This is a genomic window from Arthrobacter sp. NPDC056493 (assembly GCF_042795115.1).
Lineage (GTDB): Bacteria > Actinomycetota > Actinomycetes > Actinomycetales > Micrococcaceae > Arthrobacter.
Map to the genome: position 1 here is coordinate 1 of NZ_JBHTSL010000041.1, position 47,730 is coordinate 47,730.

Here is a 47,730-nt window from a genome sequence, read left to right on the forward strand (position 1 = left end):
TCCACGTCAAAAACGGCATCCCCTGGTTCATCCCACCGCCCCACATCGACCCCCGCCAACAACCCCGACAAAACCACCACCACAAAACATGAACCGCCGCCCAGCCCGGGCCGATGAGGAGAGCCGCGCCCGTGTCCAGGCATGCGGGATCCACCGGTACTGGGTGGGTCACTAATTCCGCAACCCAAAACAGAAACGCCCAGCCCCTCAAATCGGGACCAGGCGTTCCGGTGAAACGAAACCGGCGGCTGCTATGCGTCCTGCCAGCCACGGCCTTCCGTGAACGTGGCAACGAGAGTGCCCACGCCGGCCTGCATCGAGTTCGAGGGGTCTTCGTACAGGAACCCTTCCGTCGCCCGGCTATGGGTAATGAGCTGCTCGGCTTCGAGCTTCGCTTCGGGCACGGCGGCACCGATGATTCCGGTGCGCGCGGGAAGTTCGGGAGTGTGCACTACGTCGGCGTTGGTCTCCGAGAGCGGAATAGTGGTCCCGGAGCGAATCTCGTCGTGCGGAAACTCGAATTCGGCATCGTCGGGGGCAGCAGGAATCGTGTACTCCAGAAAGTAGTTCATGTCCCCAGCCTTGCAGATAACCGCCACACCAGAAAACCCCGTCCCTGTGCCCGCGGGCATGAATATCCTCGTGCCCTCTGAACGGAAACGCAAGCAAAAGGACGCTTCGCTCCTACCGTCCCGCCGCGTATCCCTGCGCACCCCGAGGGTTCGCGGCAGCCTGTAGCACGCCCGTCCGGGGATCGCGCACGACGGCGGACAACCGTCCCAGTGTCCAGCCGCCAGCCCTGGTGATCCGGTGTCCGCGACGTTCGAGTCCGGAAATAACGTCGTCACCCAACCGATCCTCGATCACGGCGCCGCCGGGTTCCCATGTGCGGGGCCAGAAGGACCCGGGCATCGACGTCGTGTGGAACGCCGGCGCGTCGATGGCCTGCTGTGGCGAGTACCCGCCGACGATAGTCCGCAGCAGGTACAGCAGCTGCCACTGGTCCTGCTGGTCTCCCCCGGGCGAGCCGAGCGCGGAAACAGCAACGCCATCGCGCAGCACAAGCGTTGGCGTCAGTGTGGTCCGCGGCCGCTTGCCCGGCGCCAGCGTGGACGGCGTTCCGGGATCCAGCCACGTCATCTGCAGTCGCGTGCCCAAGCAAAACCCGAGCTCGGGGATCGCCGGCGACGACTGGAGCCAGCCGCCGGACGGCGTGGCCGAAACCATGTTGCCCCAGCGGTCCACAACGTCGATGTGGCAGGTGTCGCCGCGGGTTTCCCCGTTGGACGCCACGCTGGGTTCGCCGATGGTCGGTTCGCCAACACCGGCGGCAGCGGCCGCGGAACCTGTTCGGCCAGGAGCGGCTGCAGCTCCGAAAGCCGGCGGCCTGCCGGCGTCATTCGACCCCGAGGGCGGAAAATACTCGGTCCGCAGGGCAGGCACGTACGGCTCGCGTCCAAAAACAGATCCCGGGCGGAACTCCAGCGACGCACTCTCCGCAATAAGTTCCCGGCGCGACGCCGCGTACTCTTCCGACAGGAGGTAATCGAGAGGGACGTCCGCGTCGCCGTAGTACGCCTCGCGGTCCGCCAGTGCGAGCTTCTGGGCCTCCAGAATGGTGTGCGCCCCGAGCTCAGTGGACGGGTCGAGGTGGTCGTCATCAAAGCCGGCCAGGATCGCAAGCGTCTGCAGCAGGGCCGGCCCCTGCCCCCACGGGCCGGTCTTGGCGATGGTGTGCCCGCGGAACTCGAACGTGGCCGCTTCCTCATACGATGCGCGGAACCCGGCCATGTCGGCCATCGTCATGACGCCGCGGTGGTCGGTCCCTGCCGAGTGCCGGTGCGGTGTCCGGACACTTTCGGCCACCGAACGGGCCACGAAACCCTCACCCCACTCCCTGCGGGCGGCGTCGATACGCTCCTCGCGGGTGTGCGCCGGCTCCGCGGCGAATGCCTCGCCGAGGCCGGCACCTGCCTGAACCAGTTTCTGGAGGGTGCGGGCAAGCGCCGGATTCCGGACCAACTCGCCCTCCACCGGGATGCGTTCCTCCGGCATCCACAATTCGGCAGATGTGGGCCAGTGCTCGCGGAATAGGCCCGCCACGGCCGAGATCGTCCTGCAGACGCGTGCCAGCACCGGGTGGCCGTCGCGCGCGTACCGGATGGCGAAGTCCAGGACTTCCGCCAGCTCCCATGTGCCGTGGTCCCGCAGCAGCAACAGCCAGGCGTCGACGGCGCCGGGAACCGCCGCGGCGAGGGCGCCCGATCCTGGCACCAGTTCCAAGCCCTCGGCGCGGAAGTGCTGGACGGAAGCGCCCACCGGCGCCGGGCCCTGGCCCATCAGGACCACGGGCTTCCCAGGCTCCTCGGCCGTGCTGAAGACGCCTGTCATGTCGCCGCCGGGCCCGTTGAGGTGCGGTTCCACCACGTGCAGCACGAACGCGGCGGCCGTGGCCGCGTCGAATGCGTTGCCGCCCCGCTCGAGCACAGCCTGCGCGGTGCCAGTGGCGAGCCAATGGGTCGTAGCAGACATGCCGAACGTGCCCTGCAGCGTAGGACGGGTGGTGAATGTCTCCGGCCTCGTAAAACTCATAGGGGCTACTGTAGTCACCGGCTTCCGGACGGTCCGGAATACGGCGCCCGCGACACGCTCCGGCGGCGCCGGGGCCTACTTGCCCAGGCCAGCCCGCCTTAGTGCTTCGGCCATGGCCGTATCCGCTGGAGCTGGCCGCTGGCCGGACTGCTTCGGCTGTCGCCTGGCGCTGTCGTCTGCCGCAGGCCGGCCCGAACCGCCGCCCTGCCGCGTCCCGGGCTTTCCACCAGATTGACCTGAAGCACCCGTCTGGTTGCGGCCACCTTCCCGGCCAGCGGACTCGCGGCCGCCTTCCGGGTTGCCTCCTGCCGGGCGGCCGACGGCGCGGCCGCCTTCCCGGTCCCGGTCGCCGCCGCGTCCCCCAGGCGAGCGTCCCCCAGCCGAGCGTCCCCCGGCGGACCGATCGCCGGACCGGTCGCCGGAAGCCGCCGGTTCGTCGTCGAGCCTCAGCGTGAGCGAGATCCGCTTCCTTTCCGGGTCGGCCTCAAGCACCTTCACCCGGACCACCTGTCCGGACTTGACCACCTCGCGGGGATCGGCGACGAACCGGTTCGCGAGCGCAGACACGTGGACCAGCCCATCCTGGTGAACCCCGACATCCACGAACGCGCCGAAGGCGGCCACGTTGGTGACGGTTCCTTCCAGGACCATGCCGGGCCTGAGGTCGGAGATCTTCTCGATGCCCTCGGAGAACGCTGCCGCCTTGAACGCCGGACGCGGGTCACGTCCCGGCTTTTCGAGCTCGGCGATGATGTCGCGGACCGTGGGAAGCCCGAAGGTGCCGTCCACAAATTCAGCAGGGTTCAGCCGCCCGGCATCTGCCAGCGGCGCAAGACCGCTTCCGGGGGCACCGGACCCGCGAGAGGCGCCGGCCGCCGTCAGGATCTTCCGGGCCACCGAGTACGCTTCGGGGTGCACGCTCGACGCATCCAGCGGTTCCGCTCCCCCGGTGATCCGCAGGAACCCGGCACACTGTTCGAACGCCTTGGCACCCAGCCTCGGCACCTTCTTCAGCTCGCTGCGCTTGGCGAACGGCCCGTGCTCGTTGCGGTACGCCACGATGTTCTCGCTCAGCAGCGGCCCGACGCCGGCCACCCGGCTCAGCAGCGCCGGCGACGCCGTGTTTACATCCACACCCACGGCGTTCACGCAGTCCTCCACCACGGCATCCAGGCTGCGGTCCAGTTTCGCGGCCGTGACATCGTGCTGGTACTGCCCCACGCCGATCGATTTCGGATCGATCTTCACCAGCTCGGCCAGCGGGTCCTGCAACCGGCGGGCGATGGACACCGCACCGCGCAGGGATACGTCCATGCCCGGGAGTTCGGCGGCGGCAAGGGCGGACGCCGAATATACCGACGCGCCGGCCTCGGACACCACCAGCTTCTGCGGCGCCGCACCAGAGGCCGCACCAGCCCCGGAGCCGGCAGCTGCGGAGAGCTGCTTGATCAGTTCAGCCGCGAGCTTGTCCGTCTCGCGCGACGCCGTTCCGTTGCCGATGGCCACGAGCTCGACGGCGTGCTGCCGCGCCAGCCGGGTCAGCGTCGTCAGGGCTTCGTCCCACTTGCGGGCCGGCGCGTGCGGGTAGACGGTGTCCGTGGCCACCACCTTGCCGGTTTTGTCGACCACCGCCACCTTCACGCCGGTCCGCAGGCCGGGGTCGAGGCCCAGAGTGGAGCGGTTTCCGGCGGGCGCCGCCAGCAGCACGTCGCGGAGGTTGGCGGCGAAAACGCGCACGGCCTCGTCCTCCGCGGTGGCGAACATCCGTCCCCGCAGGTCGGCCGTCAGCCGCGCCAGCACCCGGGAGCGCCAGGCCACCTGCGCGGTCTGCAGCAGCCACGGGTCGGCGGGCCGGCCGCGGTCGGCAACCCCGAGGAACCGGGCCACGGCGGATTCGTAACGGGTGCGCGCGGCGGCCAGGGCGTCGTCGTCGGCCGGGTCCGCCTCGGCGAGGTCCAGCTCGAGCACGCCGTCCTTCTCACCGCGCAGGAGCGCCAGCACGCGGTGCGACGGCATTCCCGACGGCGCCTGGGAAAAATCGAAGTAATCCGCGAACTTCTGCCCCTCGGATTCCTTGCCCTTCTTCACCCGGGACACCATCCGGCCCTGTGTCCACAGCCGCTCGCGCAGGTTCTCGGCAAGGTCCGGATCCTGGGCCACACGCTCCACGATGATGGCCCGGGCGCCGGCGAGCGCCGCAGCCGCGTCGTCGACGGCGTGCTCCGCGTTCAGGTACTTGGCGGCCTCGCGCTCGGGATCGAGGTCGGGACGCTTGAGCAGCACGTCGGCGAGCGGTTCCAGCCCGGCCTCGCGTGCGATCTGCGCCTTGGTGCGCCGCTTGGATTTGAAGGGCAGGTAGATGTCCTCGAGCCGGGACTTCGTATCGGCAGCCACGACGGCGGCCTGCAGTTCCGGGGTCAGCTTCCCCTGCGCGGCAATCGCCTCCAGGACAGTACGACGGCGGTCCTCCAATTCCCTGAGGTAGCGCAGGCGCTCGTCGAGCTCGCGGAGCTGGCCGTCGTCGAGCGTCCCGGTGGCTTCCTTGCGGTAGCGGGCGATAAAGGGAACCGTTGACCCGCCGTCGAGCAGTTCCACGGCCGCCTTGACCTGCCATGCCTTCACGCCGAGTTCAGCGGCGATCTGTTCCGCAATGTGGGCGGCAACGTCGTCCGTGCCGTGGCCGCGGGCCGGCCCGGATGCGGCGGTGTCCTTCGGCCTTGTCCCGGCGGCGGAGGCGGGGCTGGGCGTGGGCGTGGCGGGGTGCTGCGGCTGTTGGGTCACCAGAACATTTTGCCCTACGCGCGCGGATCCGCGGCGTTCAAGTGCTTGAGGGGCAACCAAACCGCACTACCCACAACCGCCCTTAAGTGGTGTAGTGACTTTATGCAGCGGGGGTCTTCGACTTAGGCGGCGCATCATGCAGGAATTGCTCATCATTCTCCAGGACGGCTTCAACGACGATGAGGTCGCAATCACGGTCAACGGCAAGGAGGCCCGGTACGACCGCGATGTCACTACCCGGGCGCTGTTGGGCATGGCCGAGGAAGTCTCCGTTGAACTGCCCGCAAAAGGCGCAACGGTGGGGGTTGAAGTCACCAGCCGCAATCTCAGTGCAGAAATGAAGCTCCACGGCAGGCCGCGGAGCCTCCTTGTGTCCATTGAGGACGGCGAGCTGGTGCTCAGCGAGGGGACCGGCCGCGAGGCGTTCCTCTAGTGCAGGCTTAGTGCCGCCGCCTAGCTTCGGGCCGCGCCCGGCAGTGACAGTGCCTCGTCCAGTACTTTTCCGAAGTTGGCGGCGTCGTGTGCAAACCGTCCGAGGAACAGACCCGACACACCGTTCAATGTGGGCAGCAGGCCGGGTTTCGCGGAGCCGCCGTAGATGACGGGCAGGTCCTGCAGCGCCTGGGCACCGAGCAATTCCCGCAAAGTGCGTACGACGGCGGACACGTACTTAGCGCTGGCAGGCTCGGTTGCGCCGATGGCCCAGACGGGTTCATAGGCGATGGCCAGCCGGGCGGCCAGGTTCCAGTCGCCGCCGACCGCGGCCTCGATCTGTCCGTAGACGAAGCGGGCGGCGCCTTCCGCGCCCGAGGTACTGTCGGCGCCGGCTGCTCCGTCACGTGACGTGGTCTCGGCGCCGCGCGACTCCTCCCCCACGCACAGCAGCGGGGTGACGCCGGCGCCGTCGGCCGCCTTGACCTTGAGCGCGATCATGGCGTCGTCCTCGCCGAAGTGCCGCCGCCGTTCGGCGTGCCCGATTTCCACCAGTCCGACACCCAGTTCGGCAAGCAGCGACGGCGACAGCTCGCCGGTCCACGGGCCGTCGGCCCAGCCGCAGTTCTGGGCGCCCAGGACCAATGGCGATCCGGCAACGATCTCCCCCGCTGCGGGAAGCATCGGGAAGGAGGGAATCACGAACGGGACCACCCGCCCGGCCGCGAGGGCCGGGCGGGCGTCCACCTGTTGGCGCAGTTCGTCCAGCCAGCGCAGGCTGTCCCGGTAGCCCAGGTACATCTTGGTGCTGACGCCGACAAGAATCGTTCCGGGGTCTTTGATGGCCTGGCTGAGCTGGGTCACGGGGTTCCTGCCTTTGCTGGGTTACTGCGGTGGTGTTGCTGCTGACTACTTTTCCAGCAGTGCCTGATCCTGGGCAGTGCCTGCCTTACCTGTGGCGCTGGTTTCGAGCAGGTCGTCGGCCTGGTTCTTGAACTTCCGCGTGCCGATCATCATGACCGCGGCGAGGAACGGCAGCACACCGAGCGCGTAGACGCCCATGGTTCCGGTGTCCGAGGCGGTGACCTGGTTGACGGTGGTGCGCAGGATCGGGGCCACGAAGCCGCCCAGGTTGCCCAGCGAGTTGATGAGCCCGATGCCGGCCGCGGCGGCAGTTCCGGTGAGGAACGCCGTCGGATACGACCAGGCGATGGGGCCGATGGAGAGGAAGCTGCACACCGCCAGGGTGATGAACACGATGCCCAGCGCCGGGAGGTGGTTGGCGCCGGCCCAGGCGGAGCCGAAGATGCACAGGCCGGTGGAGATGAACAGCCCCGTGCCCCAGACGCGGCGGCGGATCACGGTGTTGGCAGCCTTGCCGATGAAGTAGCAGGCGAAGATGCCGAAGAACCACGGAATGGCGGCCATAAGTCCGACGGCGAGGCCAACCTTCTGGCCGGTCAGCTGGGCCACCTGCTGGGGCAGGTAGAAGGTCACGCCGTACACGGCGATCTGGAGGCAGAAGTAGATGATGGTGAAGTACCAGACGCGGCCGTTCTTCATCGCTGCCAGGACGCCTCGCGGGCCGGATTCTTCCTTGACCGTGTCCTCGAGGGCCATGACGTCCTGCAGGGCCTTCTTCTCATCCTTGTTGAGGAACTTGGCGTCCTGGGGGCTGTTGATCAGGAAGAAGAAGGCGGCGATGCCGGCGAGGACGGCGAGCATGCCCTCGACGAAGAACATGACCTGCCAGCCCTGGACACCGGGAACCTGGTCGCCGATGTTGATCAGCCAGCCGGACAGCGGGGCGCCCATCATCTGGGAGAACGGCTGGGCCAGGTAGAAGATGGCGAACATCTTGACGCGGACCTTGTTCGGGAACCACGCGGCAAGGAACATGATGACGCCGGGGAAGAGCCCTGCCTCGGTAACGCCCAGCAGGAAGCGCAGGATCACGAAGGAGGTCTCGTCCTGCACGAAGGCGAAGCAGGCGGAGACGATGCCCCAGGTGACGGCGATGCGTGCCAGCCACACCTTGGCGCCGAACCTGGTCAGGAGCAGGTTGCTGGGGATTTCGAACAGGGCGTAGCCGATGAAGAAGATCCCGGCGCCAAGCGCATAGGCGCCCGCGCTGATGCCCTTGTCCGCTTCGAGTGCGGCCTCGGCGAAGCCCACGTTGGTGCGGTCCAGGAAGGCCACCACGTACAGGATGACGAGCATCGGCATGAGCCGGAAGGATGCCTTGGAGATGGCCGATTTGAGGACCGGCGAGTCCAGCAGCTCCTTCGTGGTGGATGGTTTGGTGACAGTCATTCAAACTCCTCTTTGAGTAAAAGTGAGCAAATCAGGTGTTTAGAGCGAAAAGGCGATGAGCAGCACGCCCGCCAGGCTGGCGAGGATGCCGATGGCCAGGTAGATCTTGCGTTCCCTGGTCCACGGTCCCTGGGCCTGAACCTGGGCGGCTTGGGCGTGGGCGGTTAGGGTGCGCCGGGCGGCGTGGGTGCGCTGGGGCATGATCGGTCCTTCCTAGTGCATATAGAGGCCGCCATCCACATTCAGCGTCTGGCCGGAGATGTAACCGGCGTCCTCGCTGATGAGGAAGGCGATGGCTGCCGCGATGTCGCGGGTGGAACCAACCCGGTTGACCACCAGGTCCCGGACCAGTTCGTCCTTGCGTTCCTGGCTGAGGGTGCCGCCCATGATGTCGGTGTCGATAGGGCCGGGAGAGATGGCGTTGACAGTGATGTCGTGCTCCCCCAGTTCGCGGGCGGTGGCGCGGGTCAGGCCGATCACGCCGGCCTTCGCCACGGAGTACGGGGTCTTGGAGAACGTCCCGCCGCCGCGCTGGGCGGAGACGGAGGAGATGTTCACGATGCGGCCAATCCGGTTCTTCGCCATGGATTCGGCGACGCGGCGGGTGGCGTAGTGGACGCCGTTGAGGTTGATGTTGAGCACCCGGTCCCATTCCGCGGCGTCGAGTTCCAGGTACGGGACCGGTGAGCTGACGCCGGCTACGTTGGCGAGGGCCACGATCTGGGGCAACTCCGCCTCGATGGAATCAATCGCGGCGCGGACCGATGCCTCGTCGGCGACGTTCGCCCCCACACCGTGGGCCTTCACGCCGTACTGGCTGGCGATCTCCTTGGCTGTGGCCTGGCAGAGGGCGTCATCCAGGTCGATGATGCCGATGTTCCAGCCCTGCTCTGCCAGGTAGTTGGCGGTGGACCGGCCGATGCCGCGCTCCGAGACGGCTCCGGTGACGATGGCCGTGCGCTCGGACGGAAATGTGCTCATGGACGTGCTCCTAAGTCGTTTGCTGGACCGGATTCTGCACGGCGGCAGCCCGCCCCAGCGCGGGTGAAATGGGCAGCACAACAGGAGGGCAGCTGCCCGGAGGCAGCGCCCAACTGGTGTGGTGCCTGGTGAATGACGCCGTGGTTCAGCGGCGCCCTGAGTTGGTCGCGGCTTCGCCGGATGGCGCCTAGTTGATCGGGGCCGGGCCGAGTTCCTCGATGAGCTTCTGCATGGCGACGTAGGCCTTGTTGCGGTAGGCGATCAGCTCGGGCGTCCGTTCGGCCGGCACATTCAGGAAACCTGCGCCGGTCTTCGTGCCGAGCTTGCCTGCCTCCACGAGGTCCGTGAGGATCTTCGGTGTGGCGAAGCGCTCCGGGAAATCGGTCTGCAGCGACTTGTAGCAGAAGTTGTAGACGTCCAGGCCGGCCATGTCGGCGATGGCGAAGGGGCCGAAGAACGGCAGCCGGAAGCCGAAGGTGGTTCGGACCAGCGTGTCCACGTCCTCCGCCGTCGCGATGCCCTGCTCCACCAACTGCGCGGCCTCATGGAACAGGGCGTACTGCAGGCGGTTCAGCACGAACCCGGTGACGTCCTTGACCACGGCCGTCTCCTTGTTGGCGGAGTGGACCAGGTCGCGTACAGCGGCAACCGTCTCGGTGGAGGTGCCCTCGTGCGGAATGATTTCCACGCCGGGGATGAACGGCGACGGGTTGGAGAAGTGCACGCCCAGGAAGCGTTCCGGGTTGGCGACAGGCTGGGAGAGCTCGGCGATGGAGATCGTAGAGGTGTTGGAGCCGATGATGGCGTCCGAGCGGGCGGCCGCGCTGATGCGGGCCAGGGTCTGGTGCTTGATGGCGATGATCTCGGGCACGGCTTCCTCGATGAAGTCGGCGTCGGCCACGGCTTCCTCGATGTCCTTCGCGGCCCAGAGGTTCTGCTTCAGGATCGCGGTGGAGCCTTCCGGAAAGAGCCCGTCGGCAACGAACTGGTCGGACTCGGTGAGCAGGCGTTCGTAGTTCTTCTGCGCCACCTCGGCGGACACGTCAGCGAGGGCAACCCGCGCCCCGCCGAGGGCGAGGACCTGGGCGATGCCGCCGCCCATGTAGCCGGATCCGACGACGGCGAACTTGCGTGAGCTGTTGGGTGTTTCGGTCATGGTCAGTCGGCCTTCGTGTAGTCGGGTTCGTACGAGCAGATGGCGTCCACCTTGGCGGCGGAGGAGGAGTTTTCATCGAAGCGGTGTTCCAGCCATTCGCCCACGAGCTTCTTGGCGAGTTCCAGCCCGATGACGCGCTGGCCCATGGTGAGGACCTGGGCGTTGTTGCTCAGGACGGAGCGTTCCACGGAGTAGCTGTCGTGCGCGGTGACGGCCCGGATGCCGGGAACCTTGTTGGCGGCGATGGCCACGCCGAGGCCGGTGCCGCAGATCAGGAGTGCCCGGTCTGCTTCGCCTTCGGCCACCTTGCGGGCAGCGGCCACGGCCAGGTGCGGGTAGGCGGTGGAGTCGTTGGCCGCGACGCCGATGTCCACGACGGAGGCGACGCGCGGATCCGCCTCCAGCAGGGCCTTCAGTGCTTCCTTGTATTCGACGCCGGCCTCGTCGTTGCCGATGACAATGCGCCAGCCTTCTGTGTTGCTCATTCCGTTTCTCCGTTTCCGGCCGTCGAGGCCATGTGGGACGCGGCCGGTGTGGAATCGGCCGGTTCAGATGCGAGGTAGGCGGCCACGCGCTCGGCAATCAGCCCGAACGAGACTGCGCCGGGGTCCGGGTGGCCGAGGCTCTTTTCAGCCAGCGGGCGGGCGCGGCCCTTGAGGGGACGCAGGTCCGCTGTCTGCCGCGCCGCTTCGGTGGCCGCGGCGGCAGCGGCGGTGAGGGCACCGCCGAGGGAGGTCCCGCCGTCGTACGCTTCCTTGAACGCGTCCCGGAAGGGCAGGAGGGCGTCCACCATGGTCTTGTCCCCCGGCTCTGCCTTGCCGAGGTCGGTGATGGCGCTGCTGAAGGCGGTCACGGCAGCCGTTGCGTCAGCGGCTGCGTACGAATCGCGGTTGCCCAGCGCGAGGCCGGCGGCCATCACGGCCGTCCCCCATAGCGCACCGGAGGTTCCGCCGGCGCGTTCGCTCCAGGCCTCGCCTGCGGCGGTGAGCACGCGTTCCACCGAGGCTCCGGCCGCAGCGTTCTGCTCGCCGGCCGCAGCGGCCGCATCTACGCCGCGGCGCATGCCGATGCCGTGGTCGCCGTCGCCGGCAATTGCGTCCAGGTCGCCAAGTTCCGCTTCATGTTCGACGACGACGGCCTGCACCTGGGCGAGGACGGCAGCTGCCAGCCGGCCCAGGTTTGCGGACGCCGCGGTTGCCTGTTCAGTGTCCGCTTCCGCTGCTTCATCGGTGGCGGTGAGTTCACGGCGGGTGCGGGGTGCGGTGTTGCCCTTGCGGTACGCAGGGGTGTCGGCCGGCGCGGCCCAGAACTGCTCGAGTTCGTCGTCGAGCCACAGCAGGGTGAGGGAGAGCCCGGACATGTCCAGGCTGGTGACGAGTTCGCCGCATTCCGGCTCAACAACGGTCAGGTCGGCGGCGTTGAGGAGCTTTTCGACCTTGCCGAAGAGGAGGAAGAGCTCGTCGTACTTGACGGTGCCCAGGCCGTTGACAATGGCAACGACCCGGTCGCCGGCGTCGTCCGGCTTGTCCTCGAGAAGCCGGGAGACCAGGAGCTCGGCAAGTTCGGAGGCGGTGGGCATGGGGTGTTCGGAGATACCCGGTTCGCCGTGGATGCCCAGGCCCAGCGACATCTGCCCGGCCGGGACGTGGAACAGCGGCTCCGATGCGCCGGGAAGGGTGCAGCCGTCGAAGGCGACGCCCAGCGACCGCGTGCGGTGGTTCGTCTTGATGGCGAGGCGCTCCACCTCGTCCAGGCTCAGGCCCGCCTCGGCCGCGGCGCCAGCGATCTTGAAGACCGTCAGGTCGCCGGCGATGCCGCGGCGCTTCTCGGTCTGGTCCAGCGGGGCGCTGGCGATGTCGTCCGTCACCAGCACGGTGCGCGTGTCGATGCCCTCGGCGTTGAGACGGAGCTGCGCCTGGCCGAAGTGCAGTACGTCACCGGCGTAGTTGCCATAGCTCAGCAGCACCCCGCCACCGGCATTGGCTGCCTTGGCCACGCGGTAGACCTGACCGGCCGCTGGCGAGGCGAACATGTTGCCGCACGCAGAGCCGGCGGCCAGGCCCGGTCCCACCAGGCCGGCGAAGGCCGGGTAGTGTCCGGAGCCGCCGCCCACCACGAGGGCCACCTGGCCGGCGGGGATCTCGGTGGAACGGACAACGCCGCCGTCAACACGGGCAACGTACCCGCGGTTGGCGGCCACGAAGCCGTCCAGTGCCTCGTCTGCGAAATCAGCGGGATTGTCGAAGATCTGGGTCATGGTTCCTCATTGAATCCGGGTTGTTTGATCAGTTGTGGTGGGTTTCCTGCGCCGCAGCGTCTCTAGCGGGCGACGGCGGCCGGCTGCTGCCGCCCCTGTGCCACCTGGCTCTGGCCGAGGGCATAGCCGTCCTTCTTGGGCAGCACGTGGCGGCGCAGGTAGTCCTGGTTGGTGGCCGTCACGGAGAGGCCGTCGCCGCCGTAGTGCTCGGTGCACAGAATGCCCTGGAAGCCAACGGAGAGCGCCACTTTGAAGGCCTCGCGGTAGTTGATGAGGCCGCTTTCCATGGGAGCGGGCATGGCAACGTACATGTCGCGGGCCACGTCCTCGTCACGGATGTAGTTCTTCATGTGCCAGTAGTTGGAGTACGGCAGGGTTTTGGCAACCATTTCCCGCCAGTCCTCGATGGGCCGGTGCAGACGGATCAGGTTGCCCAGGTCCGGGTTGAGGCCGACGTTGGACAGGCCGATGTCCTGGACGAACTGCACGGAGGAGTCCGCGGTGCCGATGTAAGTGTCCTCGTACATCTCAAGCGAGAGCAGGACGCCCACTTCTGCCGCGTGCCGGCCAAGTTCCTGGAACCGCGTGACGGCGTTGTTCCAGGCTTCCTTGTCGCCCACCTGGTCCTTGTGACCTTCGACGGTCCAGAACCAGAGCTGCTTCTGCTGTTCCGGGGTGATGGCCTGGTGCAGGCCGAAGGAGACAACTTCGCAGCCGAGTTCCGCGGCGGCGTCGATCGTGCGGTGGCTGTAGGCCAGGTTGTCCTCCCACTTGCCCTCCTCGATCACGCTCTGGCGGATGGCGGAGATGACCGGGATACCGATGCCGACGCTGTCGGCCGTCTGCTTGAACTCGGCGAGGCGCTCCTTGCTGAGGTCGCCGGGACGGACCCAGCTGTCCGTGAGGTCGGCGTTGGCGAAGCCGGCTTCCTTGACCTCGGTGAAGACGTCCGCCCAGGCGGAGGCGTCAGCGTCGTTGATGTGGGTTCCCTGGGCGTCGACGCCCGGGAACTGCAGCAGTGCCGCGGTGATAGGCCAGTTGTCGGCGGTGTAAGCCATGGTGTTCACTCCCTCGTGGAATCCTGTTTCCTATAGGATTTACTATCTAGTAAGAGTTGTCAAGGTCACATCTCCCCGGCCGGCTCACCGCGATTGCCGACCATCGAAGATCCTATAGGGATGACGTCCGCATGTGAAGTGCCTCACCCCCGAGGCGCCACGCCTGAGATAACGAGTCGTTGCACCCTCCACGCTACGCCTCCCCCAACTGGGTAGCACCACAGGGCGTTCCCAGCGCTGGGAACGCCCTGTAGTGCTACTTACTTCGGGATTTACGGGCGCTACCCGAGGAGGTTACTCCCCCGGGGCGTCCGCCATGGCGCGTTCGCGGACCTTCTGGATGTGGGCCGCCATGGCTGCCCCAGCCTTCTCCGGGTCACCGCTGGACAGCGCATCCAGGACGGCCTGGTGCTCGGCGATGGCATTCTCGGCGTCAGTGATTCCCACTCCCCCGAAAAGCCGGAACCGCTGGACCTGTCCGCCAAGTGCGGCGTAGGCGCCAACCAGGAACTGGTTGTCCGTCTGCTGGGCAATCAACTGGTGGAAGCGCTCGTCGGCCTCGAGGTAGTCCTTGTACTCGGCAAAGGACGGGCCGCGCGGCGCGGATTTCAGGTCCTGGACTGTCTGCTCAAGCTCGGCGAGGCGGTGCGGGTTCAGGCGCGAGCATGCAAGGCGGGCGTTGACGGGCTCGATCGCGAGGCGGGCCTCCATGAGATCCGCAAAGTCCTCCCGCGTGAATACCGGGGCAACACGGTAGCCCTTGAGCGCCACCCTGCGGACCATGCCGGTGTGCTCCAGGCGTGCCAGTGCCTCGCGGACGGGCGTCGGGGATACGTCCAGCTCGCGGGCAGTTCCGTCAATGCTGACGGCGGCCCCGGGCTCCAGCCTGCCGTCCATGAGCGAGGCCAGCAGCTCCTCGTAGACGTGGTCGGCCAGGACTTGGCGGCTGACAGTCCGGCCTCCCTTGCGCCCGGTCGGATCCTCGGGCCGGCTGCCGGAGCGGGTGCCGTTGGACGCTTTTTGCATGTTCAGATCCTATAGGGACGCCTCAGGGAAGGCCTGCACGTTCAGGCTGTCGTTACGGCGCGCACTTGACCTTGCCGCCGTTTGCGATACCCAGGGTCCATTCTGCGGTCGCCTTCTGACCGTCCGAGAATGTAGCGGTCACGCGGACTGTCATGGGGTTGGCACCGGCGTTGGCAACGACGATGGGCGAGTTCTCGGTCAGCGTGAACGTCTGCGCGTTGGGGTCGGCGGGATACTCAATGGCGGGAGGGCCGTAGGTGCCGTTGACCTGGCGGGCAAGCGTGAGGAGGGTGGGCGTCTGAGCGGACGTTGCGGTCAGAGTCGCCGTCTTTTCGTTGGCGCTGGGGGTGCAGGCCAAGGTTATTGTCGGCGGGCCCCAGTTCGCAGCAGCCGTAACCGACATGGTCGCCGTCGCCGACTGTTGCCAAAGCGCGACGGCGGCCGTGCCGCCGATGCCCAGCAGCACCGTCAGCACAAGGGCGAAGAGTGCCAACATGGCGCCGGGGACCCTGGCCCGGACGACGTCGGGGGTATTCATGCCGCCGCTCCTGCTTCCCGGCGCCGGCTGCGGAAGTTCCGGATGATGAGCACGGCACCGTACGCGATGAGGCATGCAGCGCCGACCGTCACCCAGAGGCCACGGTCGGAGTTCCCGAGTGCGTTGGCGACGTAGCCGACATACGGGACAGCGTAGAAGAGCTTGCCCTTCACCTGCAGCTCGCGGACGGGATTGGGGTCGTTGATGTCGTTGTTGTCGCCCTTGGTGATGAGGGTTTTCTCCCCCGTTTGCGTGGTTCCAAAGCCAATGATGCGGTGAGACTCCACCGCGGGCTTGCCTGACTCCAACTGGAAGGTGATGACATCTCCGGCCTTCAGTTCGCTGAAAGCAGTGGGCTTGACCACCAGGTAGGTGCCCGGCGAGTACTTCGGTGCCATCGAGTTCGTCAGCACCGCGTAGGTCTGGGAGCCCGTGACCTTCGGGAAGATGATGAGTACGAGGGCCGCGAACACCGCGGCCATCAGCAGCACGAAACTTACCGTTCTGCCCGTCGCCGCGAGCCACCGGAGAGGCCGGCGGACCGCACCGCCAGCCGGACGGACAGCAGCCGCGTCCGCCGTCGGAAGAATACTAGGCGCAGCCACTGGGCACCCCGCAGAGCTGCGTCGCAGTGAGGGGAATCGTGACGGTCACGGATTGTCCTTTCACGGTGGCCGGAGCGTTGGAGGCGAGCCTGACCTCAAAACAGAGTGTTGCGCTGGTTCCCTTTGGGACCGCGACGGATGTCAGGCCCCCGGCGGGGATAGCGAGGTAGTTTGTGGTGCCGCAAGTGCCGGCGGTAGCCGCGGTCCTGGCGGCGACGGTGACGTAAGTCGCCAAAGCGCCACCCGCCACGTTGCTGACTACCGGTGCGCCCGCGGTGACGCTGATGTTGAACTGGCCGCCGGCGTCGGAATTATTGATGGCAGAAACGCTGGAGTAGACGGCGTTTCCCGGCGTCAGCGCCGTGGATGGATTGAGCGAAATGATTGCCGCTTGCCCCCCGGGCAATGTCATGTTGGTGACCTGGCCCGTAGGCGTTCCGGTGAGACTGACGTCGAAGGATGCAGCGGTTGCTGTTCCAGGTGTCGCGGAGGCTGCAACTGCCCATAGTGCATAACTCCCTTGGACGGTCAGGAGGCCCATGAGCGTTGCCGCGGCGACCAGTGCCGCGGCCCGCAGGTGGCGCGGGATGCCCATGGCTCCTCCTGACCCTCATTCGATTGCTGAAGTGAACTTCCGGCCGCCCTGAGCGGCGGCCGGAAGCGGCCTATGACAGGCCGGGCTGGGTGATCTGCTGCAGGGTGAAGGCGACGTTGCCGAAGTTGTAGTTCGCGCCGACGTCCGTGCGGCCGGTGGTGGTAGCGGACTTGAATGCGAAGGTGATGGTCGCGGTGACCGTCTTCGACGTTGTCAGCGGATTGGTTACAACCGCGCTGGGGGTGCCGGCAGTCAGTACGGGCGCACTGACGGTCACGTTCGCGGGGGTGAACCCGTTGTTTGCGCCTGTGCCGGTGGCCGTGATGTTTGCGGCCATTTTGTCGCCCGACAGGGTCACGGTGAGGACCTGGGTGTAAGTAAGCGTGTCGCCCGGCACAACCCTGTAGGAGGAGATGTCCACGGCGTTGCCGGAGCCGTCCTTCCACACGCCGGTGGCGGCGCTGACGTTCAGGTCACCGGCGATGATGGTGCCGGGGGTGGCGGAATCTGAGGCGTTCCAGGAGGCCAGCGTTCCGCCGCCGCCCAGCAGCAGTGCGGCGCCAACGGCAATGGCAGCGGTTCCCTTGATCAGTGCGCTGTTCTTCATGGTGAGACCCCTCGGGTTCTTTGTGATGAATATGTTTCCCCTGCACAGAACAATGCAGGGGCCCGCTCAGTTATCCATGCCGCAAAAGGTCAAGATTCACTCAAGAAAGTTGCCGCTTAAACCAATGAAACCGCCCCGAAAGGGACGGTTCCGTTGGTCTTATACGGCTGCTAGGAGCCGCAGGAGTGCTAGGCCGGCTGGTACACCGGGTAGTCGGTGTAGCCCTTCGCGCCCTCGCCGTAGAACGTGGACTGGTCCGGTTCGTTCAGCGGCAGTCCCTCACGCCAGCGGCGGGCGAGGTCCGGGTTGGCGATGGCCGGCCGGCCCACCACGACGGCGTCAGCATGCCCGTCAGCAACGAGCGCCAGAGCCTCCTCGCGGGTGGTGATGACGCCGAAACCGGTGTTGACCAGGAACGTGCCATTGAAACGTGACCGCAGGTCCTGGACCAGGTCGCCGGTCGGGTCGGCGTGCAGGATGCTCAGGTAGGCCAGGTCCAGCGGGGCGATGGAGTTGACCAGCACCTCGTAGGTTGCCCGGACATCGGCGGCATCGGTCTCGTCGATGCCCTGAACGTTGTGCTCGGGCGAGATCCGAATGCCGACACGGCTGGCACCCACGGCCTCCACGACGGCGTTCACCGTCTCAATGACAAAGCGGGCGCGGTTTTCGGGCGAACCGCCATAGCTGTCGGCGCGGACGTTCGTGTTCGGCGCCAGGAACTCGTGGAGAAGGTAACCGTTGGCGGAGTGCAGCTCAACGCCGTCGAACCCTGCCTCAATGGCGTTGCGTGACGCCGTGACGATTTCCTCGCGGACGATGGGCAGCTCGTCGATGGAAAGCTCGTGCGGGACGGGGTGCGGCTGCTTGCCGTTGTACGTTCGCGTTTCACCTTCGACGGCGACCGCGCTGGGCGCGACGACGCGGTGACCGCCGTTGATGTCCTCGTGCGAGACGCGTCCGCCGTGCATGATCTGGGCGAAGATACGGCCGCCCTCGGCGTGGACAGCGTCGGTGACCTTCTTCCAGCCGGCAATCTGCTCGGGTGTCACCAGCCCGGGCTGTCCGGGGTAGGAGCGGCCGGCCGGGGCGGGATAGGTTCCCTCGCTGACGATCAGGCCGAGCGACGCGCGCTGGCGGTAGTGCTCCACCACGAGCGGGCCGGGTACGCCCTCCCTGCCATTGCGAAGCCGGGTCAGGGGTGCCATGACGAGCCGGTTGGAAAGTTCGTGCTCGCCGAGTGTCAGCGGGGAAAACAGCATGCGGAGTTCCTTTCAGAATGCATCAGGTTCACCAGCTGTAACTGAAGCGCGCGTGCAACTATTCCGGGTGTGGCGCAGTTCACTTCCCCAGCCCCCACACAAAGTCCGACGGCGGCACCCGGGTTGGGTGCCGGCGTCGGACTTTCCGTTGTCTCTGGCCCACCCCCTAAGGGTGAACGATGATCTTGACGGCGGTGTCGTTGTGGTTGATCAGGGTGTCGAACCCCTTGTCGATGAGGTCCTCCAGGGCGTGGAACCGTGCAGCTTTCATGTGCGTGCCCCTTTCAGCGGATGTGGTGGGAGGGCTGCAGTTCGTACACCGGAGTGGGAAGGCCTTCCATCCTGGCCTTGAGCTGCAGCGCCAGGTACGTGGAGTAGTGCCTGCTCTGGTGGAGGTTTCCGCCGTGAATCCAGAGGTTCTCCACATTCGTGGGCTTCCACATGTTGCGCAGTTCCCCTTCCCACGGGCCAGGATCCTTGGGCGTGTCCGAGCCGAATCCCCAGCACTTCCCGACCGCGTCCGCCACCTCGGGTGAGACCAGATCGGCGAGCCAGCCATTCATCGAGCCGTAGCCGGTGGCGTAGATGATGACGTCGGCTTCGAGCTCGGCGCCGTTAGCCAGGACGACGGCGTTGCCCGTGATTTTGCCGACCTCGCCGTTGGCAAGTTTTACCCTGCCGTCGATGATCAGCTGCGAGGCGCCTACGTCGATGTAGTAGCCGGAACCGCGCCGCAGGTACTTCAGGAAGAGCCCTGAACCGTCCACGCCGAAGTCCAGGTCGAACCCCGCAGCCTCGAGCCGGGAGTAGAAGTCAGCGTCGCGCCGGGCCATCTCCTGGTAGACCGGGATCTGTGCGTCCGGGAGGATCCGGTACGGCAGCGAAGCGAACAGCAGGTCCGCTTTCTCGGTCGTGACGCCGTTGGCCAGGGCCCTCTCGGAGTAAAGGTCGCCGAGTGCCAGGTCCATGAGCGACTCGCTGCGGGCGATGTGCGTGGAGGAGCGCTGGACCATGGTGACGTCGGCGCCGTGCTCCCAGAGGTCGGCGCATATGTCGTGGGCTGAGTTGTTGGACCCGATCACCACGGCTTTCTTGCCCGTCCAGTCCCCGCCGCCCGGATGCTTGGACGAGTGGTACTGCTCCCCCAGGAACGTCTCGGCGCCGTCGAAATTGGGAACGTTGGGGTAGCCGGAAACGCCCAGAGCGAAGACAAGTTGCTTGGGGCGCAGGGTGACCGGTTCGCCGTCGCGGACCACACTGACTTCCCACTCGCGGGTGTCCTCGTCCCAGCGTGCGTTGGTGCATTCGGTGCTGGACCAGTAGTTGAGCTCCATAATCCGCGTGTAGTGCTCCAGCCAGTCGCCGATCTTGTCCTTGGCGGCGAAGACGGGCCAGTCGTCCGGGAACTTCATGTAGGGCAGGTGGTCGTACCAGACGGGATCGTGCAGGTGCAGGGACTTGTAGCGGTTCCGCCAGGAGTCGCCCGGCCGCGCATTCTTCTCGATGATGATGGTGGGAACGCCGAGCCGGCGGAGCCGTGCGCCAAGTCCGATGCCGCCCTGGCCGCCGCCGATGATCACGGTGTAGGGCTGCTCCTCGTAACCAAGCTTGGCGGCCTGCTCCTCCTTGAGTTCAAGCCAGGACTTTCGGCCTTTCTCGATGCGGTGGGCCACGCCCTGCTCGCGGTTGGGGCCTTTTTTCTCCTCGAATCCCTTGAGTTCCTGCATGGTGGTGAGCAACGTCCAGCATTTGCCGTTGCGCAGGCGCACGTGGGCATAGCCCCGGGCCTGGGCAGTCTCGAACGTTACCCAGGCTTCGGCGCCGGCGGCATCACCGGTGGCGTCCTCTGCGAGCGCCCAGTTGTGCGGCCCCACGTCGTCAAGGGTCGCCTCGAGCATGCGCCCGATGCTGTCCTTGCCTTCCATGGTCTTGAGGTTCCAGGTGAAGGACACGAAGTCGCGCCAGTACGATTCCTCGTCGAACAGCTCAAGCGCCGCTGCGGTGTCCTTCCTGCGCAGCGCTTCGTCGAACTGCTCCAGCCATCCGGCGACGATGCCGTTTGGTGTCTCGGGCATGATTTCCTCTTTCCTTTGATGACCCGGCCATATGGCCGGGCGCCACGTTGCTGCTGCCGGGGCCGCGACCCCCTGCGCACCTCCGTGACCCGCATCACAAGTAAAAGCCGCCGGGGGTTACAATCGGGTTGCATGCTTTCGTCCTCTGGTGGGCGGCCATGGGCACCATTCAATGACGAGTTGGAGGACACGTATGCCGACGCCTGATGCTGCCGCCCAAGCACGCGATCTTCGGTTCACGTCTCCCCTTGAGTACGCCCGGGCCCTGCGACAGGCCCATGAAGCCACGATTTCCGGACGCCCCGACCCGAACATAGCCCCGTCACTCGTGACCTCGTGGCAGCGGTCGCTGGCATTGGGGATCGATCCCGACCGGCACCGGCCGGTCCACCGCCACGACGTCAGCGAAGCCCGGCTACTCGGCGCCGAACACCGCCTGGCAGTTGTCATGCCGGCTCTGTCCCAATTGCTTGCCGACGAGACTACGGATGGCCGACATCTGCTCATCGTCACGGACCACCTCGGCGAGGTTCTCTGGCGGATCGGCAGCCGTCGTGCTCTGCGCCAGGCCGATTCTTTGGAGTTCGTGGAGGGCGCCGACTGGTCCGAGTCCGGTGTGGGGACCAACGCCATCAGCGAGGCCTTGTTCACCGGCAACGCCGCGCAGTTGTTCTCGGCGGAGCACCTCGTTCGTACCCACCATGACTGGGCCTGCACCGCTGCCCCTATCCGGGATCCGTTCACGGGCGAGGTCCTGGGCATCCTCGATGTCTCCGGACCTATCCAATCCATGACGCCAGACAGCCTGCGGATGGTGCGGTGCGGTGTCCGGCTGGCCGAGGAACTGCTCAAGTCGGCGGCAACGCCGGCTGTCGGCGCGGCGGCAGGGCGGGCACCGGCCCGTCCTGCCGCAAACACCAGAAGCGGATTAGGCAGTACTTTGACCCTCCGCATACTCGGTGACAAGCCCGCGGCAGAGGTCGACGGCGGCGTGCCGCTTGCGCTGACGCTGCGCCGCGCCGAAATCCTGGCGATGCTCGCTTCCCGGTCCAGTGGTTGGAGCGCGGAGGAACTGGCGTACGAGATATATGGCGAGGACGGCGCCGCCGCATCAGTCCGGACGGAGATGCACCGAATTCGGGGGCTGCTCGGGAACGTCGTGGAACCCAATCCCTACCGCTTCGCCGCTGGAGTGCAGGTGAAGACCGACGCGTCTATGGTGACTGCCCACTTGCGGGCGGGACGCGTGACCGAAGCCCTCGCTGCGTATCCGGCGAAGCTCCTGACCCGTTCGGCCAACTTCGCCATCGAGCTCATGCGCGATGAGCTCAACGAGGCCGTGGGTGCCTCCGTGCGTGCAAGTGGCGAAGCCGACCTGATCCTGCGGTGGTGCTCCACAGACATGGGCGCGGAGGATCCCTCCGCTGCCGCCGCGGTTGAGCAAATTGCCGGGACAGATGATCCCCGCTTCCAGTTGGTGCGGGCCAAGATGGCACGGATGGATCGAGAGCTGCGGGCGTAAATCTGAGCTTGTTTAGCCAGGTCCGGCGTCAGCGAAGGGGGTGCATGTCGACGACACTCCAAGCTCCGTTCGCGTAGCTAACGTAGATTCCCACGGTCGAGCTGTTCTCAGGCGTCGGGCTGCGAGCAACAGATTTGTCAGCTAGGTAGTAGTGAGTCACCTCTTGAGCAACCTGAACAATTATTGGCTGCTTGGCTGCACCGGGCTTATAAGTGACTCGGACTATTGGCAATGAGACTCCCCCGCCTACAAGCCAGCCACCGTCCCTATAACTGGCCGCCACACCCTTCTTTAACGAACTGCAGAATTCGCAAGCAGGAGATGCTCGCTTGGTCCACTTGGACAAGTCGCCGGTTTCAACGCCGTAATTGAACAGCCAGAACCAGTATCTTATAAATGATTCAGCCCCCTCTTTCGAGTTTTCGCTGGACAACGCCGGCCTGAGCGGAGGCTGAACATTTCGGGCCCTGCCCTTTGCATCGGCAGGTTTATAGCGAGGCGTCGGTTTTGCTGTCGGTACAGATGACGCCACGGCGGTCGGCCGCAGCGAGCCACCTGTCGTGTTGTCCGTGGGGGATCCCCCACCGCAAGCAGTCATGAGCAGCCCTAGCGCCGCGGAAAACGCAATCAAAAATACGGGGCGGAGGGGATTGGAATGCAGTGTCACGGCAACTACCGGCCTTTCATCGTTGACCCGGCAGGACAACCTTCGCCCCGCGGGTTAGCGATGCAATCGTCGGCATAAGTGCGTGTGACCGAGCGCCAAACACTCACGCTCTGGGGCGGCGAGCTGAACTGACCCTGGTTGGGGATGGGTAGATCGGGCCCACCGTTCACGGAATAGGTTCCCTGGAAGTACGTTGTCAGAACGACGTTGAAGTCACCGGTCGCGGCGTAGGCATGGCTAGTCCGGGTCTTCTCGCCCCAGCGATCCTGCGGCAGCGGGCCGCCCATTGTGATGGTCGGACCAAGCGATGTCCCGTCGCCATAGTCCCAGCGGTACTGGACCGGTTTGGCGATGATGTGGACCTTTTGCCCAAGCATTGTCACGTCGAAGGCCTGTTCGGAGGATTCCGCGTAGAAGTTGGTTTCGGCGCCCCTCAGCGTATGCGGTCTCGGCTGAATACCGAGAGTGCCTGCGTTGACGGGAAGTTGCTCGAAGCGACGCTGGATCTGGGCGGCGATCCTGCCGAGGACGTCGCTTGGATCCTCGGTATAGACACAGCGGTCGGGCGGTATCCAACTCCAGACTGGGGGGTTAATTGACTTCAGCGACTCATACCAACGTACTGGGCGTCCGTCCTTGCCGTCGGTGCACTTGATGGAGGCCGCCAGACAACCTATGTCAAAGTTGTTTTTGCCGTCATCCAGACACAAATACTCAAACTTGTAGGTTTTTGGATCGTCCGGCAGCGACTGGGGCATATCTACCCAGCCGCCAGCGCCGGGATCGTACCGCCATATGCCTATCCCCCTGTCGTTCCACGAGAGATCAGAACCCCCCTCATTGGCGTTTGAGATCGATGGCGCCGAAATGGCTAAGAACATGGAGAGCATTCCAGCAACAAATTGCCTCCAATGGGATGGCACGGACTAACCACCGAGTCGATCGACGTTGAGGGCATGCCACTTACCCTTCACGTATTCGGCGATCATCAGGTCGCCCAGCACCCCTGATGGTGCCACTGTTTGGCCGACGGAGCCATCTGCGTTTCGAAGCGTTCCGGCTTCTTGCTCAGACTGAATGACGACCTGGAACTGACCGGGGAGCACTGCAACAAATTTCGACTGGGCAGCCTGCACGTTTATTACGGCGCCTTCAACCCACCTACCACTCGAGTTCCATTTGACTACTCCGGGAAATATCTTGCCGCACATTGCGCATGAAGCACCCGTTACGGATTTTATCGGAGACAAATTACCAGTCTCGAAACCGTAATTCAGCAGGGCATACCAGTACCTAGCAAACGCCTCCAGCCCCTCCTTCGTGTTCTTGTCGGCCAGGGCAGGCTTGACCGGCACCGGCACATTCTGCGCCCGCCCCTTAGCGTCAGCCGGCTTGTACACGGGCGTTGGTTTGGGCGTGGGCGTAGCACTGGGAGACGCCGAACCCGACGCGGACTGCGCTGGCGACGCCACGGTCGAGGCAGTAGGGCCAGCTTGCGGGTCTCCGCCACCACTGCAACTGCTGAGGGCAAGGACGGACACAGCAAGCACGGAGATCACAGGCAGACGGAGGCGTTCGGAAATGCAGGTACGAGAAGTCATGCGCTAATCCCCCCGGATAGGTTTCAAGACATCTGTGTCCAAACAATGGTTAAAGGGTAACCGAGGTCACACTTTTCGGCTCAAAGTTATCCACAGGCAAATTTTCGAGGGATCAAGCCACCAGGCAGAAGACAAAGCGGGCCCGGTGAGAATCTCACCGGACCCGCCGAGTTTCAGTCAACCGGTCGGTTACACCGTTCCGGCGCTGACCTGCGGCGTAAGCCGGGGCTGCGCCGGAAGCACCAGCTCCCCCGTCTTGTCCGTCGACAAGGCGAGCGACGAGACAAACTGGGGTTCGCCGTCGGGCCCGTCCTGGGCCGAGCGCATCATGTCCGGGCGTTCGAACTCAATGCCGGTCACGTGGCAGAGGAGCTTTGCGTGGCTGGGGTTCCCGTCGGCGTCGAACATTGGCAGGTCGATCCCGTCATCGGAGCGGCGCAGGTAGTACTTGCCCTTGGTCAGAACCGCCAGAACCGGCGGCAGGACAAGCGCCAGCACCACTGCGAAAATCGGTGAATACGGCTGGATGCCGGAACCAAAGGCACCGAAAAACACCGCGATTGATGCCCCGGCAGAAGCCAGCATGGACACAAATCCCACCGGGTTCACTGCATGCAGCATGCCGCGCCGGAATTCCGGAGCCTTGGGTGAAATCTTCAGCAGGTACTTGTTAATTGCAATGTCCGAGGCCACCGTCACCACCCAGGCCATGGCGCAGTTGGCATAGAAGCCCAGGATCGTGTTGAGGAAGTCGAACATGTTGGCTTCCATCAGGATCAGCGCGATCAGCAGGTTCACCGCTACGAACACCATGCGCCCGGGGTAGGTCTTGGTCACCCGGGTGAAGCTGTTGGTCCACGCCAGCGAGCCGGAGTAGGCGTTGGTGACGTTGATCTTGATCTGGGAAATGACCACCAGCACCACGGCCAGGCTCATCGCCAGCCACGCCGGCATCATCTCCTCGTAGACGCCGAGGAACTGGTGCACGGGCTCGTTCGCCGTCGCCGATGCCGCGGGATCCAACTTGGCGATCAGGTAAACGGCGATGAACATGCCCACGATCTGCTTGACCGCACCAAACAGGACCCATCCCGGCCCGGCCAGGATCACCGCACGCCACCATGCGCCCTTGTTGTCCGCGGTTTTGGGCGGCATGAAGCGCAGGTAATCGATCTGCTCCGCAATCTGCGCCATGAGCGACAGGCAGACGCCTGCGGCCAGCATGACCGATGCCAGATTCGTGCCTGCCGCACCGGAGTTGCCCGTGTACGCGAAGAAGTCATCGATGCTGCCGGGGTGGGACACCAGCAGGTAGCCGACCGGAACCACCATGAGGAGCAGCCACAGCGGCGTTGTCCAGACCTGGAGTTTGGCCAGGGTGTTCATCCCATAAATGACGAGCGGAATGATGATGATCGTGGACGCGGCGTAACCCAGCCACTGCGGTATTCCCAGCCCCAGTTCGAGGCCCTGCGCCATGATCGATCCCTCCAGCGCAAAGAAAATAAACGTGAAGGTCGCAAAGATCACGTTCGTCACCACCGAGCCGTAATAGCCGAACCCGGAACCGCGGGTAATCAGATCCAGATCGATGTTGTAGCGCGCGGCATAATAGGCCAGCGGAAAACCCGTAGCGAAGATAATCACCGCGGCCACCACAATTCCGAGGACCGCGTTCACCGTGCCGTAGGCAATCCCGATATTCGCCCCGATCGAGAAGTCAGCCAGGTAGGCAATTCCCCCCAGCGCGCTCGTCGCCACCACGCCAGCGCTCCACTTGCGGTAAGAGCGCGGGGCGAACCGTAGCGTGTAATCTTCCAGGCTTTCCTTCGTGGCGCTCATGGCGTCGGTATTGGCGTCGGCGTTGCTGGCCGCCGCCTTGCCGGCCGCCCGTGGCCGCTTAGTTTCCAGTCCGACGCCGGAACGGCCGACGGCACTACCTCCCGCCGTCGGACCGCCGCCCGGACTATCCAACAGTTCGCTGTCCTTCACGTCATTCGTCATGAGGCATCCGCTTTCATCACCGGTTTGTCTTCCTCGCCGACGCTAGTCACGCCGTGCGACAGTACGGTTCCGGCCGTATTACAGCGGTGTAAAGATACAAACAGGCTGGTCAAGGCAACGGCCCTGACCTGTGGCGCGCTGCCGCGGTTACTGGGAAAATCTGTCCATACACCTATCGTTTTTCTACGCAGTGTAGAAGAATGGAGCACATGATGTTCACCCACGCCGACGGCGATCCCATCCTGGTCCTCGACGAAGAGCAGTGCTGGCAACTCCTGGAGGGCACCAAGCACGGCCGCCTTGTGGTCACAGTGGCCGGCGAGCCGGATATCTTCCCTGTCAATTACGTGACCAGCCGCAGGAAGCTGTACTTCCGGACAGCGCCGGGCAACAAGCTCGCGCAGGTGACCATCAACGACAGGGTCCTGTTCGAGACGGACGGCATCATGTCGGACCAGGCCTGGTCGGTGGTGCTCCGGGGGACAGCCCGCGTCCTGAGCAAGTCAGCGGAGATCGCCGAAGCCGAAGAGCTCGGGCTCGCGTCCTGGGTCCCGACGTTGAAGGACTTCTACGTGGAGATCGATCCCGGTTCCGTTAGCGGCCGGCATTTCCAGTTTGGCGAGCAGCCGGAGCGCGATTTCTAGAGAGGCCGCCGGCCTAAACTGGGAATATGGCGGACCGGCTGACTCCTGAGCAGCGCAGCTGGAACATGTCCCGCATCAGGGGCAAGAACACCAAGCCCGAACTGCTGGTGCGGAGCCTCCTGCACGCCAAGGGTTACCGCTACCGCCTGCATGGCGCCTCGCGCGGCATCAAGCTGCCAGGCAACCCGGACCTCGTTTTCGCCGGACGGCGCAAAGTCATCTTCGTCAACGGCTGCTTCTGGCACTTCCACGACTGCAAGGTGGGCCAGCACGCCCCCAAGGCCAACGCCGAATTTTGGGAAACGAAACGCACCCGCACTCGGGACCGCGACGCCAGCCAGCGGCGTCAGCTCGAAAACGACGGTTGGGAGGTCCTCACAGTCTGGGAGTGCGAGCTCAGGGACATGTCCGCCGTGGAGAAACAGCTGGAGCTGTTCCTCTCGGCGGGCTGACCCAGCGCTGAACTGGAGCAGGGCCCAGTTCAGTTCTCAGCCGGAGCCAGCCGGTAGCCCACGCCGCGGACAGTCTGCAGCCAGCGCGGACTCTGCGCCGAATCGCCGAGCTTTTTGCGCAGGTTGCCCATATGCACCTCGACGGACCGCTCGTCCGCCTCGCTGATGTAACTTCCGACGTCGTACGGCTCGTCCCGCAGGCGGCGCACCAGATCCGCTTTGGTACGGACCATGCGGCCCGCCTCAAGCAGGGCGTGCAGCAGGTCGAACTCGGTACGGGTCAGGCTCAGCTCCTGGCCGTCAACGGCCACGGTCCGGGATTCGTAGCTCAGGTCCAGGCCATTGTGGGTGTACTTCCGCCCCTCACTCGCGGCGGCGGCCGGTGAGCCGGCCTCTTCGGCAAGTTCCGGCGTCGAACGCGGACGCCGCATCATGGCCGCAACGCGGGCACGCAGCTCGCGCGGACGGAACGGTTTGGTGAGATAGTCGTCGGCTCCGGACTCAAGGCCGATCAGGGTGTCCAGCTCCTCCGCACGGGCAGTGAGCATGACGATGTAGGCGTCGGAGAACTGGCGGATCTGCCGGGCCACTTCGAAGCCGTCGATGTCCGGCAGTCCGAGGTCGAGCGTGATGACCGCCGGGTCCAGTTCCCTGGCGGCGAGAACGCCCTCGGCTCCGCTGCTTGCGGCGCGCACTTCAAAACCGGCCTGCGTCAAAACGACGCGCACCAATTCGCGAATATCGTGGTCATCCTCAATGACCAGTCCCACGCGTGTATCACCCATCGCAGCCCCCTCAGCCCGCTACATCCCGTCTGCAGTATAGCTCCCGGCGGATATCCTGCTCCTATGCGGTTCTCACGCCACGCCCAGATGGACCATCGCCCATGAGCAGTATCGCCTGGAAAGATTCCTCCGGCCGGATCCTGCTCTTCCGGCGGCCCTTCCACGAGTACTCCCTGCGGGGCAGGGTAATGCTGAGCCAAATGCCGCTTTCCGTGACGGCGGGAATTACAACTTTCCTTATTCTGGCGTTCTTCCCTGAGACTCTCCGCAATCCCCTTTTCATCAGTTTCCTGCTGTCACAGGCAGTAATACTGGTCCTTTGCTATGCCGTCCCCTGGCACCGGCTGCCGTTTCCCTCTTTCCTGGTAATACCCCTCCTGGACCTGGTGTCAATTTGCCTGGGCAGGGAAGGCGGTCAGGACAGCCTGACGGGCCTCAGCCTCATGGCCGTTTTTCCGGTCATCTGGCTGTGTGCCTCCGGGCTGTTCCCCAAAGCCGCGGTGGCCATTTCCTTCTTCGGCCCCTTGGGCATCATCTGGGTGCCGCTGTTCCTCCGCGGCGCCGTCTCCGGCCAGGACCTCGCGCGTTCCTTCCTGCTGCCGGTGATGATGCTGGGCATCGGCGTCACCGTGTCCGTCATGACGCTCAGCATGGTCCGCCAGCAGCGGGACCTTGAGGAGCAGCAGCGGGACCTGGAAGAAAAGGACTCCCAGCTCCGCGGCGTGCTGACCGGAAGCAAACGCCAGGAACGGCTGCTGAACACGGTCCTGGACACAGTGCACATGGGCGTCCTCGCCGTCGACGCGCAGGGCCATGACATCCTGATGAACCGCAAGCAGCGCAAGCATCACCAGCTGGCAACGCCCCCAACGATCGATGATCCCAACGAGTCCCAACTGCTGGTGTTCTCCGCTGACCGGACCACCCTGGTCCCGGTCGACCAGCGGCCGGTCCGGCGCGCGGTCCTGGGCGAGGAATTCACCGATTACCTCGTGTGGCTCGGAGCGGGCGCCGAACAACGCGCCATATCCACCAGCGCGCGGCCCATGACGGACCAGGACGGGAATTTTGCCGGCTCCGTGATCGTGTTCAGTGACGTCACCGAGCTCGTGAACGCCCTGGCCGCCAAGGACGATTTCGTTTCGAATGTCTCGCACGAATTCCGCACGCCGCTCACTTCGATTCTTGGTTACGTCGAGCTTCTGCTGGACGACGACGACGACCTCACCGACTCCCAGCGCGGCCCCCTGGAAATCATCCGGCGGAACTCGGAACGGCTGCTCACGCTGGTCTCGGACCTGCTGTCCAGCCGCAACGGCCAGCTACTCGTCACGCCCGAGGCCGTTAACGTGGCCGAACTGGTGCGCACGAGTGTCACCGCTGCCCTGCCGCGGGCCGCGGAGTCAGGCATCCACCTGCGCGCCGACGCCCCGGAGCGGCTGGAGGCCCACATCGATGCTGCGCGGATCTCCCAGGTCCTGGACAACCTTGTGTCCAACGCCATCAAATACTCGCCCGACGGCGGGGACGTGGTGGTGGCGCTGCGGTCCGAGGACGGCCACATGGTGTGCAGCGTCAGCGATACGGGCATGGGCATGAGCCAGCAGGACCAGGACGAGGTCTTCGCCAAGTTCTTCCGGTCCGCAGCCGTCCGCAACTCCACCATTCCCGGCGTCGGGCTGGGGCTGTCCATCAGCAAGGCCATTGTGGAGGCCCACGGAGGCCGGGTCTCGCTCCGCAGCGAAGTGGGGAAAGGCACCACGTTTACGTTTGCCGTGCCGGTCCAGAATTAGCGCAGTGCAGAACTAGCGCGGTGCAGAACTCGCGCAACGCAGAACCGAGTTCGTGACCGCGCTACCCGCCCGAAGGTGTCCTTTACGGTTACGCCCGGTGGTCCTCGATCAGCCATCCGGCGAGCTGCCGGGCACGCCCGGCCGCGTCAAGATCACCCTCGGCCGCGGAGATGATCGAGCCCTTCATCAGGATGTGCCAGGAGCGGGAAAAGTCGTCGGTCCGCTGCAGCCCCGCCTCGTCGGCGAGCTGCTTCACGTGTCCGCGGATTTTGGCGAGGTAGTCGATGCTGGCCCGCCCCAGCGGATGCGAAGCGCCCATCTCCAGCAGCACGTTGATGAACGAGCAGGCCTCAAAGTCGGTGCGGTGGAACCAGTCGGAGAAGACATCGAAGATGGCCAGCAGCTGCTGCTCCGCCGTGTCCGCCCTCCCCCGTGCCTCCCCCATGATGGCGTTGACCGTCCATACCTGGTCGCGCCGCTCAAGGAATGCCAGCACGAGTTCGTTCTTGGAGGCAAAGTGGCGGTAGAACGTGGCTTTGGCGACGCCGGAACTGCTGATGAGTTCGTTGATTCCCACGTTCCGGACGCCACGGCGGGCGAACAGCTCATAGGCCGCGTCGACGATCCGCTCATGCATTCCGGCAGGGCCGGACCCCGCAGTGTCCTCGCCAATCGTCCTGCCCCCCGATGGGCGCGGGAAGCCGGGCGTGGCGGCCGGCTGCGGTCCAGTCTGAAGCGCTCCGGAAGCTGGTTCCCCGGCGCTCCACTGCTTGGAGCTGGGTACCTCTGCCATTAGGAATATTCTATCCCAATATGCAAGACAGACCTGTCTGTCTTGGGATATTGTTCTAATAAGTCTGAGCGGTTTTTCGAATGCTAGATCCGGTCCCGTTGACTGCCTGGCCTGGACGGTTTGCATGGTCTTCCACAAGTGGACTTTCCCAGTCAGTGGGATGAAACGGGCATACCGAAAGTTGAAGTGTCAGGATGGCAGATTATCTCCGGTGGGATGCTCACGACTTTGTCCACTCTGATGCCTACTTCCATGCGGCCGACTTCCGGGTGGCCGGGGCGCCTACAGCCTCGCTGGAGAATCTGGGGCCAGGGCGCCCTCCCGAAAGCCAGGGCAGCACATCGCCCCCTGACGGCTCAGCCCAACAGGACGCTTCACCCCACGAGGCGGACGCACGCCGCCCCAAAATCGACTCCCTGCGGCGGCAGGTGGTCGGCATCATTGCTTCGGTACTCGAGGACAGTGACCCTGCCAGCGCCACCGCCAGAAGCCGGCTTCGGCATTGCCTTGCGCACAATGCCGGGTGCCCGGAGAAGGCCCTCCTCGAGCATCTGCTCGCCCTGCATGGTTCCGAGCTGGCCGGTCCCGAGCTGGCCGGTCCCGAGCTGGCCGGTGAACTTGAGGATCCGCAAGGCTAGCGGCCGAGGGTCGCCTGGCGCACCACTTCTCCCCAGGACTGCTCGGCCAGGTCGGCCACGGCTGCCAGGATTTCCGACGGCGGCCGGGACAGATCCAGCGGAAACTCGACGATGTCGATGTCCGTGTTGAGGATCCGTCTCAGCTTCATCTCGCCCGCACCGGCATAGACCAGCCAGGCGGTGGGCACGCGCAAGGCGGTGCAGTAGGCGAGCATCTGGAAATGGTCCGCCGAAAGCGATGCGCCCTGGTCGGTGCCGGCCCGGTACTGGGCGTCGTACACCACCACGGGCCGGCCGCCCAGCAGGTGCACGGCGTCCGGGCGGACGGTCAGCCTGTCAGAGTCCCGGACCGCCTCGTTCAGCATCGCGTTGTACTGCAGCCTCATCTCGCCGGGAAAAGCCGCCATGGCCCGGCGCAGCGCTGCGCCGACGAAGTCCCCGAAGACCTTGCCCATGTCGACGACGAAGGACGCCGTCTGCTGCCTGCCCTCCCCCGCCTCGGCGGACGCATTGCGCAGGATCACCTCGGAGAGCCGCAGCGCGGCATGGTACCGGAGGTTCATCCGGCTGGCCTGCCACGACGGAAGCGGGGCGCCGGCGTGAAGGCGGGTGACGCCGTCGAGCTTTCCCTTCAGCTGCCGCAGGCGGCCCAGCACATCGGGGCGCACGCCCGGGACCCGGGACATCCGGTCGAGCGCGGCGCGCAGGATGCGGTTTTCCGGAATGTCCTCGGTGAACTCGTCGTAGGAGACTTCCAGCGGCACCAGCATCCCCGGCCGGCGGGAAATCTGGTCCGAGATGCGGATGCGGCCCTTGACCGTGCGGAGCGATTCGTCGACCGTGACGTAGCCCTGCAGGACGCCGCGCTGCAGGGCGCGATCGGCAAGCTGCACCAACGACGCCGCCAGGGCGCTCCACAACTCGGCATCTTCGTCGGCCGCCACGGTGTCGTCACGGAAGCCCTGGTCCCCGGCGTAGCTCAGCAGGAAAAGCAGCCGGCTCAGCCCGAGCCTGCCCTTGGGCCGCACGTCGAGCTGCACCAGCGGGGTGCGCACGGATCCGACCATGCCGACGGGCTCAATCCGGAAAAGCCCCATGCCCATGGGCGTCGCCTTGGCCAGGCCACTGGAGTTCAGGAAGGCGGCGCTGTCCGGGTCGAGCTTCTCCACAGTGCCGCGGGAGAGCTCATCCAGAACGATGTGCCGCAGAGCCGGCGCAGAGCCGCGGCCGCCACGGGCAGCGGCGCCGGTTCCGGCAACCACCACGGGAGCCGCCGGGCTAGCGAGCCGCAAGGCGTCCCAGCAGCTGGTCCAGCCCGAAGCGCTCTTCCAGCTGGGCCCGGTTGAGCTGGCCGTGGTAGTGCTCCTCCAGCAGCGGCATGAGCTCGTACTTCCAGATCCGGCGCAGGCCGGCGGGGGTCTGCGCCGCCTTCTTCATGAAGTAGGACGGCCCGATCATCAGGTCGCGGTCCCATTCATCGATGGCCTGGTTGAGGGCGTCCAGCAGCAGCGCCGGCGTGGTGTCCAGCTGCCGGGCCTCCAGGAACCTCAGCAGCGATCCCCTCACCGGCTCGGTCTGCGGGTGCAGCTCGATGAAGGCGAAGCGGCGGCGGATCGCGGCGTCCATCATGGCGATGGAGCGGTCCGCGGTGTTCATGGTGCCGATGATGTACAGGTTGTCCGGAAGCGTGAACGGCTCGTTGGGGCTGTACTGCAGGTAGATCCGGTCATCGCGGTATTCCAGCAGGAAGTACAGCTCGCCGAACACCTTGGCCAGGTTGGCGCGGTTCATCTCGTCGATGATCAGGAAGTAGGGCTTGGACTCGTTGCCGGGCTTCGCTGCTTCCTCCGCGAGCCGGCGCAGCGGCCCGGCCACGAGCTTGAAGGAGACCTGGCCCTCGTCGGTTTTGTCCGGCCGGTACCCCTCGAAGAAATCCTCGTAGGCGTAGGACGGGTGGAACTGGACGAGCTTCACCCGCTCGTCGGTGCTGTCCTGCGCCAGTTCGGCGGCGAGGTGCTTGGCGAGGTAGGTCTTGCCGGTTCCCGGCGGCCCGTACAGGACCAGCTGCCGGTTCTCCTCCAGCAGGTCGGCGATCTCCTGCAACGGTTCCACCTCCATGTGCAGGGAGTCCGCGAACTCGCGCGTCACCGGGCGGAAGCCGCCCAGTACGGGGAGGGCAACGGTGGCCGGTGACGCATCGGCGTCGGGCTCGGTTTCCGCCTCGGCGGGCAGCAGCGCCTGCACCGCCTGCACCACCCGGGTGACGTCGACGACGATGCCCGGGGTGGCCAGCTGGCGCTGGATGTGCCGCGGCAGGTCGGTCACGGCGTGGGCTTCGTCGAACCAGCGCACCTTGCGGCGCATCCGGCGGTTGTCCCCGTTGTGGTCCGGCTCCCCGAGCACGACGCCGATCCGGACGGCGCCGGCGTTCTGGTACAGCGCGAGGTCGCCCGGCTTCATGACGGTCAGGAACGCGAAGACGGCGGTCTTGGTGTCTTCCCGCTCGACGTAGCCGAGGTGCTTGTAGTCCTCGTCCACGGCGTGCTGGACCAGCCCGGCGGTAACGCCGGCGTCGAGCAGGCGGAGGTGTTCGACGTCGAGCGTCACCTTCTCCTCTGCCGTCCAGGCAGCCAGGAGCTCGGCGTTGTCGTGGTGGGTGCGCAGCAGCCAGGCCCGGCGGCCCGGGTCCCCGACCTTCCGCCACTGGCTCACCAGCTGCCGGGAGTACCAGTCGATCCGCTGGCCGGCCTGCTCATCCAGGTGCAGGCGGATACGGCGGATGTCGGCGGTGATCTCCTCCTCGCTGTCCCCCTTGGCCCCGCCGACGAGGGAGGCGAAGGCGTCCCGGATCTCCTGGCGTTCAACGTCGGCCACCACCGGCTCGAAGTAGCTGGGCCAGGCCAGGTATTCGATGCTGCGGCGGATGGCCGGCTGGTCATCGGGCGTTTCGGCCGCCAGCATGTGGAAGGCTAGCGGATCCGTCAGTGCTTTGCCGATTTCGGCCGTGGACTGCCGGTCGACGTTCTGCACGAACCGGCAGAGCCATTTCAGGTGGTCCCAGATGGTCCAGTTGAACTCGGCGGTCCGGTCGCGGATGACGCCGTGGTCGGTCATGCCCTGGTAAAGCTCATCAGGGAGCTCCAACGGCGGTTCTAGCCAGGACGCTGCCTCGGCGACCCGCGCCCGCTTGACCTTGAGCGACTTGACCTCGTGCGCCAGCGGCAAGGACTGCAGGAAGAGGAGTTCCACTGCCAGCTGCTTCGCCGAAGGGGACGCGTCCGCCAGGTTGTGGCGCAGGTTGGTCATCATGGGCGCCTTGGCGTCCGCGACTCCCCGGTCAAGGCGTTCCAGCAGTTCCGCCGCGGCCTCCGCCGTCCACGTTTGCGTGCGGCCGTCCAGCGCCGATGGCCTGCCCTGCAGCCCGGCGCCGAGTACGAACCACGCGGCGTCCTCGATCTCTTTGGAGATTCCGAGGGCGCGGTGCATGGCAGGCTTTGGGGCGGGGGTCATGCGTTCAAATTTACAGGGTTAACCTGAGCGCCAGCACCATGACGGGCCGGAAAGCTACTTCCGGGTAACAGCGGGCAGCCGCTTCCGGCCGAAGGCGAAATAGCAGCCCGGGCCGATGAAGTTGACCAGCGTGGCCAGCCGCCAGAACATCTTGGAGCCGCGGATCTGCTCGGCGGGACGGCGCGAAAGGTCGCGCTGGGCCGCGGCGAGGAAGGCGAGCTGCGCGGCTCCGATCACAATGGTGCCGATGCGCGCAGCAGGCGGAAGTTCCTTCCAGGACTTCTTCTTCCGTGCCATATTCTTCTTTCCGAATTTCCCGGTTCCCACGGTCAATGCTCCTTGCGCTCAATGAAGGGCTCCAGCAGCTGCTTCTGTTCCGGTGTCAGCCGCAGTACCCTTCCGGTGGCTTCATCGACGAAGGCCAAATGGCTTGCGGCCTTCACACAATCGTCGCCAGTTACGGGGTCCTGCACAAGGTAGTGAATGTCGAAGCTTGCGCCCTTGACCGCCCCGACCCATACCTGGACCGCCGCGGGGACGTTCCGGTATTCGAGGGTCTTCACGTACCGGATCCGATGATCCACCACGAGCGCCATGGTCCCTTTGGGAACGGCGTTGAACAGCGAGACTTCCGGTTCAATGCCGGGCAGCCCGGCGCCGGCGGGCGGACCGAAGGCGGCGATGCGCGCCTCCTCCAGCATGCGGACGATCTCCACGTTGTTGATATGCCCGTAGGCGTCCATGTCCCCCCAGCGCATGGGCACGAGCACCTCAATGCGCCGGGGGTCGGGGTGGCCTCCGGGTTTTGCGGCGGTCAGCTGTGCACCGCCGTTGAATCGTCCACGGGTGTCTCCTCGGCATCCGCTCCGGCGAACTGCGACATGTACAGCCGGTAGTAGGCGCCTTCGGCGGCCAGGAGGGTCTGGTGGTTGCCCTGTTCCACGATCTTGCCGTTCTCCATGACCAGGATGGTGTCGGCGTCCCGGATCGTCGAGAGCCGGTGGGCGATGACGAAGCTGGTCCGGTCCGTGCGCAGCGCAGCCATGGCCTTCTGCACCAACAGCTCGGTGCGGGTGTCCACCGAGCTGGTGGCCTCGTCCAGGATGAGCAGCGACGGGTTGGCCACGAAGGCGCGGGCGATGGTGATGAGCTGTTTCTCGCCCGCGCTGACGTTGTTGCCCTCCTCGTCGATGACCGTGCTGTACCCGTCCGGCAGCGCCCGGACGAAGCGGTCCACGAACGTGGCCTTGGCCGCCGCCATGACCTGTTCCTCGGTGGCGTCCAGCTTGCCGTACCTGATGTTGTCGTAGATGGAACCGCCGAACAGCCAGGCGTCCTGCAGCACCATGCCCACCTTGGAGCGCAGCTCCGCCCGGCTCAGCTGGGTGACATCCACGCCGTCGAGCGTGATGGAGCCGGAGTTGAGCTCATAGAAGCGCATGACCAGGTTCACCAGCGTGGTCTTGCCGGCGCCGGTGGGACCGACGATGGCCACCGTGTGCCCAGGCTCCGCGGTGAAGGACAGGTTTTCGATCAGGGCCTTGTCCGCCGTGTAGCTGAAGGTGACGTCCTGGAACTCCACGTGGCCGTCGGTCTTGGCCGGCAGGTGCTGCGTGGCGGTCTCGGCGTCCTGCTCATCCGCGTCCAGGAACTCGAACACGCGCTCGGCAGATGCCACTCCGGACTGCAGCATGTTGGCCATGCCCGCCATCTGCCCCAGCGGCTGGGTGAACTCGCGGGAGTACTGGATGAAGGCCGTGGCGTCGCCCAGGCTCATGCTGCCCGAGGCAACCCGCAGGCCGCCCACCACCGCAATGCCGACGTAGCTGAGGTAGGAGACGAACTGCATCACCGGGAAGATGATGCCGGACACGAACTGGGCGCCGAAGCTGGCCTTGTACAGGGCTTCGTTGCGCTCGTCGAAGCGCGCCAGCATGTCCGCGTCGCGGCCAAAGACCCGCACCAGGTCGTGCCCGGAGAAGGACTCCTCGATCTGGCCGTTCAACTCCCCCGTGTTCTTCCACTGTGCGGCGAACAGCTTCTGGCTGCGGGCGCCGATCACGCCGGCCGCAGCACCGGAGAGCGGCAGCGCAATGAGGGCGATCAGGGCCAGCTGCCACGAGACGATGAACATCATGATGACGATGCCGAGCACCGTCAGCACCGAGCTGATCAGCTGGGCGAACGCCTGCTGCAGCGCCTGCTGGACATTGTCGACGTCGTTGGTCACCCGGGAGAGCACGTCGCCGCGCTGGCGGGTGTCGAAGTAGTTCAGCGGCAGCCGGTTAAGCTTCTTTTCGGTGTCGTCGCGGAGCTGCCGGATCACCTTCATGACGATCCTGTTGAGGACGTATCCCTGGAGCCACAGGAAGATGTTGGCCACGAAATACATGAGCAGCACGGCTGAAATCAGCACGGTCAGCTTCTGGAAGTCGATGCCTGTTCCTGGCACCAGCTCCATCCGGGAAACCATGTCCGCGAAGTTGTTCTGGCCTTGGGCCCGCAGCCCCTCGACGAACTGGTCCTTGCTGACGCCGGCCGGCAACTGCTTACCCACCACGCCGCCGAAGATGACGTCCATGGCCTGGCCCAGCACCTTGGGCGCAATGACGTTGAGGATCACCGAAACGATCACCATGCCCACCACGACGTAGATGCCGGCGGCTTCCGGTTTCAGCAGGCCCATGAGCCGCTTCGCCGACGGCCAGAAATGCTGGGCCTTCTTGGCTGGCATCGCGCCGAACATGCCGCCGTCGGCTTCGCCCGGCTTGTACTCCTCCTCGACGAAGTCGTCGTCTTCGAGGACCGGAGCGGCGTCCTGGCCGGTGCTTGGGTTCTGGCCGGTGCCCTTCTTTTCGGCGCTCATGCCACTTCCTCCACGCTCAGCTGGGACTCAACAATTTCCTGGTAGGTGGGCGACGTTTCGAGGAGTTCCTCGTGCGTGCCGCGGTCCACGATCCGGCCGTTGTCCAGCACCAGGATCTGGTCCGCTTCCGTGATGGTGGAGATGCGCTGCGCGACGATGATGACGGTGGCGTCAGCGGTGGTGCGCTTGAGCGCGGCACGCAGCCGGGCGTCGGTGGCGACGTCCAACGCGGAGAAGGAGTCGTCGAACAGGTAGACCTTGGGCCTGGTAACCAGGGCGCGCGCGATGCACAGGCGCTGGCGCTGGCCGCCGGACACGTTGGTGCCGCCCTGGGCGATGCGGGACGCGAGGCCGTTTTTCTTTTCCTTCACGAAGCCGTCGCCCTGGGCCACGTGCAGCGCATCCCACAGTTCGTCGTCGGAAGCCTCCGGCTTTCCAAAGCGGAGGTTGTGCTCAATGGTTCCGGAGAACAGGTAGGGCCGCTGCGGAACCAGGGCCACGCGCTTGGTGATTTCCGCCCGGTCCAGCTGGCTGACGGGCACGCCGTCGAGGAGTACGTCGCCGTCGGCCACGTCGTACAGCCGCGGCAGCAGGGACAGCAGGGAGGTCTTGCCGGCACCGGTGGAGCCGATGATCGCCACGGTCTCCCCCGGCCGGGCGGTGAAGCTGATGTTGCTCAGGACCGGCGCCTCGGCTCCCGGGTAGGCGAACGTGACGTTGCGGTACTCCACCACGCCTGTCAGCTGCCCCGGAGTGACCGGCCGCTCCGGGTCATGGATGGACGGTTCGACGTCGAGCACCTCACCGATGCGGTCCGCGCAGACGGACGCGCGCGGAATCATCATGGCCATGAAGGTGCCCATCATCACCGCCATGAGGATCTGCAGCAGGTACTGCAGGAACGCTGTCAGGGAGCCGACCTGCATGTCGCCGGAGTCCACCCGCTGGCCGCCGAACCAGAGCACGGCGGCGGTGGACAGGTGCAGGATCATGCCGATTGCAGGGAACATCAGGACGAACAGCGCACCGATCTTGAGCGATACGTCCGTCAGTTCCTTGTTGGCCTGGCCGAAGCGTTCCGTTTCATACGGTTCCCGGACGAACGCGCGGACCACGCGGATGCCGATGATCTGCTCGCGCAGGACCTCGTTGATGCGGTCGATCTTCTTCTGCATGGAGCGGAACAGTGGCATGAGGCGCACCACGATGTAACCCACCACCACGATGAGGATGGGGACCGAGACCCAGACCAGCCAGGACAGGTTGATGTCCTCGCGCAGGGCCATGATGATGCCGCCGATGCACATGATCGGCGTGGACACCATGAAGTTCAGGCCCATCAGCACCAGCATCTGGACCTGCTGGACATCGTTCGTGCCGCGGGTGATCAGGGTGGGCGCGCCGAAGGCGTTGACGTCCTTGGCCGAGAAGCTGGTCACCTTGCGGAAAACGCCACGGCGGAGGTCGCGGCCCAACGCCATGGCCGTCTTCGATCCGAAGTAGACGCCGGCAATGGCGGTGCCCACCTGGAGGAAGGCCACGAGGAGCATGACGGCGCCGGTGCGCCAGATGAAATCGGTGTCGCCGCGGGAGACGCCCTCGTCAATGATCTGGGCGTTGAGGCTGGGCAGGTAGAGCGCCGCTATGGTGGATGCCAGCTGGAAGGCGATGACAGCCACGATGTAGGGCAAATACGGTTTGGAATAACGCCGTATGAGGGTGACGAGCATGCTCACGGATCCTTCGGGAGAGCGCGAATGAGTTAAGAAGAGTAATAGCAGACGGGTCTGACAGCCCAAGCCTTCCAACTCTACGAAATCTGTTGCCCGTGCGAAACGTTGCGGGCGAAGATCATCCCAACGGACGACGCCCGCACCCACAGCGCGAACGAACACTTAAGCCCCGCACCCGGCCGCCGCCGTCGTACGCCCCGCCCGCTTAACTGGAGTTTTCGTCCGGATAGTGGCCTCTGCCGGGTTTTGGCGGCCACTATCCGGACGAAAACTCCGTCCGAGCGGGGGCTACTCGCCGCGGTGCTTGCCGTGCGAGGCGATGTAGTGCGCGGCCGCGCTCTGGAGTTTGCGTTCCTTGGCCAGCCGCCGGCTCAGCGCCTTCAGTTCGGCGCCGACCCTGACTTGCTCCTGCGCGATGATCCGCTGCTGCTCGGCCTGCCGGGCGACGGCGTTCAGTGCAGTGGCCAGCTGAAGCTGCTGCTCCGCGAGGAGCCCCTGCGTTTCCTGGATAAGCGGCACCAGGTCGGCTGGCTTGTTGTGCATCTCGGCCAGCATGGTCCGGGCCCGCGCCGGCGGTTCATTCATCGGCAGGACGGGGTCAGCAGTCCTCGGCCGGCCGGGGTAGGACGGCGCTTTGGCGTCGTCGGCCAGCTGGCGGGTCAGCACTTCGGCGAACTCACGCTCGAGGTCGTCGTCGGAATACTCAGCGGCCGGGAGTTCCGAATTCTGCCCGGACCCCGAGGCGGAAGACGGTGCCGGGTCGGCAGCAGCCTCCGGACGGATGTCAACGGTCCGGCGCAGCGGCTGTTCCTTGATCAGGAGCACGGCGATGAGGGCAACAACGGCGATGGCGCCGGCGATCAGGAAGATCTCGGCCGTGGCATCGCCGTAGGCTGCCCGCATGATGTCCCGGATCGGGGCGGGCATGTCGGCGAGGTCGAGGCTGGCGCCGGAGGATCCGGAACCTGCCTTGATGCCGGCGTCGGCAAGGCCCTGGGTGGCCAGTTCCTTGACCCGGTTGCTCATGATCGCGCCCAGCACGGACACGCCGATCGCGCCGCCCACGGAGCGGAAGAAGGCCACGGAAGCACTGGCCGTGCCGATGTCGCTGGCGCTGACAGTGTTCTGCACGGCGAGGACGAGGTTCTGCATGAGCATGCCGAGCCCGAGGCCCAGGATCGCCGTGAAGATTCCGGATTGCCACAGTTCCGTGGTGTGGTCCATGGTGCCGGCGAGGCCCAGGCCGCCGATCAGCAGGATCGACCCGGCGACCAGGTAGCGCTTCCATTTGCCGGTGCGGCTGATCAGCTGGCCGGAAAGCACGGAGCCGATCAGGTTGCCGGCGATCATGGGCAGGGTCAGGAGGCCCGCCTCGGTGGGTGTTGCGCCGCGTGCCACCTGGAAGTACTGGCCCAGGAAGGTCGAGGAGCCGAACATCGCCACGCCCACGGCCACGGAGGCCCAGATGGCCAGGGCAGTGGTGCGCTCGGAGATGATCTTCAGCGGGATGATGGGCTGCTCAACCTTGGATTCAACCACAACGAGCAGGGCCAGCAGCACGACGCCGCCGCCCACCATCAGTGCCGACTGCCAGGACCACCAGTCGTAGTAGTCGGGGTTGCCGGCGAACGACACCCAGATGAGGAGAAGGCTGACGCCGGTGGTGAGGAGGATGGAGCCGAGCCAGTCGATCCTGGCTGGCCGCTTGACGTGCTGGATCTTGAGGGTGATCTGGAGCAGGATCAGGGCGACGACGGCGAGCGGTACGCAGACGAAGAACGTCCAGCGCCAGCCGAGCGGGCTGTCCACGATGAAACCGCCCAGCAGCGGGCCGCCGGCCGTGCCGACGGCCATGACGGCGCCCATGTAACCGGAGTACTTTCCGCGGTCCCGCGGCGGGATCATGGAGCCGATGATCGCCTGGGCCAGCGCGGTCAGGCCGCCCATGGCAATGCCCTGGACAACGCGGGCGGTCAGCAGCAGCGGGATGGTCTGGGACAGGCCCGCCATCACCGAGCCCGCCACGAAGATCACGATGCTGAGCTGGACCAGAACCTTCTTGTCGAACAGGTCGGCGAGCTTGCCCCAGATCGGGGTGGTGGCCGCGTTGGCCAGGAGTGCTGCGGTGATGACCCACGCGAAGTCAGTCTGCGTGCCCTTGAGCTCGGACATGATGGTGGGCAGCGCGTTGGCCACGATGGTGCTGCTGAGGATCGCGGTGAAGAAGGCCGCCAGGAGCCCGGTGAGGGCCTCCATGATCTGCCGGTGCGTCATCGCTGCTTGTGGTGGATGGGCCGAAGGGCGTGACGGGGCCGTCCCGGAGACGGCAGCGTGGCTAGCCAATGAACTGCTCCTTGCGTTTGGTGGTGGTTGTGATGGCGCCGGCCGTCGTTGCCCGGGCGGATTCCCGCAGGGATTCCGCGAGTTTGGAGAGTACTTTCGCCGTCTCCTCGGCGTCCTGCTGGCTCCAGTCCTGCAGGAACTCCTGCAGGGTGGCCACGCGGTGGTCCTCGATCTCCACGAGCTTGGCGCGGCCGGCGTCAGTGAGGGCCACCAACTGCGCCCGTCCGTCGTCGGGGTCCGGCCTGCGGTGGACCAGCCCCAGTTCCTCGAGTTCTGCGATGTGCCGGCTGAGGACTGGAGCGCTGACCCCCAGCCGTGCGGCCAGGTGCGTGGCGCGGGATTCCTTCTCCCCCACGAAGCGGAGGACGCCCTGCAGCGCGATTCCCGCTTCCAGGCCGCGCGAGTTGGAGATTGCCACGCACCGGACGGCGCGCTGAAGGTCGAAGATCTGGCGCACGAGTTCGGCCGCGGTGTTTGGCTCAACTGCCATGGTGAATTAACCCCTTATTGCTTGCCTTAGGCAACTATAGCAATAAATGGTTGCTTTTGGAAACTAAGCATATGGCGGCGGGGCAACGTTCCTTAAACACTGCCAGCGCGAACTGGCAGCAGATGCCCTCAAAATCGTCTTGAGAGGGCATTACCTGCCAGTTCGCGCTGGAGAGGTTGGGGCTTAAGTGTGCGTTCGCGCTGAGTTAGCTGTCCAGATGGGTGGGGGCGAACATCTTGAGCAGCGTTTCGACGACGACGACGTTCGGGCCGTCCGCGGCGAAGCCCGCCTTGAGCGCGTCCCCCACGTTTTCCGGTGCGACCCGGACGGCGGGCACACCGAAGGATTCCGCCAGCTTCACGAAGTCCGGCCGGGCAAGCTCAGTGGCCGTTGCCTTGCCGAAGGCGCCCACCATGTATTCGCGCAGGATGCCGTAGCCGCCGTCGTCCACGATCAGCCAGGTGACGGGCACATTGTGCTGCTTGGCCGTGGCGAGTTCGGCGATGGAGTACATGGCCGAACCGTCGCCGGACACAGCGAGCACCCTGGCCGAAGCCGCGGACTTGCCCACGGTCTCCAAACCCACGGCCCCGCCGATCGCCGCCGGGAAGCCGTAGCCCAGGCCGCCGGCACCCTGGGCCGAGTGGAACTGGCCCTCGCGGGCGTCCCAGCAGCTCCAGCCCCAGTACGCCGAGATGGTCATGTCCCAGAACGTCTGCATGTCCGCCGGAACGGCGTCCCGAATATCGGCCATGAACTTCAGTTCCTTGGCCAGGTCCTGCGATTCCAGCCGCTCCTTGACCTGGCGCAGGGACTCCCGGACCAGGTCCTCCGGCGAGGTCCCGTGCCAGTCGGGCCTGGCGTCGGCAGGCACCACCAGCGACGCGTCGAGGGCCGCGAGCGCCTGGCCGGCGTCGGCGCGGATCCCCAGGCCGGGCCGGTTGGATTCCAAAACCCGCGGTTCGGCGTCGATCTGGATGATCCTGCCGCGCGGTTCGAACGTGAAGTAGTTGGAGGTGACCTCGCCGAGCGAGGAGCCGATGACCACCAGGACGTCGGCGTCCTCCAGGAGGTCCGTCATGTGCCGGTCCTCGATCCACGACTGCAGCGAGAGCTCGTGGTTCCACGGGAAGGCGCCGTTGCCGCCGGGCGTGCAGATGACGGGCGCCCTCAGCTTTTCCGCGATCGAGAGCAGCGACTTTTCCGCCCGGCCCCGGCGGGTTCCGCCGCCGGCAATGATGGCGGGGCGTTCCGCCGCCGACAGCCATTTCACGGCTTCCCGGACAAGCTCGACGCGCGGCGGGTTGTCCGCCGCTTCTGCCAGCGCATCCTCGACGGGCGGCACCATGATGGGGTCCAGCAGCACGTTTTGCGGGATCTCCAGCCAGACCGGCCCCTGGGGCGAGGAGATCGCCTCGGTCCAGGCGTCCTGGATGGCGGACGGAATGCCCGAGGCGTGCTGGATCAGGCGCTGGCTCTTGGTGACGTTCGCGGCCGACGCCTTCTGGTCATCCAGCTGGTGCAGCATCCCCTTCCGCCGGGCGCCCAGGCCCTCGAGCGGGATCTGGCTGGCAACCACCACCATGGGCACACCCGTGGCGTAGGCTTCCTGCAGCCCGGCGAGCGATGTCAGCGCGCCCGGCCCGGTGGACAGGAACAGCACGCCCACCTCCCCCGTGGCCCGCGAGTAGCCGTCGGCGGCGAAGGCGCTGTTGTTCTCCACGCGGGAGGACACGAACTTCAGGTTGCCCCGGCCCATCGCGTCGAAGAGGCCCAGCGCATGCTGTCCGGGAATGCCGAACACCGTCTTAGCGCCCAGCGCCTCCAGGGTTTCGACGACGAGATCCCCGCCGTTGCGGGCACCGGTCCCGACGGCGGTCACTGGGAGTACTCCCCCACGGCGGCACGGACAGCGCCATTGTTGGCCGGCGCGGGCGAGGCTGCGGCGAACCCGGCCGGACGCCGGGCTTCCCGGCCCAGCGCCTGGGCGGCGTAGCCGGTCGCAGAGCCGAAGCGGTCACCGGCCACGGTGTTGTCCGCCATGAGGGTAACGAGTTCGTAGGCCACGTGGCTCGCGGCAACGCCGGTAATCTCAGCGTGGTCGTAGGCCGGCGCCACTTCAACGACGTCGGCGCCGACGAGGTTCATGCCGCGGAAGCCGCGGATGATCTCCAGCAGCTCACGGCTGGTGATGCCGCCGGCTTCCGGCGTGCCGGTTCCGGGCGCGTGGGCGGGGTCCAGAACGTCGATGTCCACGGAGATGTACAGGGGACGGTCTCCGATGCGGTCCCGCACCTTGGCCACTGTCTCGAGGACACCCTGGTAGTAAACGTCAGCGGAGGTGACGATGCCGAACCCGAAGCGGTGGTCGTCGTCGAGATCCTTTTTCCCGTACAGCGGGCCGCGGGTGCCGATGTGGCTGATGGCCTCCGTGTCCAGGATGCCCTCCTCCACGGCACGGCGGAACGGGGTGCCGTGGGTGTACTCGGCGCCGAAGTAGGTGTCCCAGGTGTCCAGGTGGGCGTCGAAGTGCAGCATGGCGATGGGGCCACCGGCGCGCTCGGCGGCGGCGCGCAGGAGCGGCAGCGCGATGGTGTGGTCGCCGCCCAGGGTGAGCAGCTTGCTGCCGCCCGCCGTCAGGTCCAGGGCGTTCTGCTGGATGGTTTCGATGGCCTCGTTGATGTTGAACGGGTTCACGGCCATGTCGCCGGCGTCGGCCACCTGGCAGTTCTCGAACGGGCTGACGTCCCAGGCCGGGTTGTACGGGCGGAGCAGCCGGCTGGCCTCGCGGACGTGGTTGGCGCCGAAACGGGCACCGGGGCGGTAGGAGACGCCGGAATCAAAGGGCACGCCCACCACGGTGATGTCGGACTTGGCCACCTGGTCCAGGCGCGGCAGGCGGGCATAGGTTGCGGCCCCGGCGTAGCGGGGAATACGGGATGAATCGATGGGGCCAAGGTTGCCGTTGGCTTCGATGCGCAGCTCTTCCAAAGGAACGCCTCTCCTTCGAGGATGACTTGTCGAGGGTGGGTTGTGACAGCCATCATACACTTGAAGTTGTCCAATGTGCACCGACTGTTTACCGAATCTCTAAAAATCAGGGCAGAAAAACCCGGGCGCCCAAGAAGAGGCGGCCCGGGCCGATTCGAAGAACGCTACCGGCTCGCGGCCGGCACCAGCACCCACAAAACCTCGACGGATTCGTCGGTCGGGTTGACCCAGGTATGCGGTTCCCGGCCGGGGAAGGTGACCGTGTCCCCGGCGGTCAGCTCGTACTCCTCGTTCGTGAGGATGAGCCTGATGGTCCCCTTGATCACATGCAGGACATCGACGTCGCAGTCAACGGCGTAGAGCTCCGATTCACCCCGGCCCCGCGGGTCAATGACGGCCTGGATAATCTGCACGCGCCGTTCGGACCGCGCGGTCAGCAGCCGCTCGACGATCCCCTCCCCGCCGAGGGAGATGCGCGGACCCGAATCACGCTTGGTCAGGTGGGTTTCCGGCGCGGCGAACAGGTCGCCAATGGAGATCGACAGCACCTGGCACAGTGTCACCAGCGAGGCCACAGACGGTGAGGTCAGGTCCCGCTCCACGCGGCTAAGGAAGCCCTTGGTCAAACCGGTGGCGTCGGCCACCTGTTCAATGGTGAGCCGCTGGGACTGGCGCGCGGCGCGGATCCTTGAACCGATGGCGACCGGAACATTGCTCGGCTCAACTGGTAGTGCCTTCATTTACGAACCTTTCACGGCCGGCCGCACGGCCCCATCATTGGAGTCATATTATCGGCCCTGCCCTTCTGTGACGCGGGGCAAGCCGCGCCGCGGAGCTTTGCGTCTTGACTGTTACTCGAATCACAGCCTACGCTTTTATGCAACAAGTGTTGCTTGTGAAACAACTCCCATGAGGAGACGCCCAGCAAGGAACCCAGCGTTCCCCCCAGATTTCCGTTCAGTGCAGCACCATCCGGGCAGCCCGTTCCCCGGACTGGCCCGTAAGCTGCCAAAGCTCCAAGGATCCCCAATCATGGACGCAAGTTTCGTCAATATCGCCATCGTGGTGGTCTACCTGGCCGCCATGCTGGCCTTCGGCTGGTGGGGCAAGTCCCGCACCAAGAACAACAGCGACTTCCTCGTGGCCGGCCGCCGCCTGGGGCCGTTCCTTTACACCGGAACAATGGCCGCAGTCGTCCTGGGCGGCGCCTCCACCGTTGGCGGCGTCGGCCTCGGCTACAAGTTCGGCATCTCGGGCATGTGGCTCGTGGTGGCGATCGGTGCCGGTGTCCTGCTGCTGAGCCTGCTGTTCGCCGGCACCATCCAGAAGCTGAAGATCTACACCGTTTCCCAGATGCTGTCCCTGCGCTACGGCAGCCAGGCCACCCGGACCTCCGGCATCATCATGCTCGCCTACACCCTGATGCTCTGCGCCACCTCCACCGGCGCCTACGCCACCATCTTCGTGGTGCTGTTCGGCTGGGACCGGGCGCTGGCCATCGCCATCGGCGGCGCCATTGTGCTGGTGTACTCGACCATTGGCGGCATGTGGTCCATCACCCTGGCCGACCAGGTCCAGTTCGTCATCAAGACCGTGGGCATCTTCTTTCTCATGCTGCCTTTCACGCTCAACGCAGCCGGGGGCCTGGACGGCATCCGCAGCCGCGTGGAGGCCAGCTTCTTCCAGATTGACGGCATCGGTGTCCAGACGATCATCACCTACTTCGTCGTCTACACCCTCGGCCTGCTGATCGGCCAGGACATCTGGCAGCGCGTGTTCACGGCGAAGACGCCGCGGGTTGCCCGCTGGGGAGGCGCCACCGCCGGCATCTACTGCATCCTCTACGGCGCGGCCGGCGCACTGATCGGCCTCGGCGCGAGGGTTGCGCTGCCCAGCATCGACGTCGCCACCCAGGGCAAGGACGTTGTCTACGCCGAGGTGGCGCAGAACCTGCTGCCCATCGGCATCGGCGGCCTGGTGCTCGCTGCCGCCGTCGCGGCCATGATGTCCACCGCGTCAGGCGCCCTGATCGCGGCAGCCACCGTTGCCCGTGCGGACGTGCTGCCGTTCGTCGCCAGCTGGTTCGGCAAGACCATCAACACGGACGATTCCGACAACCCGGAGCACGACGTCAAGGCCAACCGCATGTGGGTCCTCGGCCTCGGCATCGTGGCCATCCTGATCGCCATCATCACCAAGGACGTCGTCGCCGCCCTCACCATCGCCTACGACATCCTGGTGGGCGGCCTCCTGGTGGCCATCCTCGGCGGGCTCATTTGGAAGCGCGGCACGGGCATCGCGGCCGCGGCGTCCATGGCGGTCGGTTCCGTGGTGACGCTCGGCACCATGATCGTCCTGGAGATCAACGCCAAAGAACCGCTGGAAGGCATCTTTGCCAATGAGCCGATCTACTACGGCCTGATCACCTCCGCAGTGGTCTACGTGGCAGTCTCCCTGCTGACCAAGCCTACGGACCCCGCGGTCATGAGCCGCTGGTACCGCCGGGTGGCCGGCAAGGACACTGAGGAAGCACCGGTTTCGGCCACTGTCCGGTGACCTGCACGGGGCCCCGGCAGATCTAGAAAAAGTACGACGACGGCGGTGCCTCCCAGCGCGGGGA

42 protein-coding genes are annotated in these 47,730 nt (G+C 65.7%); 7 read left to right on the forward strand and 35 right to left on the reverse strand.

Annotation, left to right across the window (positions count from 1 at the left end):
- Positions 1 to 251 precede the first annotated feature (251 nt).
- The 3 genes from ACFQ50_RS16105 to ACFQ50_RS16115 all read right to left on the reverse strand — a co-directional run bounded on the left by ACFQ50_RS16105 (position 252) and on the right by ACFQ50_RS16115 (position 5,373).
- Entirely contained in the window at positions 252 to 572 is a 321-nt protein-coding gene (locus ACFQ50_RS16105) for a hypothetical protein (RefSeq protein WP_377996651.1), read from the reverse strand.
- A gap of 112 nt (positions 573 to 684) precedes the next feature.
- A complete protein-coding gene (locus tag ACFQ50_RS16110; protein ID WP_377996652.1) occupies positions 685 to 2,592 on the reverse strand; it encodes a gamma-glutamyltransferase family protein in 1,908 nt (635 codons plus the stop codon).
- Between the two features lie 75 nt (positions 2,593 to 2,667).
- Positions 2,668 to 5,373 (reverse strand): Tex-like N-terminal domain-containing protein, encoded by a 2,706-nt coding sequence (locus ACFQ50_RS16115; protein ID WP_377996653.1) that lies wholly within the window; start codon positions 5,371 to 5,373, stop codon positions 2,668 to 2,670.
- A 136-nt stretch (positions 5,374 to 5,509) separates the two neighbouring features.
- On the opposite strand from ACFQ50_RS16115, the gene ACFQ50_RS16120 reads away from it, so the two are divergent.
- Complete coding sequence (locus tag ACFQ50_RS16120; protein ID WP_377996654.1) at positions 5,510 to 5,806, forward strand: hypothetical protein; 297 nt, start codon at positions 5,510 to 5,512, stop codon at positions 5,804 to 5,806.
- 20 nt (positions 5,807 to 5,826) lie between these two features.
- Here ACFQ50_RS16120 and ACFQ50_RS16125 read toward each other — a convergent pair whose 3' ends face one another.
- The 15 genes from ACFQ50_RS16125 to ACFQ50_RS16195 all read right to left on the reverse strand — a co-directional run bounded on the left by ACFQ50_RS16125 (position 5,827) and on the right by ACFQ50_RS16195 (position 20,278).
- On the reverse strand, positions 5,827 to 6,669 hold the full coding sequence (locus ACFQ50_RS16125) for a triose-phosphate isomerase family protein (protein WP_377996655.1): 843 nt from the start codon (positions 6,667 to 6,669) through the stop codon (positions 5,827 to 5,829).
- A 45-nt stretch (positions 6,670 to 6,714) separates the two neighbouring features.
- Complete coding sequence (locus tag ACFQ50_RS16130) at positions 6,715 to 8,118, reverse strand: MFS transporter (RefSeq protein ID WP_377996656.1); 1,404 nt, start codon at positions 8,116 to 8,118, stop codon at positions 6,715 to 6,717.
- Positions 8,119 to 8,157: 39 nt separating this feature from the next.
- Positions 8,158 to 8,319 carry a hypothetical protein gene (locus tag ACFQ50_RS16135; RefSeq protein WP_377996657.1) on the reverse strand — a complete coding sequence of 54 codons (162 nt, stop codon included), beginning with the start codon at positions 8,317 to 8,319 and terminating at the stop codon, positions 8,158 to 8,160.
- A 12-nt stretch (positions 8,320 to 8,331) separates the two neighbouring features.
- Entirely contained in the window at positions 8,332 to 9,099 is a 768-nt protein-coding gene (locus tag ACFQ50_RS16140) for an SDR family NAD(P)-dependent oxidoreductase (RefSeq protein WP_377996658.1), read from the reverse strand.
- A 187-nt stretch (positions 9,100 to 9,286) separates the two neighbouring features.
- Entirely contained in the window at positions 9,287 to 10,255 is a 969-nt protein-coding gene (locus ACFQ50_RS16145) for a 3-hydroxyacyl-CoA dehydrogenase family protein (RefSeq protein ID WP_377996659.1), read from the reverse strand.
- A gap of 2 nt (positions 10,256 to 10,257) precedes the next feature.
- Positions 10,258 to 10,740, reverse strand: a complete 483-nt coding sequence (locus ACFQ50_RS16150; protein ID WP_377996660.1) for a ribose-5-phosphate isomerase — start codon at positions 10,738 to 10,740, stop codon at positions 10,258 to 10,260.
- Positions 10,737 to 12,512 carry a dihydroxyacetone kinase subunit DhaL gene (gene dhaL / locus ACFQ50_RS16155; RefSeq protein ID WP_377996661.1) on the reverse strand — a complete coding sequence of 592 codons (1,776 nt, stop codon included), beginning with the start codon at positions 12,510 to 12,512 and terminating at the stop codon, positions 10,737 to 10,739. Before dhaL ends, ACFQ50_RS16150 begins: the two co-directional genes overlap by 4 nt.
- 62 nt (positions 12,513 to 12,574) lie before the next feature.
- Positions 12,575 to 13,570 (reverse strand): sugar phosphate isomerase/epimerase family protein, encoded by a 996-nt coding sequence (locus ACFQ50_RS16160; RefSeq protein ID WP_377996662.1) that lies wholly within the window; start codon positions 13,568 to 13,570, stop codon positions 12,575 to 12,577.
- Between the two features lie 294 nt (positions 13,571 to 13,864).
- The gene (locus ACFQ50_RS16165; RefSeq protein ID WP_377996663.1) at positions 13,865 to 14,596 is read right to left on the reverse strand and encodes a GntR family transcriptional regulator; all 732 of its coding nucleotides are present in this window, start codon (positions 14,594 to 14,596) and stop codon (positions 13,865 to 13,867) included.
- A gap of 52 nt (positions 14,597 to 14,648) precedes the next feature.
- On the reverse strand, positions 14,649 to 15,134 hold the full coding sequence (locus ACFQ50_RS16170; RefSeq protein ID WP_377996664.1) for a hypothetical protein: 486 nt from the start codon (positions 15,132 to 15,134) through the stop codon (positions 14,649 to 14,651).
- On the reverse strand, positions 15,131 to 15,625 hold the full coding sequence (locus ACFQ50_RS16175) for a signal peptidase I (RefSeq protein ID WP_377996665.1): 495 nt from the start codon (positions 15,623 to 15,625) through the stop codon (positions 15,131 to 15,133). Before ACFQ50_RS16175 ends, ACFQ50_RS16170 begins: the two co-directional genes overlap by 4 nt.
- 100 nt (positions 15,626 to 15,725) lie before the next feature.
- Positions 15,726 to 16,334 carry a hypothetical protein gene (locus tag ACFQ50_RS16180; RefSeq protein ID WP_377996666.1) on the reverse strand — a complete coding sequence of 203 codons (609 nt, stop codon included), beginning with the start codon at positions 16,332 to 16,334 and terminating at the stop codon, positions 15,726 to 15,728.
- Between the two features lie 70 nt (positions 16,335 to 16,404).
- Positions 16,405 to 16,941 carry an alternate-type signal peptide domain-containing protein gene (locus tag ACFQ50_RS16185; RefSeq protein WP_377996667.1) on the reverse strand — a complete coding sequence of 179 codons (537 nt, stop codon included), beginning with the start codon at positions 16,939 to 16,941 and terminating at the stop codon, positions 16,405 to 16,407.
- A 188-nt stretch (positions 16,942 to 17,129) separates the two neighbouring features.
- Positions 17,130 to 18,203: an alkene reductase gene (locus ACFQ50_RS16190; RefSeq protein WP_377996668.1), complete on the reverse strand. Its 1,074-nt coding sequence runs from the start codon at positions 18,201 to 18,203 to the stop codon at positions 17,130 to 17,132.
- Between the two features lie 284 nt (positions 18,204 to 18,487).
- Positions 18,488 to 20,278, reverse strand: coding sequence for an NAD(P)-binding domain-containing protein (locus ACFQ50_RS16195; RefSeq protein ID WP_377996669.1), 1,791 nt, complete (start codon positions 20,276 to 20,278; stop codon positions 18,488 to 18,490).
- 193 nt (positions 20,279 to 20,471) lie between these two features.
- Between ACFQ50_RS16195 and ACFQ50_RS16200 the strand changes: the two genes are divergently transcribed.
- Entirely contained in the window at positions 20,472 to 21,800 is a 1,329-nt protein-coding gene (locus ACFQ50_RS16200) for a GAF domain-containing protein (RefSeq protein ID WP_377996670.1), read from the forward strand.
- Positions 21,801 to 21,828: 28 nt separating this feature from the next.
- Here the strand turns inward: ACFQ50_RS16200 and ACFQ50_RS16205 are convergent, their stop codons facing one another.
- The 4 genes from ACFQ50_RS16205 to ACFQ50_RS16220 form a co-directional block, all read right to left on the reverse strand.
- On the reverse strand, positions 21,829 to 22,398 hold the full coding sequence (locus tag ACFQ50_RS16205; RefSeq protein WP_377996671.1) for a DUF6318 family protein: 570 nt from the start codon (positions 22,396 to 22,398) through the stop codon (positions 21,829 to 21,831).
- A 74-nt stretch (positions 22,399 to 22,472) separates the two neighbouring features.
- Positions 22,473 to 23,348, reverse strand: a complete 876-nt coding sequence (locus ACFQ50_RS16210) for a hypothetical protein (protein WP_377996672.1) — start codon at positions 23,346 to 23,348, stop codon at positions 22,473 to 22,475.
- A 45-nt stretch (positions 23,349 to 23,393) separates the two neighbouring features.
- Positions 23,394 to 23,867: a DUF6318 family protein gene (locus tag ACFQ50_RS16215; protein ID WP_377996673.1), complete on the reverse strand. Its 474-nt coding sequence runs from the start codon at positions 23,865 to 23,867 to the stop codon at positions 23,394 to 23,396.
- Between the two features lie 390 nt (positions 23,868 to 24,257).
- Positions 24,258 to 26,072 (reverse strand): purine-cytosine permease family protein, encoded by a 1,815-nt coding sequence (locus tag ACFQ50_RS16220; protein WP_377996674.1) that lies wholly within the window; start codon positions 26,070 to 26,072, stop codon positions 24,258 to 24,260.
- A gap of 209 nt (positions 26,073 to 26,281) precedes the next feature.
- On the opposite strand from ACFQ50_RS16220, the gene ACFQ50_RS16225 reads away from it, so the two are divergent.
- Positions 26,282 to 26,716, forward strand: coding sequence for a pyridoxamine 5'-phosphate oxidase family protein (locus ACFQ50_RS16225; RefSeq protein WP_377996675.1), 435 nt, complete (start codon positions 26,282 to 26,284; stop codon positions 26,714 to 26,716).
- 26 nt (positions 26,717 to 26,742) lie between these two features.
- Positions 26,743 to 27,168, forward strand: a complete 426-nt coding sequence (locus ACFQ50_RS16230) for a very short patch repair endonuclease (RefSeq protein WP_377996676.1) — start codon at positions 26,743 to 26,745, stop codon at positions 27,166 to 27,168.
- A gap of 29 nt (positions 27,169 to 27,197) precedes the next feature.
- Here ACFQ50_RS16230 and ACFQ50_RS16235 read toward each other — a convergent pair whose 3' ends face one another.
- The gene (locus ACFQ50_RS16235) at positions 27,198 to 27,953 is read right to left on the reverse strand and encodes a response regulator transcription factor (RefSeq protein ID WP_377996677.1); all 756 of its coding nucleotides are present in this window, start codon (positions 27,951 to 27,953) and stop codon (positions 27,198 to 27,200) included.
- 101 nt (positions 27,954 to 28,054) lie between these two features.
- Here ACFQ50_RS16235 and ACFQ50_RS16240 point away from each other — a divergent pair, with 101 nt between their 5' ends.
- Entirely contained in the window at positions 28,055 to 29,746 is a 1,692-nt protein-coding gene (locus tag ACFQ50_RS16240) for a sensor histidine kinase (RefSeq protein WP_377996678.1), read from the forward strand.
- 88 nt (positions 29,747 to 29,834) lie between these two features.
- Here the strand turns inward: ACFQ50_RS16240 and ACFQ50_RS16245 are convergent, their stop codons facing one another.
- Positions 29,835 to 30,383: a TetR/AcrR family transcriptional regulator gene (locus ACFQ50_RS16245; RefSeq protein WP_377996690.1), complete on the reverse strand. Its 549-nt coding sequence runs from the start codon at positions 30,381 to 30,383 to the stop codon at positions 29,835 to 29,837.
- Between the two features lie 350 nt (positions 30,384 to 30,733).
- On the opposite strand from ACFQ50_RS16245, the gene ACFQ50_RS16250 reads away from it, so the two are divergent.
- Positions 30,734 to 31,177 (forward strand): hypothetical protein, encoded by a 444-nt coding sequence (locus ACFQ50_RS16250; protein WP_377996679.1) that lies wholly within the window; start codon positions 30,734 to 30,736, stop codon positions 31,175 to 31,177.
- On the opposite strand, the gene ACFQ50_RS16255 is transcribed toward ACFQ50_RS16250, so the two are convergent.
- From ACFQ50_RS16255 to ACFQ50_RS16305, 11 genes are all read right to left on the reverse strand, one after another.
- Positions 31,174 to 32,370 (reverse strand): restriction endonuclease, encoded by a 1,197-nt coding sequence (locus ACFQ50_RS16255; protein WP_377996691.1) that lies wholly within the window; start codon positions 32,368 to 32,370, stop codon positions 31,174 to 31,176. The two genes, ACFQ50_RS16250 and ACFQ50_RS16255, sit on opposite strands and share 4 nt — an antisense overlap.
- A gap of 85 nt (positions 32,371 to 32,455) precedes the next feature.
- The gene (locus ACFQ50_RS16260; protein WP_377996680.1) at positions 32,456 to 34,687 is read right to left on the reverse strand and encodes an McrB family protein; all 2,232 of its coding nucleotides are present in this window, start codon (positions 34,685 to 34,687) and stop codon (positions 32,456 to 32,458) included.
- 54 nt (positions 34,688 to 34,741) lie between these two features.
- Positions 34,742 to 35,014 (reverse strand): hypothetical protein, encoded by a 273-nt coding sequence (locus ACFQ50_RS16265; protein ID WP_377996681.1) that lies wholly within the window; start codon positions 35,012 to 35,014, stop codon positions 34,742 to 34,744.
- A 2-nt stretch (positions 35,015 to 35,016) separates the two neighbouring features.
- Positions 35,017 to 35,445 (reverse strand): acyl-CoA thioesterase, encoded by a 429-nt coding sequence (locus tag ACFQ50_RS16270; protein WP_377996682.1) that lies wholly within the window; start codon positions 35,443 to 35,445, stop codon positions 35,017 to 35,019.
- A gap of 56 nt (positions 35,446 to 35,501) precedes the next feature.
- Complete coding sequence (locus tag ACFQ50_RS16275; protein WP_377996683.1) at positions 35,502 to 37,553, reverse strand: ABC transporter ATP-binding protein; 2,052 nt, start codon at positions 37,551 to 37,553, stop codon at positions 35,502 to 35,504.
- Positions 37,550 to 39,283: an ABC transporter ATP-binding protein gene (locus ACFQ50_RS16280; protein WP_377996692.1), complete on the reverse strand. Its 1,734-nt coding sequence runs from the start codon at positions 39,281 to 39,283 to the stop codon at positions 37,550 to 37,552. Before ACFQ50_RS16280 ends, ACFQ50_RS16275 begins: the two co-directional genes overlap by 4 nt.
- A 291-nt stretch (positions 39,284 to 39,574) precedes the next feature.
- A complete protein-coding gene (locus ACFQ50_RS16285; protein ID WP_377996684.1) occupies positions 39,575 to 41,560 on the reverse strand; it encodes an MDR family MFS transporter in 1,986 nt (661 codons plus the stop codon).
- A gap of 61 nt (positions 41,561 to 41,621) precedes the next feature.
- Complete coding sequence (locus ACFQ50_RS16290; RefSeq protein WP_377996685.1) at positions 41,622 to 42,119, reverse strand: MarR family winged helix-turn-helix transcriptional regulator; 498 nt, start codon at positions 42,117 to 42,119, stop codon at positions 41,622 to 41,624.
- A gap of 205 nt (positions 42,120 to 42,324) precedes the next feature.
- The gene (locus ACFQ50_RS16295) at positions 42,325 to 44,001 is read right to left on the reverse strand and encodes a thiamine pyrophosphate-binding protein (RefSeq protein ID WP_377996686.1); all 1,677 of its coding nucleotides are present in this window, start codon (positions 43,999 to 44,001) and stop codon (positions 42,325 to 42,327) included.
- A complete protein-coding gene (gene speB / locus ACFQ50_RS16300) occupies positions 43,998 to 45,110 on the reverse strand; it encodes an agmatinase (protein ID WP_377996687.1) in 1,113 nt (370 codons plus the stop codon). The genes ACFQ50_RS16295 and speB overlap by 4 nt, the downstream gene beginning before the upstream one ends.
- A gap of 164 nt (positions 45,111 to 45,274) precedes the next feature.
- The gene (locus ACFQ50_RS16305) at positions 45,275 to 45,850 is read right to left on the reverse strand and encodes a helix-turn-helix domain-containing protein (RefSeq protein WP_377996688.1); all 576 of its coding nucleotides are present in this window, start codon (positions 45,848 to 45,850) and stop codon (positions 45,275 to 45,277) included.
- A 292-nt stretch (positions 45,851 to 46,142) separates the two neighbouring features.
- Between ACFQ50_RS16305 and ACFQ50_RS16310 the strand changes: the two genes are divergently transcribed.
- Positions 46,143 to 47,666: a sodium:solute symporter gene (locus ACFQ50_RS16310; protein WP_377996689.1), complete on the forward strand. Its 1,524-nt coding sequence runs from the start codon at positions 46,143 to 46,145 to the stop codon at positions 47,664 to 47,666.
- Positions 47,667 to 47,730: the final 64 nt, after the last annotated feature.

What these genes read in the sequence shown, in the direction of transcription:
- ACFQ50_RS16105 (WP_377996651.1), bottom strand. Translation starts at nt 572, where the DNA reads ATGAACTACTTTCTGGAGTACACGATTCCTGCTGCCCCCGACGATGCC.
- ACFQ50_RS16110 (WP_377996652.1), bottom strand. Translation starts at nt 2,592, where the DNA reads ATGAGTTTTACGAGGCCGGAGACATTCACCACCCGTCCTACGCTGCAG.
- ACFQ50_RS16120 (WP_377996654.1), top strand. Translation starts at nt 5,510, where the DNA reads ATGCAGGAATTGCTCATCATTCTCCAGGACGGCTTCAACGACGATGAG.
- ACFQ50_RS16130 (WP_377996656.1), bottom strand. Translation starts at nt 8,118, where the DNA reads ATGACTGTCACCAAACCATCCACCACGAAGGAGCTGCTGGACTCGCCG.
- ACFQ50_RS16135 (WP_377996657.1), bottom strand. Translation starts at nt 8,319, where the DNA reads ATGCCCCAGCGCACCCACGCCGCCCGGCGCACCCTAACCGCCCACGCC.
- ACFQ50_RS16140 (WP_377996658.1), bottom strand. Translation starts at nt 9,099, where the DNA reads ATGAGCACATTTCCGTCCGAGCGCACGGCCATCGTCACCGGAGCCGTC.
- ACFQ50_RS16145 (WP_377996659.1), bottom strand. Translation starts at nt 10,255, where the DNA reads ATGACCGAAACACCCAACAGCTCACGCAAGTTCGCCGTCGTCGGATCC.
- ACFQ50_RS16150 (WP_377996660.1), bottom strand. Translation starts at nt 10,740, where the DNA reads ATGAGCAACACAGAAGGCTGGCGCATTGTCATCGGCAACGACGAGGCC.
- dhaL (WP_377996661.1), bottom strand. Translation starts at nt 12,512, where the DNA reads ATGACCCAGATCTTCGACAATCCCGCTGATTTCGCAGACGAGGCACTG.
- ACFQ50_RS16160 (WP_377996662.1), bottom strand. Translation starts at nt 13,570, where the DNA reads ATGGCTTACACCGCCGACAACTGGCCTATCACCGCGGCACTGCTGCAG.
- ACFQ50_RS16165 (WP_377996663.1), bottom strand. Translation starts at nt 14,596, where the DNA reads ATGCAAAAAGCGTCCAACGGCACCCGCTCCGGCAGCCGGCCCGAGGAT.
- ACFQ50_RS16170 (WP_377996664.1), bottom strand. Translation starts at nt 15,134, where the DNA reads ATGAATACCCCCGACGTCGTCCGGGCCAGGGTCCCCGGCGCCATGTTG.
- ACFQ50_RS16180 (WP_377996666.1), bottom strand. Translation starts at nt 16,334, where the DNA reads ATGGGCATCCCGCGCCACCTGCGGGCCGCGGCACTGGTCGCCGCGGCA.
- ACFQ50_RS16185 (WP_377996667.1), bottom strand. Translation starts at nt 16,941, where the DNA reads ATGAAGAACAGCGCACTGATCAAGGGAACCGCTGCCATTGCCGTTGGC.
- ACFQ50_RS16190 (WP_377996668.1), bottom strand. Translation starts at nt 18,203, where the DNA reads ATGCTGTTTTCCCCGCTGACACTCGGCGAGCACGAACTTTCCAACCGG.
- ACFQ50_RS16195 (WP_377996669.1), bottom strand. Translation starts at nt 20,278, where the DNA reads ATGCCCGAGACACCAAACGGCATCGTCGCCGGATGGCTGGAGCAGTTC.
- ACFQ50_RS16200 (WP_377996670.1), top strand. Translation starts at nt 20,472, where the DNA reads ATGCCGACGCCTGATGCTGCCGCCCAAGCACGCGATCTTCGGTTCACG.
- ACFQ50_RS16205 (WP_377996671.1), bottom strand. Translation starts at nt 22,398, where the DNA reads ATGACTGCTTGCGGTGGGGGATCCCCCACGGACAACACGACAGGTGGC.
- ACFQ50_RS16210 (WP_377996672.1), bottom strand. Translation starts at nt 23,348, where the DNA reads ATGTTCTTAGCCATTTCGGCGCCATCGATCTCAAACGCCAATGAGGGG.
- ACFQ50_RS16220 (WP_377996674.1), bottom strand. Translation starts at nt 26,072, where the DNA reads ATGACGAATGACGTGAAGGACAGCGAACTGTTGGATAGTCCGGGCGGC.
- ACFQ50_RS16225 (WP_377996675.1), top strand. Translation starts at nt 26,282, where the DNA reads ATGATGTTCACCCACGCCGACGGCGATCCCATCCTGGTCCTCGACGAA.
- ACFQ50_RS16230 (WP_377996676.1), top strand. Translation starts at nt 26,743, where the DNA reads ATGGCGGACCGGCTGACTCCTGAGCAGCGCAGCTGGAACATGTCCCGC.
- ACFQ50_RS16235 (WP_377996677.1), bottom strand. Translation starts at nt 27,953, where the DNA reads ATGGGTGATACACGCGTGGGACTGGTCATTGAGGATGACCACGATATT.
- ACFQ50_RS16240 (WP_377996678.1), top strand. Translation starts at nt 28,055, where the DNA reads ATGAGCAGTATCGCCTGGAAAGATTCCTCCGGCCGGATCCTGCTCTTC.
- ACFQ50_RS16245 (WP_377996690.1), bottom strand. Translation starts at nt 30,383, where the DNA reads ATGCATGAGCGGATCGTCGACGCGGCCTATGAGCTGTTCGCCCGCCGT.
- ACFQ50_RS16250 (WP_377996679.1), top strand. Translation starts at nt 30,734, where the DNA reads ATGGCAGATTATCTCCGGTGGGATGCTCACGACTTTGTCCACTCTGAT.
- ACFQ50_RS16260 (WP_377996680.1), bottom strand. Translation starts at nt 34,687, where the DNA reads ATGACCCCCGCCCCAAAGCCTGCCATGCACCGCGCCCTCGGAATCTCC.
- ACFQ50_RS16270 (WP_377996682.1), bottom strand. Translation starts at nt 35,445, where the DNA reads ATGCGCTGGGGGGACATGGACGCCTACGGGCATATCAACAACGTGGAG.
- ACFQ50_RS16275 (WP_377996683.1), bottom strand. Translation starts at nt 37,553, where the DNA reads ATGAGCGCCGAAAAGAAGGGCACCGGCCAGAACCCAAGCACCGGCCAG.
- ACFQ50_RS16280 (WP_377996692.1), bottom strand. Translation starts at nt 39,283, where the DNA reads ATGCTCGTCACCCTCATACGGCGTTATTCCAAACCGTATTTGCCCTAC.
- ACFQ50_RS16285 (WP_377996684.1), bottom strand. Translation starts at nt 41,560, where the DNA reads ATGACGCACCGGCAGATCATGGAGGCCCTCACCGGGCTCCTGGCGGCC.
- ACFQ50_RS16290 (WP_377996685.1), bottom strand. Translation starts at nt 42,119, where the DNA reads ATGGCAGTTGAGCCAAACACCGCGGCCGAACTCGTGCGCCAGATCTTC.
- ACFQ50_RS16305 (WP_377996688.1), bottom strand. Translation starts at nt 45,850, where the DNA reads ATGAAGGCACTACCAGTTGAGCCGAGCAATGTTCCGGTCGCCATCGGT.
- ACFQ50_RS16310 (WP_377996689.1), top strand. Translation starts at nt 46,143, where the DNA reads ATGGACGCAAGTTTCGTCAATATCGCCATCGTGGTGGTCTACCTGGCC.